This window comes from Paenibacillus paludis (assembly GCF_042610515.1).
GTDB lineage: Bacteria > Bacillota > Bacilli > Paenibacillales > Paenibacillaceae > Paenibacillus_AQ.
Genome location: NZ_JBGJZP010000028.1, coordinates 54437 through 98942, shown reverse-complemented (window position 1 = coordinate 98942; position 44506 = coordinate 54437). Strand labels below are relative to the sequence as shown.

General features: G+C 48.6%; 46 protein-coding genes, 1 rRNA gene and 1 other annotated feature (1 of these 48 only partly in view). Of the genes, 44 read left to right on the top strand and 3 right to left on the bottom strand.

All coding sequences use genetic code 11. From position 1 onward, the window contains the following. From rrf to pssA, 9 genes are all read left to right on the top strand, one after another. Positions 1 to 83 (top strand): 5S ribosomal RNA (gene rrf, locus ACAN56_RS32510); the annotation flags it as partial. Positions 84 to 504: 421 nt separating this feature from the next. Further along, positions 505 to 1677: a GNAT family N-acetyltransferase gene (locus ACAN56_RS32505; RefSeq protein WP_379147931.1), complete on the top strand. Its 1173-nt coding sequence runs from the start codon at positions 505 to 507 to the stop codon at positions 1675 to 1677. Between the two features lie 344 nt (positions 1678 to 2021). Then, positions 2022 to 2483, top strand: coding sequence for a CtsR family transcriptional regulator (locus ACAN56_RS32500; protein ID WP_038597151.1), 462 nt, complete (start codon positions 2022 to 2024; stop codon positions 2481 to 2483). A gap of 26 nt (positions 2484 to 2509) precedes the next feature. After that, positions 2510 to 3034: a protein-arginine kinase activator protein McsA gene (gene mcsA / locus ACAN56_RS32495; RefSeq protein ID WP_076112967.1), complete on the top strand. Its 525-nt coding sequence runs from the start codon at positions 2510 to 2512 to the stop codon at positions 3032 to 3034. Between the two features lie 28 nt (positions 3035 to 3062). Continuing rightward, positions 3063 to 4127: a protein-arginine kinase McsB gene (gene mcsB / locus ACAN56_RS32490; protein WP_038597147.1), complete on the top strand. Its 1065-nt coding sequence runs from the start codon at positions 3063 to 3065 to the stop codon at positions 4125 to 4127. A gap of 36 nt (positions 4128 to 4163) precedes the next feature. Beyond that, complete coding sequence (clpC, locus tag ACAN56_RS32485; RefSeq protein ID WP_038597145.1) at positions 4164 to 6632, top strand: ATP-dependent protease ATP-binding subunit ClpC; 2469 nt, start codon at positions 4164 to 4166, stop codon at positions 6630 to 6632. Between the two features lie 227 nt (positions 6633 to 6859). Further along, complete coding sequence (radA, locus tag ACAN56_RS32480) at positions 6860 to 8227, top strand: DNA repair protein RadA (RefSeq protein ID WP_038597143.1); 1368 nt, start codon at positions 6860 to 6862, stop codon at positions 8225 to 8227. 13 nt (positions 8228 to 8240) lie between these two features. After that, complete coding sequence (gene disA, locus ACAN56_RS32475) at positions 8241 to 9317, top strand: DNA integrity scanning diadenylate cyclase DisA (RefSeq protein WP_038597139.1); 1077 nt, start codon at positions 8241 to 8243, stop codon at positions 9315 to 9317. A 63-nt stretch (positions 9318 to 9380) separates the two neighbouring features. After that, on the top strand, positions 9381 to 10118 hold the full coding sequence (gene pssA / locus ACAN56_RS32470; protein WP_038597137.1) for a CDP-diacylglycerol--serine O-phosphatidyltransferase: 738 nt from the start codon (positions 9381 to 9383) through the stop codon (positions 10116 to 10118). 137 nt (positions 10119 to 10255) lie between these two features. Here the strand turns inward: pssA and ACAN56_RS32465 are convergent, their stop codons facing one another. Next, positions 10256 to 10651 carry a nucleoside triphosphate pyrophosphohydrolase family protein gene (locus tag ACAN56_RS32465; RefSeq protein ID WP_038597135.1) on the bottom strand — a complete coding sequence of 132 codons (396 nt, stop codon included), beginning with the start codon at positions 10649 to 10651 and terminating at the stop codon, positions 10256 to 10258. A gap of 212 nt (positions 10652 to 10863) precedes the next feature. Between ACAN56_RS32465 and ACAN56_RS32460 the strand changes: the two genes are divergently transcribed. The 25 genes from ACAN56_RS32460 (at position 10864) to tuf (ending at position 37161) form a co-directional block, all read left to right on the top strand. Then, positions 10864 to 11952: a PIN/TRAM domain-containing protein gene (locus ACAN56_RS32460; RefSeq protein WP_038597133.1), complete on the top strand. Its 1089-nt coding sequence runs from the start codon at positions 10864 to 10866 to the stop codon at positions 11950 to 11952. Positions 11953 to 12045: 93 nt separating this feature from the next. Then, positions 12046 to 12738, top strand: a complete 693-nt coding sequence (gene ispD, locus ACAN56_RS32455; RefSeq protein ID WP_379147926.1) for a 2-C-methyl-D-erythritol 4-phosphate cytidylyltransferase — start codon at positions 12046 to 12048, stop codon at positions 12736 to 12738. A gap of 2 nt (positions 12739 to 12740) precedes the next feature. Beyond that, entirely contained in the window at positions 12741 to 13229 is a 489-nt protein-coding gene (gene ispF / locus ACAN56_RS32450; protein WP_379147924.1) for a 2-C-methyl-D-erythritol 2,4-cyclodiphosphate synthase, read from the top strand. Between the two features lie 50 nt (positions 13230 to 13279). Next, a complete protein-coding gene (gene gltX, locus ACAN56_RS32445; protein ID WP_379147922.1) occupies positions 13280 to 14743 on the top strand; it encodes a glutamate--tRNA ligase in 1464 nt (487 codons plus the stop codon). Positions 14744 to 15276: 533 nt separating this feature from the next. Beyond that, complete coding sequence (gene cysE, locus ACAN56_RS32440; protein ID WP_038597125.1) at positions 15277 to 15969, top strand: serine O-acetyltransferase; 693 nt, start codon at positions 15277 to 15279, stop codon at positions 15967 to 15969. Between the two features lie 52 nt (positions 15970 to 16021). Continuing rightward, positions 16022 to 17428: a cysteine--tRNA ligase gene (gene cysS / locus ACAN56_RS32435; RefSeq protein ID WP_379147935.1), complete on the top strand. Its 1407-nt coding sequence runs from the start codon at positions 16022 to 16024 to the stop codon at positions 17426 to 17428. After that, complete coding sequence (locus ACAN56_RS32430; RefSeq protein ID WP_038597122.1) at positions 17425 to 17862, top strand: Mini-ribonuclease 3; 438 nt, start codon at positions 17425 to 17427, stop codon at positions 17860 to 17862. The genes cysS and ACAN56_RS32430 overlap by 4 nt, the downstream gene beginning before the upstream one ends. 33 nt (positions 17863 to 17895) lie before the next feature. Beyond that, positions 17896 to 18660: a 23S rRNA (guanosine(2251)-2'-O)-methyltransferase RlmB gene (gene rlmB / locus ACAN56_RS32425; protein ID WP_038597120.1), complete on the top strand. Its 765-nt coding sequence runs from the start codon at positions 17896 to 17898 to the stop codon at positions 18658 to 18660. Positions 18661 to 18662: 2 nt separating this feature from the next. Next, positions 18663 to 19184: an NYN domain-containing protein gene (locus ACAN56_RS32420; RefSeq protein ID WP_038597117.1), complete on the top strand. Its 522-nt coding sequence runs from the start codon at positions 18663 to 18665 to the stop codon at positions 19182 to 19184. 162 nt (positions 19185 to 19346) lie between these two features. Further along, the gene (gene sigH, locus ACAN56_RS32415) at positions 19347 to 19991 is read left to right on the top strand and encodes an RNA polymerase sporulation sigma factor SigH (protein WP_020427086.1); all 645 of its coding nucleotides are present in this window, start codon (positions 19347 to 19349) and stop codon (positions 19989 to 19991) included. A 425-nt stretch (positions 19992 to 20416) separates the two neighbouring features. After that, positions 20417 to 20566 carry a 50S ribosomal protein L33 gene (rpmG, locus tag ACAN56_RS32410; protein ID WP_074086515.1) on the top strand — a complete coding sequence of 50 codons (150 nt, stop codon included), beginning with the start codon at positions 20417 to 20419 and terminating at the stop codon, positions 20564 to 20566. A gap of 20 nt (positions 20567 to 20586) precedes the next feature. Next, positions 20587 to 20778 (top strand): preprotein translocase subunit SecE, encoded by a 192-nt coding sequence (secE, locus tag ACAN56_RS32405; RefSeq protein ID WP_038597114.1) that lies wholly within the window; start codon positions 20587 to 20589, stop codon positions 20776 to 20778. A 20-nt stretch (positions 20779 to 20798) separates the two neighbouring features. Next, positions 20799 to 21332 (top strand): transcription termination/antitermination protein NusG, encoded by a 534-nt coding sequence (nusG, locus tag ACAN56_RS32400; RefSeq protein ID WP_020427084.1) that lies wholly within the window; start codon positions 20799 to 20801, stop codon positions 21330 to 21332. Positions 21333 to 21406: 74 nt separating this feature from the next. Further along, positions 21407 to 21832 (top strand): 50S ribosomal protein L11, encoded by a 426-nt coding sequence (gene rplK / locus ACAN56_RS32395; protein ID WP_020427083.1) that lies wholly within the window; start codon positions 21407 to 21409, stop codon positions 21830 to 21832. 81 nt (positions 21833 to 21913) lie between these two features. Then, complete coding sequence (gene rplA, locus ACAN56_RS32390; protein ID WP_038597112.1) at positions 21914 to 22606, top strand: 50S ribosomal protein L1; 693 nt, start codon at positions 21914 to 21916, stop codon at positions 22604 to 22606. A gap of 67 nt (positions 22607 to 22673) precedes the next feature. Then, positions 22674 to 22828 (top strand) — a sequence feature (ribosomal protein L10 leader region). A 64-nt stretch (positions 22829 to 22892) separates the two neighbouring features. Further along, positions 22893 to 23396: a 50S ribosomal protein L10 gene (rplJ, locus tag ACAN56_RS32385; protein ID WP_038597109.1), complete on the top strand. Its 504-nt coding sequence runs from the start codon at positions 22893 to 22895 to the stop codon at positions 23394 to 23396. A 65-nt stretch (positions 23397 to 23461) separates the two neighbouring features. Next, positions 23462 to 23821 carry a 50S ribosomal protein L7/L12 gene (gene rplL / locus ACAN56_RS32380; protein ID WP_038597106.1) on the top strand — a complete coding sequence of 120 codons (360 nt, stop codon included), beginning with the start codon at positions 23462 to 23464 and terminating at the stop codon, positions 23819 to 23821. A 122-nt stretch (positions 23822 to 23943) separates the two neighbouring features. Further along, positions 23944 to 24546, top strand: coding sequence for a class I SAM-dependent methyltransferase (locus ACAN56_RS32375; RefSeq protein WP_038597103.1), 603 nt, complete (start codon positions 23944 to 23946; stop codon positions 24544 to 24546). A 418-nt stretch (positions 24547 to 24964) separates the two neighbouring features. Continuing rightward, a complete protein-coding gene (gene rpoB, locus ACAN56_RS32370) occupies positions 24965 to 28510 on the top strand; it encodes a DNA-directed RNA polymerase subunit beta (protein WP_379147915.1) in 3546 nt (1181 codons plus the stop codon). A 112-nt stretch (positions 28511 to 28622) separates the two neighbouring features. Continuing rightward, complete coding sequence (gene rpoC / locus ACAN56_RS32365) at positions 28623 to 32234, top strand: DNA-directed RNA polymerase subunit beta' (protein WP_038597098.1); 3612 nt, start codon at positions 28623 to 28625, stop codon at positions 32232 to 32234. Positions 32235 to 32416: 182 nt separating this feature from the next. Further along, the gene (locus ACAN56_RS32360; protein WP_038597095.1) at positions 32417 to 32668 is read left to right on the top strand and encodes a ribosomal L7Ae/L30e/S12e/Gadd45 family protein; all 252 of its coding nucleotides are present in this window, start codon (positions 32417 to 32419) and stop codon (positions 32666 to 32668) included. 133 nt (positions 32669 to 32801) lie between these two features. Continuing rightward, positions 32802 to 33221 (top strand): 30S ribosomal protein S12, encoded by a 420-nt coding sequence (gene rpsL, locus ACAN56_RS32355; RefSeq protein WP_038597092.1) that lies wholly within the window; start codon positions 32802 to 32804, stop codon positions 33219 to 33221. A gap of 44 nt (positions 33222 to 33265) precedes the next feature. Then, positions 33266 to 33736 carry a 30S ribosomal protein S7 gene (gene rpsG, locus ACAN56_RS32350; RefSeq protein WP_036652908.1) on the top strand — a complete coding sequence of 157 codons (471 nt, stop codon included), beginning with the start codon at positions 33266 to 33268 and terminating at the stop codon, positions 33734 to 33736. A gap of 48 nt (positions 33737 to 33784) precedes the next feature. After that, complete coding sequence (gene fusA / locus ACAN56_RS32345) at positions 33785 to 35863, top strand: elongation factor G (protein ID WP_038597089.1); 2079 nt, start codon at positions 33785 to 33787, stop codon at positions 35861 to 35863. A gap of 107 nt (positions 35864 to 35970) precedes the next feature. Beyond that, the gene (gene tuf, locus ACAN56_RS32340; RefSeq protein WP_038597087.1) at positions 35971 to 37161 is read left to right on the top strand and encodes an elongation factor Tu; all 1191 of its coding nucleotides are present in this window, start codon (positions 35971 to 35973) and stop codon (positions 37159 to 37161) included. Positions 37162 to 37298: 137 nt separating this feature from the next. Here tuf and ACAN56_RS32335 read toward each other — a convergent pair whose 3' ends face one another. Continuing rightward, positions 37299 to 37646, bottom strand: a complete 348-nt coding sequence (locus ACAN56_RS32335) for a cupin domain-containing protein (protein WP_379147910.1) — start codon at positions 37644 to 37646, stop codon at positions 37299 to 37301. Between the two features lie 29 nt (positions 37647 to 37675). Continuing rightward, positions 37676 to 38125: a V4R domain-containing protein gene (locus tag ACAN56_RS32330; protein ID WP_038597084.1), complete on the bottom strand. Its 450-nt coding sequence runs from the start codon at positions 38123 to 38125 to the stop codon at positions 37676 to 37678. Positions 38126 to 38371: 246 nt separating this feature from the next. On the opposite strand from ACAN56_RS32330, the gene ACAN56_RS32325 reads away from it, so the two are divergent. From ACAN56_RS32325 to rpsC, 10 genes are all read left to right on the top strand, one after another. After that, a complete protein-coding gene (locus ACAN56_RS32325) occupies positions 38372 to 39004 on the top strand; it encodes a Crp/Fnr family transcriptional regulator (RefSeq protein WP_197073632.1) in 633 nt (210 codons plus the stop codon). A gap of 243 nt (positions 39005 to 39247) precedes the next feature. Continuing rightward, positions 39248 to 40519, top strand: coding sequence for a protoglobin domain-containing protein (locus ACAN56_RS32320; RefSeq protein ID WP_379147907.1), 1272 nt, complete (start codon positions 39248 to 39250; stop codon positions 40517 to 40519). Between the two features lie 247 nt (positions 40520 to 40766). Continuing rightward, complete coding sequence (rpsJ, locus tag ACAN56_RS32315; RefSeq protein ID WP_017692074.1) at positions 40767 to 41075, top strand: 30S ribosomal protein S10; 309 nt, start codon at positions 40767 to 40769, stop codon at positions 41073 to 41075. A 44-nt stretch (positions 41076 to 41119) separates the two neighbouring features. Continuing rightward, a complete protein-coding gene (gene rplC, locus ACAN56_RS32310; RefSeq protein ID WP_076112955.1) occupies positions 41120 to 41743 on the top strand; it encodes a 50S ribosomal protein L3 in 624 nt (207 codons plus the stop codon). Positions 41744 to 41768: 25 nt separating this feature from the next. Beyond that, complete coding sequence (gene rplD, locus ACAN56_RS32305; protein ID WP_038597074.1) at positions 41769 to 42392, top strand: 50S ribosomal protein L4; 624 nt, start codon at positions 41769 to 41771, stop codon at positions 42390 to 42392. After that, on the top strand, positions 42392 to 42685 hold the full coding sequence (gene rplW / locus ACAN56_RS32300; RefSeq protein WP_019908225.1) for a 50S ribosomal protein L23: 294 nt from the start codon (positions 42392 to 42394) through the stop codon (positions 42683 to 42685). Before rplD ends, rplW begins: the two co-directional genes overlap by 1 nt. Positions 42686 to 42712: 27 nt before the next feature. Then, positions 42713 to 43543: a 50S ribosomal protein L2 gene (gene rplB / locus ACAN56_RS32295; RefSeq protein WP_038597071.1), complete on the top strand. Its 831-nt coding sequence runs from the start codon at positions 42713 to 42715 to the stop codon at positions 43541 to 43543. Positions 43544 to 43619: 76 nt separating this feature from the next. Continuing rightward, entirely contained in the window at positions 43620 to 43898 is a 279-nt protein-coding gene (rpsS, locus tag ACAN56_RS32290; protein ID WP_038597069.1) for a 30S ribosomal protein S19, read from the top strand. A gap of 31 nt (positions 43899 to 43929) precedes the next feature. Beyond that, positions 43930 to 44262 carry a 50S ribosomal protein L22 gene (gene rplV, locus ACAN56_RS32285; RefSeq protein ID WP_019908228.1) on the top strand — a complete coding sequence of 111 codons (333 nt, stop codon included), beginning with the start codon at positions 43930 to 43932 and terminating at the stop codon, positions 44260 to 44262. A gap of 13 nt (positions 44263 to 44275) precedes the next feature. After that, positions 44276 to 44506, top strand: partial view of a 30S ribosomal protein S3 gene (gene rpsC, locus ACAN56_RS32280; RefSeq protein WP_038597067.1) — the start only. Its footprint extends 435 nt past the window's final position; only the first 231 of its 666 coding nucleotides appear in the window; its start codon is at positions 44276 to 44278; the stop codon falls past the right edge of the window.

Here is a 44506-nt window from a genome sequence, read left to right as displayed (position 1 = left end):
CCATCCCGAACACGACCGTTAAGCCCTCCAGCGCCGATGGTACTTGGACCGAAGGGTCCTGGGAGAGTAGGACGCCGCCAAGCACACAAAGCCATTGTTGATTCATTGACAGTGGCTTTTTTGTGTTTGTGCAGGGCTGTGGAAATGTTGTGGATAATTTTCAGCAAGCGCAGAAAACTTACACACATGTGGATACAATATTTGATAGGGAACTATCCTTAAATGATGTGGATGAAAGACATATTCTTGGGGATTCGTCAAGAGAAAATCCAAGTAATACACGGGTTTTGTGGATAATATGTGGAATTTGTGGATAGAGACTTTAGAATCGTGGATAACTATTTTTTGCCGGAAAGATTTTCTTTCCGGTTCTTTGTGCTGCTGTGCATAAGTTGTGGATAACCATTGGATTCTTTATAATCTTTCTTGGCGGATTCGCGTACCGTTTCTGGGCTTGATATACTCTTAATAAGCACTATTCTATTTGATAATGAGGTGAAGGTATTGGAGATCAGGCAATTGCAGCTAGAGGATTTTGAGGCAAGCCTTGGCTTGTCCGAGTACGCTTTTCAATTCAAACTTAACGGTGACGACAGAGTAAAATCTAAACAGAAGTTCAAGCCGGAAAGAGTCTGGGGTATCTTTGAGGAAGGGGAGCTAAGTGCGAAGCTGACGCTGCTGCCTCTTCAGGTGTATGTGCAAGGCAAAGCCGTCTCCATGGGTGGGATTGCCGGAGTGGCGACATGGCCGGAGAACCGCAGACAGGGACTTGTGGCCAAGCTTTTGTCCCATACGCTACAAACAATGAATGAATCAGGTCATACGTTATCCTTCCTGCATCCCTTCTTGATTCCTTTTTACCGCAGGTTCGGATGGGAGATCTACTGTGAATATAAGAAGTACACGATACCGGTGGGCAAGTTTCCGCGGAAGGCCGAAATGGAGGGGCGTGTAGAGCGCGATAAAGCAAATATTGAAGTAATGGAGCAGTTATACGGGCGCTTTGCTTCCGGGTATAACGGTACGCTGCTGCGTGATCGTGAATGGTGGGAGAACAGCGTAGTGGATGAGGATACACGTCATTGTGTGTTTTATTCTGCAGCGGGTGAACCGGGAGGTTATGTTCTCTATAAAATAGAGAACAAAGAACTGGTTATTGATGAATTCATTTTTATGGACGAAGAAGCCCGCCGGGGATTGTGGACTTTTCTCGCCAACCATGATTCGATGGTCACCGCTGCGAAATTAAAGCTGGTGCCAGCAGATGATATGCTGCCGTTTTTGCTTCCGGATCCCCGTATTCCGCAGGAGAATTATCCTTATTTTATGGCGCGTATTGTTAATGCCAAAGCCTTTGTGGAAGGACTCACCTTTAAGGAACAGAATGAGCTGCAAAAGCGCACGTTGTATATTGAGGATGAGCATGCCCCATGGAACGACGGGCTGTGGGAGTGGAAGGTCAATCAGCAAGGTGAGGCATCTTTAATACAAGTAAAGGGTACCGGAGAGCAGGCGGATTTGCGCTGCGGCATTGGAACATTGACGGTGCTGCTGCTTGGATACAAACGTCCGGAAGAATTGCACCGCTGTGGGCAGTTAACCGGCAGTCTAGAAGCCGTGGAGTGGCTGAAAGGGATTATGCCGCAGGCACGGACCGCATTGTTTGATTTTTTCTGATCATAAGCAGCTCTTCCGCTTTGAATGAAGCAGGGAGAGCTTTATATTTTTCATATTAAAATGCATGTTGATCCAAGGGTTATTCCGAATACAATGGCGGCAATAAGTAAAAAATAAGACTAACCACTTGGAATTCAGTGAGAATATGTTATAATATGAAAAAAGTCAAAGAAAGTCAAAGTCAACGCATCCCGAAAGCAGTCTCTCCTAAGTTGTAAAGTCTGAAAGGCAGGACATTGTGTCCGATTCGCCTTTAGGTGCTTGGGTTAAGTTCTTAAGAGATCACCGCCGGACGGATGTACAGCAAGAATTACCCTAACGCTTTGAACACTGGAGGATGAGTGATGCGTAATATCTCCGATATTATCGAACAATATCTGAAGAATATTTTGCATGAAAGTCCCGAAGGTACGGTGGAAATTCAGCGTAATGATCTGGCGGACCAGTTCTCCTGTGTACCGTCGCAGATCAATTATGTCATCAGTACGCGCTTTACTTTGGAGAAGGGCTATGTGGTCGAGAGCAAACGTGGAGGCGGAGGTTACATCCGGATTCAGCGCTTTGAGCTTCCTCAGAATGTGGCGCTTTACGCACATCTCAAATCCACGATAGGCAATGATATTGACCAGAATTCCGCCGAAGGGCTGATCTACCAGCTTGAGGAGGCCCTGTTCTTAACCAAGCGTGAAGCGTGTCTCATGCGCGCCGCTGTTTCCCGGGATTGTCTGACGATTAATCTGCCCTACCGGGATGAGATTCGTGCCAAGATTATGAAAGCCATGCTGATTTCTTTGCTTGGTAAATAATACGAATGGTAAGGGGGACACCGCTTATGCTTTGCCAGGAATGCGGCGTCAAACCGGCTACCCTTCATTTCACCAAAATTGTGAGTGGAGAGAAGACGGAATTTCATATTTGTGAAAGCTGTGCGCGGGAGAAGGGGGAATTAATTCCCGGAACCGCGGGCGGGTTCTCCATTCACAGCCTGCTCTCCGGTTTACTGGATCTGGAAGGCTCCGGCAAGGAGAAATCCGCGGCAACCCAAAATGCACAGGGACTGAAATGCGAGAATTGCGGCATGACGTATTCCCAGTTCAGCAAACTTGGACGGTTCGGCTGCAGCTCCTGCTATAAATATTTTGACAGCACGCTGGATCCGCTGTTCCGAAGAGTGCACGGCAGCACCGCTCATGTAGGCAAGCTGCCGAAACGTGCGGGGGCACAAATTATGTGCAAACGGCAAATTGATGAACTGAAGTTGGAATTGCAGCAAAGCATTATGCAAGAGGAGTTTGAAACTGCAGCCGAGCTGCGGGATCAGATCCGCCGACTTGAAAAAGAAATGGCACAAGAGTAAAGTCTTTCATATATAGGGGGGATGCGGCATGTCAAGTCTCCGGTTTACCGAACAAGCGCTTAGTGACTGGATGCGCTGCGGTGGCAGCCATTCCGAGATTGTAATCAGCAGCCGTATGCGTATCGCCCGCAATCTGGAGCACCTGCCTTTTCCTTTGCTGGCATCTGCCGAGCAGGCGGAAGAGGCGCTGGAGCAGCTGGCACCCGTGTTTCAGGGAGAAGCTGCAGCGGACTTTGGTACCTTTCAACTGCTGAAGCTGGATGAGCTGGATGAGCTGGATAAAAAAGTGCTGGTGGAGAAACATCTGATCAGTCCAAATCTAGCCAATGATTCACGGGGTGGAGCGGTCATTTTGAACGAGGATGAGTCGGTCAGCATTATGATCAATGAGGAAGACCACCTCCGGATTCAATGTCTGTTTCCCGGCCTGCAGGTTAAAGAGGCTTGGGTAAGGGCAACGGCCATCGACGATATTTTTGAGGCTTCTGTCAATTATGCCTTTGATGATAGAAGAGGGTACTTAACGAGTTGCCCCACCAATGTAGGAACCGGGCTAAGAGCCTCGGTAATGCTGCATTTACCGGCACTGGTTATGACCCATCAGATCAACCGGATTCTATCCGCTGTAAATCAGGTGGGACTGACCGTAAGAGGAATTTATGGTGAGGGCAGCGAAGCAGTTGGGAACATCTTTCAGATATCCAACCAGATTACGCTGGGACAGACCGAAAGTGAGATCATTGAGAATCTTCACAGTGTGGTCACCCAGATTATAGAGCATGAACGGAATGCCCGTGAACGCCTGCTGGTTGATTCCGCACTGCGGATTACCGACCGGATTAAACGCTCTTACGGCATTTTGTCCTATGCGGCAGTGATGGAGCTTAAAGAGTCGGCCCAGCGGTTATCCGATTTGCGGCTTGGAGTCGATTTGGGGATACTGGAAGGGCCTTCGATTTCAGTGCTGAATGAGCTGAATGTCAAGACACAGCCCGGATTTTTGCAAAAGCTGTTCGGCGATGAGCTCACGGCTACTGAACGTGATATGTACCGGGCAAAGCTGCTCCGGGAAACACTGGGATCACAACATTAATTATAGATATTTATTATTCGTGGAGGTGCAGGAGATATGATGTTTGGAAGATTTACGGAACGCGCACAAAAAGTGCTGGCGCTGGCGCAAGAAGAAGCTGTTCGTTTGGGACACAACAACATTGGGACAGAACATATTTTGCTCGGACTGATTCGTGAAGGAGACGGCATAGCCGCAAAAGCTCTAATCGGACTTGGTCTGGGTCTTGAGAAAATTCAGGATGAAGTGGAAACACTGATCGGCAGAGGACAGGAGCAGCCAACAAACATCGCGTATACTCCTCGTGCCAAAAAAGTTATTGAGCTGTCGATGGACGAAGCCCGCAAGCTGGGACACACTTACGTCGGCACTGAGCATATCCTGCTCGGGCTTATCCGTGAAGGCGAGGGTGTAGCTGCCCGTGTACTCAACAACCTGGGGATCAGCCTTAACAAGGCCCGCCAGCAAGTGCTGCAGCTGCTCGGCAGCAGCGAAGCTACTTCCAGCCACAGCGGTGCGCCTGCCAATGTCAGCACACCAACGCTGGATGGCCTGGCCCGTGACCTTACCGCCTATGCCAAGGATGGCAACCTGGATCCGGTTATCGGCCGCAGTAAGGAAATTGAACGTGTCATTCAGGTGCTGAGCCGCCGGACTAAGAACAATCCGGTGCTGATCGGTGAGCCTGGGGTTGGTAAAACAGCCATTGCCGAAGGTCTGGCCCAAAAGATCATCAATAATGAAATTCCGGAAACGCTGCGCGACAAACGCGTAATGACTCTGGATATGGGTTCTGTAGTAGCCGGGACCAAATACCGCGGTGAGTTTGAAGACCGCCTTAAGAAGATTATGGATGAGATTCGCCAGGCAGGAAACATCGTGCTCTTCATTGACGAGCTGCACACCCTGATCGGTGCAGGCGGTGCGGAAGGTGCTATTGACGCCTCCAACATCCTGAAGCCGGCTCTGGCCCGTGGAGAGCTGCAATGCATCGGTGCCACTACGCTGGATGAATACCGCAAATATATTGAGAAAGATGCAGCCTTGGAACGCCGCTTCCAGCCTATTACGGTGGATCAGCCTTCTCCTGAGGAAGCTGTTCAGATTCTTTACGGACTACGTGACCGTTATGAAGCCCATCACCGGGTGAAGATCACGGATGAAGCCATCGTAGAGGCTGTAAAACTGTCCGACCGTTACATTCCTGACCGGTTCCTTCCGGACAAAGCAATTGACCTGATTGATGAAGCCGGCTCCAAGGTAAGATTGAACTCTTATACGATTCCGCCAAATCTGAAGGAACTGGAAATGCGTCTGGATGATATCCGCAAGGAGAAGGATTCAGCCGTACAGAGCCAGGAATTCGAGAAGGCTGCCGCACTGCGGGATACGGAGCAAAAGATCCGCGAGGAACTGGACACGACCAAGAACCAGTGGAAAGAGAAGCAAGGCCGCACTGACTCACAGGTTACACCAGAGGATATCGCTCAAGTGGTAGCCAGCTGGACCGGTATACCGGTTAGCAAGCTGAAGGAAGAGGAAACCGACCGTCTGCTTAATATGGAGTCTATCCTGCATGAACGGGTAATCGGCCAGGACGAAGCCGTCAAGGCAGTCAGCCGGGCCCTCCGCCGGGCACGAGCAGGACTTAAGGATCCTAAACGCCCTATGGGTTCCTTCATCTTCCTCGGTCCTACCGGGGTTGGTAAAACCGAGCTGGCACGGGCGCTTGCTGAAGCAATGTTCGGCGATGAGAATGCGGTGGTCCGGATTGATATGTCGGAGTACATGGAGAAACACTCCACTTCCCGTCTGGTAGGAGCGCCTCCAGGTTATGTTGGTTATGAAGAAGGCGGACAATTGACCGAGAAGGTACGCCGTAAACCATATTCCGTAGTACTGCTGGACGAAATTGAGAAGGCCCATCCGGAAGTATTCAACATCCTGCTGCAGGTGCTGGAAGACGGCCGTCTGACCGATTCCAAAGGCCGCGTGGTCGATTTCCGCAATACTCTGATCATTCTTACCTCCAATGTAGGGGCGCAGGCGATCAAGAAGAATTCGACGCTGGGCTTCACAGCGGTGCAGGATGCGGGAGCAGACTACACCAATATGAAGGGCAAGGTTATGGATGAGCTGAAGAAGAGCTTCCGTCCCGAGTTCCTGAACCGGATCGATGAGATCATTGTCTTCCACTCCCTGGAAGAAAAGCATATCGCAGAAATTGTTACGCTGATGTCCGATGAGCTGCGCAAGCGGCTGCGTGAGTACGATGTGGACTTTGAGCTGACAGAGGGAGGCAAAGCCTTCCTGGCCAAAGAGGGTTATGATCCAGCCTTCGGCGCACGTCCGCTTCGCCGGGCGATCCAGAAGCATATTGAGGACCGGCTGTCCGAAGAACTGCTGAAGGGCAACATCAAAAAAGGCGATTCCCTCAAGATCGATGAGGTGAACGGTGAGCTTGTCGTAACTACCGTTGAGCCGCCAGCAGCTTCCCTGGAAAAAGAAGTGGAAACTGAGAAATAATATCCATCTGTGAAACATAGCTCCCGCTCCTCCGTATAGAGGGGCGGGGGCTTTTTGTTGCTGTGCAGACCCTTTTGGTGATAATTCACCCGCATTTCAGGAAAGTTAATGAGATACTCCTCAAAAGTAGCTCTGAACTGACCTTTCGTTCAAGGTGCAGAAATGGTAAACTTTGAATAAGAGAAAATTATCCGCAATTTAAGCAGTTCGGACGGTAAGGAGTACACATGGCTAAACCAAAAACTAAATTTTTCTGCACCGAATGCGGCTACGAATCGCCGAAGTGGTTCGGCAAATGCCCGGGCTGCCAGGCATGGAACTCCATGGTTGAGGAGACCGAAAGCGTAGTCAAAACACAAGGAATGAATGCACCTATTTTTCAGAGTAAAGAAAAGGCGCAATCGATCATAAATATAGAAAGTGACAAAGAGCCCCGTATATTGACAGGCATCGGTGAGCTTAACCGGGTTCTCGGCGGAGGTATTGTGCCGGGTTCGCTGGTGCTGGTCGGAGGCGACCCCGGCATCGGGAAATCAACCCTGCTGCTGCAGACCTCGCATGCATTGACTACTCAAGGTTTACGCGTACTGTACATCTCGGGAGAAGAATCGGTTCGGCAGACGAAACTCCGTGCCGATCGCCTCGGGGCGTTGTCGGCAGAGCTGTATGTACTATGCGAAACGAATATGGAAAGCATCGAGGAAGCCATTGAACAGATCAAACCTCAGTTCCTCGTCATTGACTCCATCCAGACGGTATTCATGCCGGAAGTAACCAGTGCACCTGGCAGCGTGACACAGGTTCGGGAATGTACGACAAGATTTATGCGTATCGCCAAAATCCGCGGGATCGCAACAGTACTTGTTGGTCATGTTACCAAGGAAGGGGCGATTGCCGGACCCCGAATGCTGGAGCATATGGTGGATTGCGTGCTCTATTTTGAAGGAGAGCGGCATCATACGTACCGGTTGCTCCGGGCAGTTAAGAACCGCTTCGGTTCAACCAATGAGATCGGTATCTTTGAGATGGGGGAGATCGGGCTTACAGAAGTGGAGAATCCCTCCGAGCTGTTCTTGTCCGAACGTCCGCTAGGTGTAGCGGGTTCAGCAGTAGTGGCGAGTATGGAAGGAACCAGACCGGTGCTTGTTGAGCTTCAGGCACTTGTCGCTGCAACTCATTTCCCTTCCCCCCGCCGGATGTGCACAGGTATGGACCACCAGCGGATGGCGCTTATTATTGCGGTGCTGGAGAAGCGGATGGGGATGTTCCTGCAGAACCAGGATGCTTATCTGAACGTTGCCGGTGGGGTGAAACTGGATGAACCGGCAGTAGATTTGGCTGTAGCTATCAGCATAGCTTCCAGCTTCCGCGATATATCAACCAAGCCTTATGATGTCTTCTTTGGTGAAGTCGGTCTCACCGGTGAGGTCAGGGGGGTCTCACGCGCGGAAATGCGGGTGAAGGAAGCGTCTAAACTTGGCTTCCGGAGAGTGATTATGCCAGAGAAGAGCATGAAAGGCTGGAAACATCCGCAGGATATCCAGATTATTGGCGTCAGTACCGTAGCAGATGCACTATCGGTCGCGTTAGATTAGGGGGCATAGGAAGATGAAAGAATATAATCAATTAGATAATATGAATGATCTGCTGAGGATGGCGGCACCCGGAACTCCCTTCCGGGAAGGTCTGGAGAATGTGCTGCGTGCAAAGACAGGAGCTTTGATTGTTGTCGGATACAGCCCGGAGGTGATGGAAGTTGTCGATGGGGGATTCTCCATTAACTGCGATTTTTCACCCAATTATTTATATGAATTAGCTAAAATGGACGGAGCCATTATTCTGAGCGAGGATTTGAAACGGATACTGTACGCAAATACGCAGCTCATTCCCGATTCCTCCATCTCATCCATTGAAACAGGGATCCGCCACCGCACTGCAGAGCGTGTCGCCAAGCAGACGGGCAAGCTGGTGGTATCCATTTCCCAGCGGCGCAACATCATTACCTTGTATCAAGGTTCCATCCGTTATGCGCTTAAGGAGATTGGGGCAATTCTGGCCAAGGCCAACCAGGCCATACAAACCCTGGAGAAGTACAAAGCAGTACTTACCCAGGGTTTAACGAACCTTTCCGCTTCTGAATATGAAGGCATCGTTACCGTGGCTGAAGTTGTCGGGGTGATCCAGCGGGTGGAGATGGTACTGCGCATTAAAATGGAAATCAAGCGCTATATCAACGAACTCGGCAACGAAGGGCGCTTGATCAGCATGCAGATGGAAGAACTGGTTGGAAATACAGAGGAAGAAGCATGGCTTCTGTACAGAGACTATGCAAGAGAGGAACAGGAGGACAAAATCCGCGAAATTATTGCCGGACTCAAACGTTCCAGCGACGATGAGCTGATGGATGACAATCATATTGCCCGTCTGCTTGGTTATTCCTCTACAGCGATTGCCTCCGAGGAAGTCGTTACTCCGCGCGGGTACCGGCTGCTTAATAAGATTCCACGCCTGCCGAATGTGATCATCCACAATCTGGTGGAGCGCTTCGAAATGCTGCCGAATCTGATGACCGCGAGCATCGCGGAACTCGATGAGGTGGATGGAATCGGAGAGGTTCGGGCACGAAATATCCAAGACGGACTTAAACGCCTGCAGAAACAAGTTCTTATTGACAGGCAAATGTAAATAACATACAATCACGTAATATTGAAGAAGTTAGGCTCAAAGTAATAAAATAGAGGTGAAGAAATGATACAAAAATCAATTCCGAGTCTTTTTACCATTGGTAACCTGATGCTTGGAATGTTTGGTATCATGATGGCGTTTGACGGCAAGCTTAGCATGGCCGCTATCATGGTGATTATCGCTATGCTGCTTGACGGACTAGATGGCCGTGTAGCGCGGGCACTGGGCTGCGAGAGTGAATTTGGCAAAGAGCTGGATTCCCTATCCGATGTCGTATCCTTTGGTGTGGCACCTGCGCTAATTATGTATCTTACAAGCCTGCAGGATTTGAGTTCTGCGCTCGGCTGGACTGTAACAGCAATATTCCCGGTATTCGGGGCGCTGCGGTTGGCCCGTTTTAATGTCCGCCCGGGAATCCCCGGATATTTTGTCGGTTTGCCTATTCCTGCTGCAGGTGGCGTGCTCGCCACACTGGCCCTTTTTCATAAAGATGTTTCCGCTCCATTCATGATTGTTGCCACTTTGCTCTTATCTTATCTGATGGTCAGCACAGTTAAATACCCTAACTTCAAGAAGATCGGACTGCCCAAAAAAGCGGTCGTTGGTGCGCCGTTAGTGATTATTGTGGCGGTAGCAGTAGCAGTTGTGTTCCCGGAGCAGATTGCCAAGATGATCTTTGGACTGCTCGCGCTGTATGCTTTGTACGGATTTAAGCATAATATTGACCGGCTCACGGCACGTCGCCGTCACCGCCGCAGAAGACGTTCGGAAGACAAGATCTATCACTCCAAGAACGGGTAGCCTGTAAGTTATTCCTCTAGATAATCATTCCTTTATATATACCGAAAAAGGCTTTGCCCTCCCTGACCTCAGTGGACGGCAAAGCCTTTTTCGGCTGAACGAATGAAGAAAGCATACAAGAGCGTCGTCAGCCATGATTAGGATAGGTTGAACAAACCGAGCGTAGCGCATTTCTGCGATTCCTTCACCACAACCTCGTCCATATTAATGTCAAGCAGATTGCACAGTGCAGACATATAGAACAATTCCCGCCCCAGCTCGGAAGCGACAACTTCACGGCAGTTCTCGCACAGCTGGCCCTCAAGATGAGTTCCTGCGAGTTCCTTGGCTTGTTCAAGTCCCAAAGCGGGCTCGAACACCTGTTTGGTGGCATGCAGCTGAATACAGCCGCATTCGGTAATGGCCTTGACAACGGCACGGTTGACGGATGCGCTGCTCTGCCCGTTCTTGGACATTACATCCAGAAGACTACGGTGACGGAGCAGCAGTTCGGAGACTTGATCCTGAAAGGCCTGTAAACTTGGTGCGCTCATTTTTCATTCACCCCTGGGTTCGTAATTGAGTTCATTATATGCCAGGGCCCCCCTGTTTTCAACGGGAATAGGAGTTCCTGGGAATCTTTACAGAAGCGGTAAGGTAAAAGTATGAGAAAAAATAAGCAACCCCCGATTACCGTCCTGAAAATTGGAACATACTGGTGAGGTATAGATCATTTTAGGATGAATAAAAGGAGGTGCTTAAGGTTATGTGGAAAAAAGTGATGTTGACGCTTGCCGGGTTATGCGGAGCCTGGTCCGGTTTTTCGCTATACCATACGGCAGAAAAAGGGTTCCCGGAGGGAATGGGAAAGCTGGGGGAAAATCTGCCTGTGGAAGGAAGCATTTTATTTACGGTGCTGGGTGCCATTATTTTTTTGTTTGCGGGGACTTTATGCGCGGAGTGGGCAGGTTCAAAGCTGCGTGAGGCGGTGCTGTACTGCTCGCGAATTCCGATGAATGAATTGGCCGCAGGTGCCGCAGGACTTACGGGAGGGCTGCTGTTGTCCCTGCTGCTCCATCCGGCCATGGACTGGCTGGGGAAGGCAGGTGAGCTGGTGCAGGTGGCTGCCACGCTAGCTCTGGGTTATATGGGGCTGCGTATCGGTCTGGAGAAGAAAGAGGAGTTGGCCTCGCTTTGGACAACCGGGCGCTTTGGACAATCGGCTGAACCGGAGGGCCGCGGACTGGAGGAGCATAAAATTCTCGATACCAGCGTCATTATTGACGGGCGGATTGCTGACATCTGCAAAACGGGATTTATCGAGGGGACGATTGTCATCCCTGAGTTTGTTCTGGAAGAGCTTCAGCATATCGCCGATTCTTCCGATCTGCTGAAACGCAACCGTGGCCGGCGCGGTCTAGATATTCTCAATAAGATCCAGAAAGAACTGGATGTGAAGGTACTGATCTACGAAGGCGATTTCGAAGAGATCTCCGAGGTGGACAGCAAGCTGGTCAAGCTCGCCAAAGTGCTGCGCGGCAAGGTGGTAACCAATGATTTCAATCTCAATAAGGTCTGTGAGCTGCAGGGGGTTTCCGTACTTAATATCAACGATCTGGCAAATGCGGTAAAACCGGTTGTTCTGCCGGGAGAGGAGATTATCGTACAGGTCATTAAAGACGGCAAGGAGCATGGACAAGGGGTAGCCTATCTCGATGATGGAACAATGATTGTCGTTGAAGGCGGACGTGAGTACATCGGCACGACAATGGAGGTTTTGGTTACAAGCGTGCTGCAGACCTCAGCCGGCAGAATGATTTTCGCCAAACCGAAGCTGCTGGAAAAAGCGCAATAAGCAAGAAGCCATATCGCAAAATGTCTTTTGGGTTGGAAATGACCGCCAAACACGTTATGATGGGGATATACGTGAAAGACAGGAGCAAAAAGAATGTCGAACAGTGTGGGCGCCGTGATTGTGGCGGCAGGCAGAGGAACACGGATGGGGACCGCCGAGAGCAAGCAATATTTGCTGCTTCAAGGCAAACCCATTATCGTGCATACGCTGGAGGTGTTCCAGCAGCATGAGCTTATCTCTGAAATTGTACTGGTCACTGGCCAGGAGGACATAGAACGCTGCCGGGAATGGGTAGAGGCCTATAAGCTGGATAAAGTGAAGGCTGTCGTTCCCGGAGGCTCCGAACGTCAGCACTCCGTACATTTGGGGCTAAAGCAGCTGGACACCAACTGGGTCATGGTGCATGACGGTGTACGTCCATTCGTGCAGGAGAGTGAGATTGATGCTTGCTACGAACGGGCCAGAGCGGTCGGCGCGTCTGTACTTGCAGTGCCGGTAAAGGATACGATCAAGCAGGTGGACGGTAATGGCAAGGTGCTGTCTACGCCGGATCGGCGAAGTCTGTGGGCGATTCAGACCCCGCAGACTTTTCGTCTGTCTGATTTGCTTTCGGCGTATGCCGCGGCGGAGCGGGAAGGATTTAGTGGCACCGATGACTCCAGCCTGGCCGAGCGCAGCGGGATTCCGGTATCTGTGGTGGAGGGAAGCTACAGGAACATAAAGATCACAACGCCGGAAGACCTCGATTTTGCCGAATTTACAGAAAGAAACAGGGGAGAGGGTTAAGCATGATAGCTGTAGGACAAGGTTTTGATGTACACCAGCTGGTAGAGGGAAGACCGTGTATTATTGGCGGAGTCACCATTCCTTATGAAAAAGGGCTGCTGGGGCACTCCGATGCGGATGTGCTGCTGCACGCGGTAAGTGATGCTATTCTGGGAGCGCTTGGGCTTGGCGATATCGGCAGGCATTTTCCCGACACCGATCCGGCCTTCAAGGATGCGGACAGCCTGAAGCTGCTGGAGCAGGTATGGAGTCTTGCCCGCGAGCGTGGCTATAAGCTCGGCAATATCGACTCAACCATTATTGCCCAGAAGCCAAAGATGGCTCCGTACATCCCGCAGATGACTGAGATCATTGCCCGCGCGCTGGGAGCGGAAGCCTCGAAAGTGAATGTAAAAGCGACCACTACCGAACAGCTCGGTTTTGCCGGACGCGGCGAAGGAATTGCGGCACAATCTATTGTCTGCCTGCTCCAAGATGTGATATCATCTTGAGATGGCTGCATGTGACCTAATTTTAACCATTATGAAGCGGAGGGAATACTATGGCGGATCAAGTCCGGGTGCGTTACGCACCGAGCCCTACGGGACATTTACATATCGGAAATGCCAGAACAGCACTGTTTAACTATTTATTTGCCCGTAATCTGGGCGGGAAATTCATTATCCGGATCGAAGATACGGATGTAAAGCGCAATGTCGCCGGCGGGGAAGAAAGCCAGCTGAAATATTTGAAATGGCTGGGAGTAGACTGGGACGAGAGCGTCGACGTTGGGGGAGAATACGGCCCTTACCGCCAGACTGAACGCCTTGATTTGTATCGTATCTACTGGCAGGATTTGCTGGACCGCGGTCTGGCTTACCGCTGCTATTGCACCGAAGAGGAGCTGGAAGCGGAACGTGAGGAACAGACGGCCCGCGGCGAAACTCCGCGTTATTCCGGCAAGCACCGCGATTTGACAGAGGAACAACGCCTCGCGTTTGAAGCGGAAGGACGTATTGCCAGCATCCGCTTCCGGGTGCCGGAAGATCGCACATATACCTTTGAGGACATCGTAAAAGGCAGCATTTCTTTTACTACTAAAGAAATGGGCGATTTTGTAATCGTGAAGAAGGACGGAATTCCGACCTATAACTTTGCTGTAGCGATAGATGATCATCTGATGGAAATCTCCCATGTGCTGCGCGGGGAAGACCATATTTCCAATACGCCGCGCCAGCTGATGATTTATGAATCACTTGGCTGGGAACCGCCGCTCTTTGGCCATATGACGCTGATTGTCGGCGATGACCACAAGAAGCTGAGCAAACGGAATGAATCCATTATTCAATTCATCGAGCAGTATGATCAGCTCGGCTATCTGCCGGAAGCGCTCTTTAACTTCATCTCCTTGCTTGGCTGGTCTCCGGAAGGTGAAGAGGAAATCTTTAATAAAGAAGAGCTGATCTTGATCTTTACCGCTGAGCGCCTGTCCAAGAGTCCCGCTGTGTTCGACACGAACAAGCTGGCTCATTTGAACAATCACTACATTAAGCATGCGGATCCAAAGCGGATTGCAGCACTGGCCATTCCTCATCTGCAAAAGGCGGGAAGACTGCCGGCTCAGCTTAATGACGAACAGCAGACCTGGGCGGAAACACTTGTTGCACTGTATCAGGAGCAGCTGACGGCTGCATCGGATATTGTCGGGCTGTCCGAAATGTTCTTCCGCAGCCATGTGGAGCTCGAAACGGAAGCGGCTCAGATTCTGGCTGAGAGCCAGGTTTCTGAAGTTCTCTCCGCTTTTCTGGCCAAGGTGGAAGGTGCTGAAGATTTCACTGCCAGCAATATGGCTGTTCTGATTAAAGAAGTGCAGAAAGAGACGGGCCACAAAGGAAAAGCGCTGTTTATGCCAATCCGCGTCGCTTTGACCGGCCAGACTCATGGCCGTGATCTGAATGTGACGATTGCCCTGCTGGGCCGGAACCGTGTCATTGAACGTTTGAAATCACAAATCAAAGGGGCCTAAGCTTTGATGGCCTGGGGGCAAACCTCTTGTCAGTCCCTTATCTTTTCGCTAAGATAGAAGAATATTGTAATAGCTGTGATCAGGAAAAGTACGCGCATAAGGACAATTGCCAGAGAGAATAACCTCGTAAGGAACTTCCTTAAGAGGCTGGAAGTTATTCATTTGTCCGCCGCTGAACATGCGCCTGTGAGCTGCAGGGTTGAGCGTTCCCTTGAGGGACGTTAGACTGTGCCGGGAACGTTGCCGTTAACGACGCAAGAGGGATGTTGCATCCAGAGGCCAGAATGTTGGGCTGGGCAATATGCAATCATCCAAGCAGAGTGGAACCGCGGTTACACGCCTCTGCAGCTTTAAGCTGCAGAGGCGTTTTTTGTTGAAATAGGAGAGCAGATTCTTTGGACATAAAGATGGATTTCTGACCAAGCCTAAGCCCGCGGCAAACGTGTAGAGAGATAGATAGTGGGCTGCGCCAATACCTTCCTTATGCGTACCTGTAAACAGGAGGCGGGGAAGCCAAGAAGAGGGGAACCGTGATGTTTAAGCATATCAAGTCGGACATTCGGGCAGTATTCGACAACGATCCCGCAGCCCGCAGCAGATTCGAGGTTGTCTTCACTTATGCCGGACTTCACGCCATTTGGGGTCATCGGATGGCCCACTCTTTTTACAAACGGCGTTGGTTTACGCTGGCGCGCATCGTTTCACAGATCAGCAGGTTTATGACCGGTGTCGAAATTCATCCCGGCGCCCGTATCGGGGATCGGTTGTTTATCGACCATGGCATGGGGATAGTCATTGGCGAAACTTGTGAAATCGGTGATGATGTTATTATCTATCAAGGGGTTACGCTTGGGGGGACCGGTAAAGAAAAAGGGAAACGCCATCCTACTGTCGGCAATAATGTTGTAATTGGTTCCGGTGCGAAAGTACTGGGATCGTTCCGGATCGGCGATAATTCCAATATCGGCTCCAACGCAGTCGTACTGCGTGAAGTGCCCAATAACAGCACTGTGGTAGGCAATCCCGGCCGAGTGGTCAAGCGCAACGGGGAACGGGTATCCGATCGTCTCGATCATACCAAGATGCCGGATCCGCTGGTAGATTCCCTGCGTTTCCTGCAGAAGGAGATTGAGGAGATCCGGGAACAGCTCGGGAACGAGGATAAGCAGAAAGCCGAGCAGCGGCGGCTGGAGAGCCAGCAATATATAGGGGACTATGAAATTTAAGCATCCCGGTATTCCAGTGAATGCCGGAACATCAGAAAGGATTGGGAACAGCATGGCTTTGCAAATCTACAACACAATGAGTCGCAGCAAGGAGCAGTTTGTGCCTCTGAAGTCAGGCGAGGTAAAAATGTACGTATGCGGACCAACCGTCTACGGCTATATGCATATCGGAAATGCCAGACCTGTTATCGTTTTTGATACGGTCCGCAATTATTTAGAGGCAATCGGCAATGAGGTGCAATATATTACCAATTTCACCGATGTCGATGACAAGCTGATCCGCAAAGCGGAGGAAATGAATACTACAGTAGCTGAAGTCGCTGAAATTTTTATCGCTGCCTACGGTGAAGATCTTGCCGGTCTGGGTGTAAAGCCGGCAACGATGAATCCGCGGGTTACACAAAGTATGGATCTGATCATTGAGCTCATCAAGGAGCTTGAAGACAAAGGTTATGCTTATGAGAACGGCGGCGATGTGTATTACCGCACGGGCAAATTTGCCGATTACGGCAAGCTGTCCCGCCAGAATCTCGAGGAACTGCAATTCGGCATTCGTGTGGAAGTAGACTCGCGCAAGGAGAAGCCCGAGGATTTTGTGCTGTGGAAAGCGGCCAAACCGGGGGAAATCCATTGGCATAGTCCTTGGGGGAATGGACGTCCCGGCTGGCATATCGAGTGCTCGGCCATGGTCCGCGAATATTTGGGCGATACTATTGATATCCACGGCGGGGGGCAGGATCTACAGTTCCCGCATCATGAATGCGAATGCGCACAAACGGAAGTGCTGACCGGCAAGCAGCTGTCGAACTATTGGATGCACAACGGATTTCTCAACATCGGAGACGAGAAAATGTCGAAATCGCTCGGCAACGGGCTGCTGGTTAAGGATATCCGCCAGCGTTTCAAAGCCGGAACGATCCGCTATTTCATGCTCTCCACCCATTACCGCAATCCGCTGAACTTTTCGGAAGAAGCACTGCTGTCTGCCGAGAAAAGCGCCGAGCGGATCGCGCTGGCAGAGAGTAATGTGAAGCATCGTCTGGAACTTGCTCCTGAAGGGGCTGGGGAAGCAGCGAGCGCAGAGACCGTGGATCGCCTGACGAATATACTGGAGACTTTCCATGCTAAAATGCAGGATGATTTCAATACCCCGGATGCGATCACTGCTGTATTCGACTGGGTAAGCCTTGCGAATCTTACGCTTGCGAACAACGAGGCGAAATCCGCGGATTTTGCGGCGCTGCTGAAGGCTTTTGCGGAGATGAATGCGGTTCTGCGCCTTGCTCCCGAGCTTGAAGAAGAGGTCGCAAGTGAAGATGTGGAGCGGCTGATCGCAGAGCGGGCAGAAGCGCGCAAGAATAAGAACTGGGGACGGTCCGATGAAATCCGCGACGAGTTGAACAGTTTGGGCATCCTGCTTGAAGACACTCCACAAGGAATGCGGTGGCGTCGTAAATGAGCGGGGAGTTCAATGTGAACAACGCTTGGTTCCCGTACGAACCCTCCAAGCCGGTCCGGCAGCTCTCGCCAATCGTGCTCGCTTATGCGGGAGACGCGATTTATGAAGTGGCTGTCCGCCAATATCTGATCTCGCTGCCGAATCTGCGTCCGAATCACTTGCACCGCACGGCAACAGGACTGGTCTCGGCTAAGGCGCAAAGCACCATTCTTGCCTTTCTTGACCCGATGCTCACGGATGAGGAGAAGGATGTCGCCCGGCAAGGACGGAACGCTAAGTCTGGGACGATCCCCAAAAATGCGGATGTGCTGGAATACCGCCATGCCACCGCTTTTGAATGCCTGATCGGGCACCTGTATTACACAGGGCAGCAGGAGAGAATACAAGAACTCGTCCACAGTAGTATAGAGTACATGATGAACCGGCCCAAGTGAGGCCATAAAACTTATAGAACAGGAGGCATGAACATGGAAGAAGAAATAAAGACAGAAGAAGAAATACTGGCCGGTAAGCATTCGGTGCTTGAAGCGCTTCGTGCCGGCCGTACACTGAACAAGATTTGGATCGCCGAAACAGCGCAAAAGCATTTAACTGCACCGATCGTTGCTGAAGCGCGTAAAGCGGGGATTGTGATCCAGCATGTAGACAAGCGGAAGCTGGACCAGCTTGCACCCGGAGTGCAGCATCAGGGAGTAGTGGCTCAGGCTGCGCCGTTCGCTTATGCGGAAGTTGCCGATATTCTGGCTGCGGCCGAGGCCAAAGGGGAGCCGCCTTTTCTTATCCTGTTGGATGAGATTGAAGATCCCCATAATTTGGGCTCCATTCTACGGACAGCTGACTGCACCGGCGTACACGGGGTGATTGTGCCCAAACGGCGCTCTGCGCAAATTACGGCCACTGTGTCCAAAACCTCAGCCGGAGCTGTAGAATATGTTCCCGTAGCACGGGTCACCAATCTTGGCCAGACTATAGACCGGCTTAAGGAGCTGGGCGTCTGGGTGGTCGGAACAGATGTTGCTACGGATCAGAACCTGTATGAATCGGATATTTTCACCGGTCCGGTAGCTGTTGTTATTGGCAATGAGAACAAGGGAATGGGCCGCTTGATCCGTGAAAAGTGCGATGTACTGCTGAAGTTGCCAATGGCCGGTAAGATCAACTCTTTGAATGCCTCAGTTGCGGCCGGCGTCATTATGTATGAGGTATTGCGGCGCCGGCAAGTACAGGGATAGCTATGGCAGACTGGCGCGATGTGCTGCTTGTGGATGGATACAACATGATCGGCGGCTGGCCGGAACTTTCGGCACTGTCCGAGACAGGCATGCAGGGAGCACGCGACCGGCTGCTGGATATGCTGGCCGATTATCAGGCATTCACCGGGCGGCGCGTCATTGCCGTATTCGATGCTTACCGTGTTCCGGGACTTGGCCGTTCCTTTGTGCAGGGGAAGGTACAGGTCTTTTTCACTAAGGAAAAAGAAACCGCGGACGAGTGCATTGAGCGGCTGGTTGGAGAATTCGCTCACCGCCGCCGGCAGATTTATGTGGCAACCAGCGATTTTGTGGAGCAGCATGTAATCTTTGCGCAAGGCGCGTTGCGGATTTCTGCCAGAGAACTGCGGCTGGAGATCGAAGAAAATCAAAAGCAGGTTAAGAAAGCTATCGATCCGCAGGGTATCAGCTCCCAGCGCCATTCCCTGGAAGAGAAACTTCCACCGGAGATGCGGAAACGCCTGGAGGATTGGCGGCGGCAATGAAAGCATCCGGAAACCCGTAATCATTTGATTAAATACCAAAAATTGTTATAGAAGATTGTTTTTGGACAAATGCGGTTGACGGTGTAAGGTAACATAATATATACTGATCCTATATTTCGAGAAGTGACGATGTGTCTTGCGTTGCAGCCGGGGGGATTCTTGGTGAGTGTCGACCTCAAGGAATTAATGCTGTCTGAGTATGATTTCATAAGTGATGAAGAAATTGTCGAGATCTTCCGTGGTGGCGACAGTGGCGCATTGGAGCACTTGATTAACAAGTACCGTAATTTCGTACGTGCCAAGGCCCGTTCTTATTTTCTGATTGGAGCGGATCGTGAAGATATCGTACAGGAAGGCATGATTGGCCTTTATAAGGCAATTCGTGACTTCAAGGGCGATAAGCTGTCTTCGTTTAAGGCCTTTGCCGAACTCTGTATTACCCGTCAGATTATAACTGCCATTAAGACGGCTACCCGCCAGAAGCATATACCGCTTAATTCGTATGTCTCTTTGGACAAGCCTATATACGATGAAGATTCCGACCGGACGCTGATGGATGTCATTTGCGGAACCCAGGTGCTGGATCCGGAAGAACTGATTATTAACCAGGAGGAATTTATCGGCCTGGAGGATAAGATGGCGGAGATCCTCAGTGATCTCGAACGCAAAGTTCTGATGCTGTATCTGGACGGCAGGTCCTATCAGGAGATTGCGGAAGATTTGAAGCGGCATGTGAAGTCGATCGACAATGCTTTGCAGCGAGTGAAACGTAAATTGGAAAGATATCTGGAAGTGCGTGACAATTAATGATATAATGGACAGGAAAGGCTCGGTCATCGAGTCTTTTTTTAGTGTTTATGCAAGTTTTGATGGATAAGACAGGATTTTAGTTGATTGCCGTTGCTAAAGAGGTTTATTCACAGTCGGATTGCTCCATAATGGTAAGAATAGTGCCTATCGATGTTCTATCGAGGAATTCTGTCCGTGAAGTCATTCATGACGACCTTACACAAGGCAGCGAACAGCTGGGAAAGACAAGAGCAAGACAATGAATGGAACACGGCTACATTACCCGAAATTACCCAGTGCGATGGGGAATTCTTTCGTTGACACAGAGCTTGACATTATGCTAAAGTGTTTTAGGTAGGCCTAAATTCGCGGGTTTTTTTTAGGATCAATATTTGCGTCTTCTAATTATAAGATTAGAAGTACGTCTTCGGGAGGTGCATATCATGCGGGTAATTATCACTTTGGCTTGTACAAGTTGCAAACAAAGAAACTATGCGACAACCAAAAACAAGCGAAATCACCCCGACCGCTTGGAGATGAAGAAATTTTGCAAGTTCTGTAACGAGCAAACTCCTCATCGCGAAACCAGATAGTCTTTGGAGGTGTAGTCGGCGTGAAACGTAGTTTCAAGTCATTGTTTTCCTTTTTCACTGAGAGCTGGAGCGAGCTCAAAAAAGTTCGCTGGCCTAGCCGTAAAGAGTTGAAAAACTATTCATTGATCGTTCTCGGTACAATTGTAGTTATGGCGCTTTACTTCTGGGTTCTGGACATCGGTATTTCCGCTCTGATCGAAACGATTATTTAGAGAGGTCCCAGGTGGCTTGTATGGAAAAAAGATGGTATGTTGTTCATACCTATTCCGGGTATGAGAATAAGGTTAAGGCCAATTTGGAAAAACGCGTTGAGTCCATGGGCATGGAAGACAAAATATTCCGTGTTCTTGTTCCTATGGAAGAAGAACTGGTAAACAAGGATGGCAAGAAAAAAACTGTCATGCGTAAAGTTTACCCTGGTTATGTTTTGGTCGAAATGGTTCAGACTGATGATTCTTGGTATGTTGTCCGCAATACGCCGGGCGTTACCGGATTTGTTGGTTCGACAGGTTCCGGATCCAAACCTACCGCTCTGCTTCCGGAAGAAGTTGAACAAATTCTGAAGCATATGGGCATGGTTGAACCTAAAGCGAAGATTGATTTCGAAATTAAGGAATCCGTACGTATTATGGTTGGTCCCTTTGCGAATTTTGTGGGCTCCGTGGAAGAGATTTTGGCTGACAAGAGCAAGATCAAAGTGCATGTTAACATGTTTGGACGGGAAACCCCGCTGGAGTTGGATTTCACTCAAGTGGAGAAAATATAACAGTGTCAAGGGTTTCTTGTGGGAGAACGCTTTAAGCGTTCGAATACCACTATTTACGCAAGGAGGTGTCACTCATGGCTAAAAAAGTTATTAAAATGGTGAAACTGCAGATTCCTGCAGGGAAAGCGAATCCAGCGCCTCCAGTAGGTCCGGCGTTAGGTCAAGCAGGTGTCAACATCATGGCATTCTGTAAGGAATTCAACGCTCGTACTGCCGACCAGGCTGGCCTGATCATCCCGGTTGAAATTACAGTATTTGAAGACCGTTCGTTTACCTTCATCACTAAAACTCCTCCGGCTGCCGTTCTGCTTCGCATCGCTGCTAAAGTAGAAAAAGGATCCGGTGAACCAAACAAGAAAAAAGTAGCGAAGCTCGGCCGCGCAGCGGTTCGTGAAATCGCTGAAACAAAAATGCCCGACCTGAACGCTGCATCTATCGAAGCTGCAATGCGTATGGTTGAAGGTACTGCCCGCAGTATGGGTATCACAATCGAAGACTAATATGTATTCGATGCACCGGTCATTCATGACCGCAATATGTGGGAGGAATTTCCGCTAACACCACAAAGGAGGAACATTTTCATGGCTAAACATGGTAAGAAATACATGGAATCTGCTAAGCTGATCGACAGCGAAGCAACTTACGAGCCTTCAGAAGCTGTAGAGCTTGTGAAAAAGGCGGCAACTGCCAAATTCGACGAAACCGTTGAAGCAGCAGTTCGTCTGGGTGTAGACCCGCGTAAACAAGATCAAGCTGTTCGTGGTGTTGTTGTCCTGCCTCACGGCACAGGCAAAACACAACGCGTGCTTGTATTTGCAAAAGGTGAAAAAGCGAAAGAGGCAGAAGCTGCTGGCGCGGATTTTGTAGGCGATCAGGATATGATCAACAAGATCCAACAGGGCTGGTTTGAATTTGATGTCTGCGTAGCTACACCTGATATGATGAGTGAAGTTGGTAAACTGGGTCGTCTGCTCGGTGGTAAAGGCCTCATGCCTAACCCTAAAGCTGGCACAGTTACTTTCGACGTTACCAAGGCTGTGCAAGAAATCAAAGCCGGTAAAATCGAATACCGTCTTGATAAAGCCGGTCAAATTCACGCGCCTATCGGCAAAGTGTCCTTTAATGCTGAACAATTGAACGAAAACCTTAAATCCCTCATTGACGCTCTGAACCGTGCGAAACCGGCTGCTGCTAAAGGTGTTTACCTGAAGAACATTGCTATTTCGTCTACTATGGGACCGAGTGCTCGTGTAAATACAACTTCTTACAGATAATAGGGGTTGACTCCTAGAGTCATCTTTGATAATCTATAACAGTTGTGAACTTTAAGGTGATCATTCTTCAACTTGAATATGCTTACCGTAGACAGTAGGTGCCGTAGGGCTTAATTTCCTACCGAGGTGTTGTGATAGAAACAAGAAGTGCCGGGTGCATGCCTGTGTAACTTACGTTTTATCAAGCCTTCGTGAATCTGCGGAGGCTTTTCTAATGCCTGCGTAGGATCGACGAGAATTTTCCGGAAGAATCGTCGTCACATAAATTTTCAGGAGGTGTATACAAATGGCAAATGCAAAAGTAATCCAAGCTAAACAGGAAGCGGTTGATGTTGTAACAAGCAAACTGCAGAACAGTGTTTCCACTGTTGTTGCGGACTACCGTGGATTGAACGTTTCGCAAGTGACCGAACTGCGTAAGCAGCTTCGTGAAGCTGGCGTTGATTTTCAAGTCCTGAAGAACTCTTTGGTGCGTCGTGCAACTGCGGCGTCTGATTTGACTGAGTTGGACGCAGTTCTGACTGGTCCTACAGCAGTAGCATTCAGTGAAACTGATGCGGTAGTAGCAGCCAAGATTTTGAATGACTTCGCTAAGAAGAACGACGCTCTGAAACTGAAGGGTGGCGTTGTAGAAGGTAAAGTTATCGACGCTGACCAACTGAAAGCACTGGCTGAGCTTCCATCCCGCGATGGTTTGCTGTCCATGCTGCTTAGCGTGCTTCAAGCTCCAGTGCGCAACTTCGCGCTTGCAGTTAAAGCAGTCGCTGAGAAAGAAGAACAAAGCGCGTAAGCCTTTGTCTCTAGCATCATAATCAATACCACAAATAAATTTAAATATAAAATGGAGGTTCAATCATGAGCAAAGAAACAATTTTGGAAGAAATTAAAGGCATGAGCGTATTGGAACTGAACGACCTGGTTAAAGCAATCGAAGAAGAATTCGGCGTAACTGCAGCAGCTCCAGTAGCAGCTGGCGGCGCAGTAGCAGCAGTAGCAGAAGAACAATCCGAGTTTGACGTAATTTTGACAGGCGCTGGCGCTTCCAAAATCAACGTTATCAAAATCGTTCGCGAAATCACAGGCCTGGGCTTGAAAGAAGCTAAAGACCTCGTAGACAACGCTCCAAAACCAATCAAAGAAAAAGTAAGCAAAGAAGAAGCCGATGCTACCAAAGCAAAATTGGAAGAAGCAGGCGCAGCTGTAGAAGTGAAGTAATTCGCTTCAATAAGGTAATGCCCCGGGGAGAATCTTCTCCTTCCGGTTCTTGCAACCCCCTTGAACTTGTTCAAGGGGGTTGCTGTATACAATAGGAAGAACAAAATGAAAGGGAGGATCTTATGTCGCAGCATTATTACTCGCAGCAGCCGGAAGCGCGTCATGACAGACGTACCCTAAGCACGGTTCTGAGAGGGAAAACCCTGCGGTTTACCAGCGACGCCGGTGTTTTTTCCAAAGGAGATATCGACCATGGCAGCCGTGTTCTAATTGAGGCTATGGACATTCCGGATGGATCTGCAGTGCTTGACGTAGGCTGCGGGTACGGACCGATTGGCATTAGTGCAGCGTTTCTGACCCCGGGCGGCCATGTTACAATGATTGATATTAACAGCCGTGCGGTCGAGCTGGCTCGCGAGAATGCCCAGCATAATGGAATCCGCAATGTTACGGTTATGGAAAGCGATGTGTTGTCTGCAGTAAAGGGACAAAAGTATGATGTCATACTTACGAATCCTCCTATACGTGCCGGCAAAGCGGTAGTGCATCGTATTTTTGAAGAGGCGTATGAGCATTTGAATGAGGGTGGAAGTCTGTGGATTGTAATCCAGAAGAAACAGGGGGCACCTTCAGCAGCAGCCAAACTCGAAAGCTTGTTTCCGGTTGTGGAAGAAGTGGGGAAAGACAAAGGCTATCGTATTATCAGGGCGCAAAAAAATAGTTGATTAGTCATTGACTTGTGATATAGATAGTGGTATTATTATAAAATGTCAGTATTAAGCTAGGCTCCATGTCTTTAGTTTGCTGAAATGTCAAGTAATATATTGTCGCCCGGCAAGCGCATGCCGTACGGCAAGTTTGTGCGAATTCAGTTCTCTATGTTACTGCCACGGCGAAGGTCGCCGGGGAAATAGATAATAGCGCATAAACTGTTGCTTGGTGACGTATAATACGTACGTTTTGGGCAAATCTACTGGATAAGGAGTATTTTGGTCATGGATAGATGCGCTCTTTTTTCGAAAGATTTCGATAAGGGCTTTTCTCTATTTGTGGCTGAATCCTTGTGTTATGGTTCCATTATAATGGTCCAAACAAGGGTTCGCAATCAATTTTTAAGTGAGTAGACATGAGGGGTGAGTAAAGTTGGCAGGACATCTTGTTCAGTATGGTCGACGCACTCGGCGGAGCTATGCGAGAATTAACGAGGTACTCGAGGTCCCGAACCTGATCGAGATCCAACAAAAATCTTATGATTGGTTTTTGGAGGAAGGATTGCGGGAAATGTTCCAGGACATCTCGCCGATCCAGGATTTCACAGGGAATTTGGTGCTTGAGTTCATTGATTACAGCCTGGGTGAACCGAAATATACGGTTGACGACGCTAAAGAGCGGGACGTAACATATGCGGCTCCTCTGCGGGTGAAAGTACGGCTCATTAATAAGGAGACCGGTGAGGTCAAAGAGCAGGAAGTGTTCATGGGAGATTTCCCGCTGATGACGGAGACCGGCACTTTTATTATCAATGGTGCGGAACGGGTTATTGTCAGCCAGTTGGTTCGCTCTCCAAGCGTCTATTTCAGCACAAAAGTGGATAAGAACGGTAAAAAAACCTACACCGCCACAGTAATTCCTAACCGCGGAGCCTGGCTGGAGCTTGAGACCGACGCTAAGGACATTATGTATGTCCGCATCGACCGGACTCGTAAGATCCCGGTTACCGTGCTTCTGCGTGCTCTCGGGTTCGGCAGTGATGCTGAGATTCTGGAACTGCTTGGCAATGATGAATATATTCGCAATACGCTGGATAAAGACAACACGGACTCTACGGAAAAGGCGCTTATCGAAATCTACGAGCGTCTGCGTCCGGGCGAACCGCCGACACTTGATAATGCCAAGAGCCTCTTGGTTGCACGTTTCTTTGATCCGAAGCGCTATGATCTGGCCAATGTAGGCCGCTATAAGATCAACAAAAAGCTGCACATTAAGAATCGTCTGTTCAATCAGCGTTTGGCTCAACCTCTGGTTGATGAGTCCACAGGTGAAATCCTGGCGGAATCCGGCCAAATGGTTGACCGTCGTCTGCTTGATGAGCTGATTCCTTATTTCGAGAAGAATGTTGCTGCCAAAAACTACCGTGTAAGCGGTGGGGTTATGGACAGTATTGATATCCCTCTGCAAACGATCGACGTGTTCTCGCCAATTGAAGAAGGACGGGTTATCAAGCTGATTGCCAATGGCAATATCGACAAATCAGTGAAGCATATTACTCAGGCTGATATTATCTCCTCAATCAGCTACTTTATTAATTTGCTGCACGGCATCGGCAACACCGATGATATCGACCACTTGGGTAACCGTCGCTTGCGTTCTGTAGGTGAACTGCTGCAGAACCAATTCCGTATCGGGTTGTCCCGTATGGAACGCGTAGTGCGTGAGAGAATGTCGATTCAGGATGCTAATGCGATTACGCCACAGGCTTTGATCAACATTCGTCCGGTTATCGCGTCGATTAAAGAGTTCTTCGGTAGTTCGCAGCTGTCCCAATTTATGGACCAGACGAACCCGCTGGCTGAACTGACGCACAAACGCCGTCTATCGGCACTCGGACCCGGCGGTCTGACTCGTGAACGCGCGGGCTTTGAGGTTCGTGACGTCCATCACAGTCACTACGGCCGTATGTGTCCAATTGAAACGCCGGAAGGTCCGAATATCGGGCTGATCAACTCCTTGTCCACCTTTGCCCGCATCAATGAATACGGCTTTATTGAAGCGCCGTACCGTTGGGTGGATCCGAAGACTGGCAAGGTGACCGAGCAGATCGATTACCTGACTGCCGATGAAGAAGATAACTATGTAGTTGCTCAGGCTAACGTACTGATCGACGAAGAGGGCTCCTTCAAAGAAGACATGGTTATCGTTCGTTACAACAAAGATTCAGACAACATTACAACAATGCCAAGTAATCGCGTGGATTACATGGATGTATCGCCGAAACAGGTTGTATCGGTCGCTACGGCGCTCATTCCGTTCCTTGAGAACGATGACTCCAACCGCGCACTGATGGGATCGAACATGCAGCGTCAGGCCGTTCCGCTTCTAATTCCTAAAGCGCCGCTGGTCGGCACAGGAATGGAACATAAATCCGCTAAGGATTCGGGCGTGTGTATTGTTTCCAAGTTTGACGGTATTATTGAACGCTCGTCGGCCAACGAAATTTGGCTGCGCCGCGTTGAAGCTGTCGAAGGCAAGGAAGTTAAAGGCGATATCGTTAAATATAAATTACACAAATTTATGCGTTCGAACCAGGGTACCTGCATTAATCAACGTCCGCTGGCTAAAAGAGGCGACATTGTTAAGAAAGGCGACATTCTGGCAGATGGACCATCCACGGAAATGGGCGAACTTGCTCTTGGCCGCAACGTAGTTGTTGCGTTCATGACTTGGGAAGGTTACAACTACGAGGATGCGATCCTGCTGAGTGAGAAACTGGTTAAGGAAGATGTATACACTTCGATTCATATCGAGGAATACGAATCCGAGGCTCGTGACACCAAGCTGGGACCTGAAGAGATTACGCGTGATATTCCGAATGTCGGTGAAGAAGCGTTGCGCAATCTTGATGAGCGCGGCATCATCCGCATCGGTGCGGAAATCAACGCTGGTGATATTCTGGTAGGTAAAGTTACTCCGAAGGGTGTAACTGAACTGACTGCCGAAGAACGCCTGCTGCACGCTATCTTTGGTGAAAAGGCCCGCGAAGTGCGCGATACTTCGCTGCGCGTTCCTCATGGTAGTGACGGTATTATCGTTGACGTTAAAGTATTTACACGCGAGAACGGCGATGAGCTGCCTCCGGGTGTAAATCAGCTGGTTCGTGTCTACATCGCTCAGAAACGTAAGATTTCTGAAGGTGACAAGATGGCCGGACGTCACGGTAACAAGGGTGTCGTTGCCCGTATCCTGCCTGAAGAAGATATGCCATTCCTTCCTGACGGTACACCGGTACAGGTTGTCCTGAACCCTCTGGGCGTTCCTTCCCGTATGAATATCGGCCAGGTGCTCGAAGTTCATATCGGTATGGCTGCCCTGCAGCTCGGTATTCACGTAGCTACTCCAGTATTTGATGGAGCGCGTGAGAACGACGTATTTGATACGATGGAAGAAGCCGGCATGCAGCGTAATGGTAAGACTGTGCTTTATGACGGCCGTACAGGTGAACGCTTCGAGCGTGAAGTTACTGTCGGCGTTATGCACATGATCAAACTGGCGCACATGGTTGACGATAAGATTCATGCCCGTTCCACAGGACCTTACTCTCTCGTTACACAGCAGCCACTCGGCGGTAAAGCCCAGTTCGGTGGACAGCGTTTCGGGGAGATGGAAGTTTGGGCGCTTGAAGCTTACGGTGCTGCATATACACTTCAAGAGATTTTAACTGTGAAGTCCGATGACGTGGTCGGCCGTGTCAAGACGTACGAATCCATTGTCAAAGGTGAGAATGTTCCAGAACCAGGTGTTCCGGAATCGTTCAAAGTACTCATCAAGGAACTGCAGTCGCTTGGTATGGATGTTAAGATCCTCAGCGGCGACGAGCAGGAAATTGAAATGAAGGAACTGGATGATGAGGATGAGACGTCAGGCGACAAGCTGAGCCTCAATTTGGAAGGCGCAGAAGTCGGAATAGAGTAATTTAACTGTAAGAATCAATTTCATTTAAAAAGGACCGTGCCCTCTTTTGATCTAACCGTCAAGGGAGGGCCTCCGGTACTAAATCAGGATATAGGTTAAGGAGGGTTGCTCCTTGTTGGACGTTAACAATTTTGAATTCATGAAAATCGGGCTTGCTTCTCCGGAGAAGATTCGTTCTTGGTCCCGCGGAGAAGTGAAAAAACCGGAAACCATTAACTATCGTACATTGAAGCCGGAAAAAGAAGGTCTTTTCTGCGAACGTATCTTCGGACCGCAAAAAGACTGGGAATGTCACTGTGGTAAATACAAACGCGTCCGTTATAAGGGCGTAGTGTGCGACCGGTGCGGCGTGGAAGTTACCCGTGCTAAAGTTCGCCGCGAACGTATGGGCCACATTGAACTGGCGGCTCCTGTATCTCATATCTGGTATTTCAAAGGTATTCCAAGCCGTATGGGTCTGGCACTCGATATGTCCCCGAGATCGCTTGAAGAGATCATCTACTTTGCATCTTATGTTGTAACCGATCCAGGTGAAACGCCGCTGGAGAAGAAACAACTGCTGTCCGAGAAAGAATACCGCAGCTACCGTGAGAAATACGGCTACGGTTTCCAAGCCGGCATGGGTGCCGAAGCTGTGAAGAAGCTGCTTCAGGATATCGACATCGAGAAGGAATTGGAATTCCTCAAGGAAGAGCTTCGCACCGCCCAAGGCCAACGCCGCAACCGGGCGATCAAACGTCTGGAAGTTATTGAAGCGTTCCGCAACTCCGGCAACAAGCCTGATTGGATGATCATGGATGTGCTTCCGGTTATTCCTCCGGAGCTTCGCCCGATGGTTCAATTGGATGGTGGCCGTTTTGCTACGTCTGACCTTAACGACCTCTACCGTCGCGTAATCAACCGGAACAACCGTCTGAAAAGACTGCTTGATCTGGGTGCTCCTGATATTATCGTGCAGAATGAGAAACGGATGCTTCAGGAAGCTGTCGATGCACTTATCGACAACGGCCGTCGCGGCCGCCCTGTAACGGGTCCTGGTAACCGTCCGCTCAAATCGCTCAGCCATATGCTGAAAGGTAAACAAGGACGTTTCCGTCAGAACTTGCTCGGTAAACGGGTTGACTATTCCGGACGTTCCGTTATCGTTGTAGGACCGTATCTCAAAATGTACCAATGCGGACTTCCAAAGAAAATGGCGCTTGAACTCTTCAAACCGTTTGTTATGAAAGAATTGGTGAACAAGGGCTTGGCCCATAACATCAAGAGCGCAAAACGTAAAGTTGAGCGTGTAAGTCCTGAAGTATGGGATGTGCTTGAAGAAGTAATCAGAGAGCATCCGGTTCTGCTGAACCGTGCCCCTACACTTCACCGTCTCGGTATTCAAGCGTTTGAACCGATTCTGGTAGAAGGTCATGCTATCCGTCTTCACCCGCTCGTATGTACGGCTTACAATGCCGACTTTGACGGTGACCAAATGGCGGTGCACGTTCCTCTGTCTGCAGAAGCTCAAGCGGAAGCACGTCTGCTCATGCTGGCCTCCGGTAACATCCTGAACCCTAAGGACGGCAAACCGGTTGTTACTCCTTCCCAGGATATGGTCCTCGGTACGTTCTACCTGACCATGGACAACAAGGAAGAAAAGGGTACGGGTATGATTCTGCGCACCGTGAACGAAGCTGTTTCAGCTTACCAGCGTGGAACCGCAGGTCTGCACGCCCGTGTAGCTATTCCTGTTAAGGCTCTGGGTAAAACCTGCTTTACAGAACAGCAACAAGGCGCAATGCTGATTACTACGGTCGGAAAGATCATCTTTAACGAGATCTATCCTAGCAGCTTCCCTTATATCAATGAAGCGACCAAAACAAACCTGCTGCAAGGCACACCAGAGAAATACTTTATCTATGAAAAAGGCGCGGACATCCGTGAGCTGATTATGAATGCTCCGGAAGCAAGTGCTGTAGGTAAGGAATACCTGGGTCTGATTATTGCCCGCTGCTTCGAAACCTATCACACGACCAAAACGTCTGTGATTTTGGATAAAATCAAGCAACTCGGCTTTACGTACTCCACACGTTCCGGTGTTACGGTTGCCGTATCGGACGTTATCGTTCCGGAGGAAAAAGCTACAATCCTGAAAGAGTCCGAGGCTAAGGTCGATGTGGTTGCCAACCAATATCGCCGTGGTCTGATCACCAATGACGAACGGTATGACCGTGTTATTGAGATCTGGTCGAAGACGAAGGATGATCTTACCAACGTGTTGTTGAAATCGATGGACCGTTTCAATTCCATCATGCTCATGGTTGACTCCAAAGCGCGTGGTAACAAATCGCAGATTACCCAGCTGGGTGGTATGCGCGGACTGATGGCTACACCATCGGGACGGATTTTCGAATTGCCAATCAAAGCGAACTTCCGTGAAGGTCTGACCGTCCTCGAGTACTTTATCTCCACTCACGGAGCGCGTAAAGGTCTGGCCGATACAGCGCTGCGTACAGCCGACTCCGGATACTTGACCCGTCGTCTCGTTGACGTTGCCCAAGACGTTATTGTCCGTGAAGAAGACTGTGGTACCGATAAAGGCTTCACCGTCAGCCGTATTCAAGATGGCAAGGAAGTTATCGAAGATCTGTACGACCGTATTGAAGGCCGCTACTCCTTTGAAACTGTACGTCATCCGGAAACGAAGGAAATCCTCGTTCACCGCAACGATCTAATTGACTCCGACAAAGCTGAGGCGATTGTTAACGCTGGTGTGACCAAACTGCAGATCCGTTCTGTGCTGAGCTGCCGTGCGCGTCACGGTGTCTGCAAGAAATGCTACGGACGTAACCTGGCAACAGGTAAATTCGTGGAAATCGGTGAAGCTGTCGGTATTATCGCGGCACAATCCATCGGTGAGCCGGGAACCCAGCTTACAATGCGTACGTTCCATACCGGGGGTGTTGCCGGTGATGACATCACGCAAGGTTTGCCGCGTATCCAGGAGTTGTTTGAAGCCCGTAACCCTAAAGGTCAGGCTACAATCAGTGAAATTGACGGGGTAATCAAGGAAATCCGCGAAACCAAGGACCGCCGCGAAATCGAGGTTCAAGGTGAAGCTGAATCTAAGACTTATTCCATCACCTACGGTTCGCGTTTGCGTGTCAGTGAAGGCCAGGAGATTGAAGCTGGCGATGAGCTGACTGACGGTTCGATCGACCCTAAAGAAATGTTGCGCATCAAAGGGATCCGCGGGGTACAAAACTACATTCTGCAAGAAGTACAGCGTGTATACCGTAACCAAGGCGTTGAGATCAATGATAAGCACATTGAAGTTATGATTAAGCAGATGCTGCGCAAAATCCGTATTATCGATGCTGGTGATACGAATCTCTTGCCAGGTGCATTTGCGGACATTCATGAATACGAAGCTGCGAATAAGGAAGCCATTCTTTCTGGTAATGAGCCTGCAGTTGCCAAACCGGTACTGCTCGGTATTACTAAGGCATCCCTGGAGACAGATTCCTTCCTGTCTGCGGCCTCCTTCCAAGAAACTACCCGCGTCTTGACTGATGCTGCAATTAAGGGTAAAGTAGATAAGTTGCTTGGACTCAAAGAAAATGTTATTATCGGTAAGTTGATTCCTGCAGGTACTGGCATGAATCGTTACCGTAATGTGAAGCTGAGTGATCCGAATGTCGAAAGCTCGCAAGAAGCTTTAGAAACGGTTCCTGCTGAATAGTTAAATAATCATGGCGGGCAGTTGATTATGCCACGGCTATTTATAGACGTGGCGCTGCTGCCTGCTGTGAATATTAATAAATTTATTGCCGATTCTCTTGACATCATCTACTGATAATGCTAATATGTCTAAGGTGCGTGAGTAGCCTGGTTATTCTTGTTCATTGGAGGTAATGATTTATCATGACTGATGATAGAGGACTGCAGGATGCTCAGGTCAAGATCGGTACCAAACAAACCGTCAAGGCGGTAGAGTTGGGCCAAGCCGCAGAAGTCTATGTGGCAGAGGACGGAGATCAACGGCTTACTTCCAGAATTGTTATGCTTTGTAACAAACAAGGTGTGAAGGTCTCTTATGTGGACACGATGCTGAATTTGGGCAAAGCTTGCGGTATAGAAGTTGGTGCTGCTATGGCAGCCGTCTTAAAACAATAGCACGAGAAGCGTTTTTGTACCGGGGTACACTTCGGCAACAAAGACTTTTCATTTGTCTTTTTATGAACCGCCTGGGTCTGTGGACTTAATGTTCGTAAATAGATTACTATTTCAGGAAGGGGGTGGCACAACAATGCCAACTATTAATCAACTGGTTCGTAAAGGCCGTCAAGCCAAAATCGAAAAATCCAAATCTCCCGCTCTTCAAAAAGGGTTCAACGCCCTCAAGCGTGAGACTACAAATTTGAGCGCCCCGCAAAAACGCGGTGTGTGCACTCGTGTAGGCACAATGACTCCACGTAAACCAAACTCCGCGCTTCGTAAGTATGCCCGTGTTCGTTTGACGAACCGTCTTGAGGTGACTGCTTACATTCCGGGTATTGGACATAACCTTCAAGAGCACAGTGTTGTATTGCTGCGCGGAGGTAAAGTTAAGGACCTTGCAGGAGTTCGTTATCACATCGTTCGTGGCGCTTTGGATACAGCAGGCGTTGCTAACCGTATGCAAGCTCGTTCCAAGTATGGTGCAAAACGTCCTAAAGCAAAGAAATAAGTTAAGAATATCTGAATAATAAACATTGAGAAAGGGGGATATCCATGCCACGCAAAGGTCCAGTTACTAAGAGAGATGTATTGCCAGATCCATTGTATAATAGCAAGTTGGTTACTCGTTTGATCAACCGTATTATGCTGGGTGGTAAAAGAGGTGTCGCTCAAAGCATTCTGTACAATTCGTTCAAGTTGATTCAAGAACGCACAGGCAAAGATCCGATGGAAGTTTTCGAAGCTGCCATCAAGAATATTATGCCGGTATTGGAAGTTAAAGCTCGTCGTGTCGGCGGTGCTAACTACCAAGTGCCTATCGAGGTTAAACCTGAAAGACGTACTGCTTTGGGATTACGTTGGCTCGTGAACTACTCACGCAACCGCGGTGAGAAGACGATGGAAGAGCGTTTGGCGGCTGAGATCATCGACGCTTCCAACAACACAGGCGCTTCCGTTAAGAAACGTGAAGACACGCACAAAATGGCTGAAGCAAACAAAGCGTTTGCTCACTACCGCTGGTAGGATTTAAGGCCGTTCAAATAACTTATATTTTGAAGGGAGATCCAATTCATGGCAAGAGAGTTCTCCTTAAAAAATACACGCAACATCGGGATCATGGCGCATATTGATGCTGGTAAGACTACTACCACTGAGCGGATTCTATTCTATACAGGCCGTACGCACAAAATCGGTGAAGTTCACGAGGGTGCTGCTACAATGGACTGGATGGAGCAAGAACAAGAGCGCGGGATTACTATTACTTCCGCTGCTACAACTGCTGCATGGAAAGGTCACCGCATCAATATCATTGATACCCCTGGACACGTTGACTTCACAGTTGAAGTTGAACGTTCCCTTCGTGTATTGGATGGGGCAGTAGGCGTTTTCAGTGCGAAAGAGGGCGTTGAGCCTCAGTCTGAAACCGTATGGAGACAGGCTGACCGTTATGGCGTTCCCCGGATCGCATATGTAAATAAAATGGATATCATCGGTGCGGATTTCCTAAACGTTATCGACAGCATGCGTGATCGCTTGCAAGCCAATGCAGTTGCTATTCAACTGCCAATTGGTGCCGAAAACGACTTCATTGGTATTATTGACCTGGTTGAGCAAAAAGCTCATATGTTTAAAGACGATCTGGGTCAAAATATTGAAGTAACGGACATTCCGGCTGAATATCTGGAACAAGTTGAGGGGCTGCGTCTTGAGTTGATCGAGAAAGTAGCAGAACTTGACGAAGATCTGACTATGAAGTACCTGGAAGGCGAAGAAATTTCAGTTGATGAGATCAAAGCTGCTCTGCGCAAAGGCGTTGTAGAAGTTAAGATCTTCCCTGTAATTGTCGGATCCTCCTACCGTAACAAAGGTGTCCAACTGATGATGGACGCTGTCGTTGATTACCTGCCATCCCCACTGGATGTACCGGCTATTCAAGGTCATCTGGATGACGGAACTGAAGCGGTTCGCCACTCTTCGGACGAAGAACCATTCTCAGCACTGGCATTTAAAATCATGACAGACCCTTATGTAGGTAAACTCACGTTCTTCCGCGTGTATTCCGGTATTCTGGAATCCGGTTCTTATGTAGTTAACGCTACTAAGAACAAACGCGAGCGTATCGGCCGTATCCTGCAAATGCATGCGAACAGCCGCCAAGAAATCTCCATCGTTTACGCTGGTGATATCGCGGCAGCCGTTGGTCTGAAGGACACAAGTACTGGCGATACACTTTGTGATGAGAAACATCCGGTTATTCTGGAGTCCATGAACTTCCCTGATCCGGTTATCGAAATCGCAGTTGAACCAAAAACCAAAGCTGACCAAGATAAACTGGGTGTTGCTCTCGGTAAGTTGACTGAAGAGGATCCAACTCTTCGTGCTCACACTGATGAAGAAACAGGCCAAACGATCCTGGCAGGTATGGGTGAGCTTCACCTTGATATTATCATCGACCGTATGCGCCGCGAATTCAAAGTAGAAACCAATGTGGGTAAACCACAGGTTGCTTACCGCGAAACATTCAAAGCACCAGCTCGTGTCGAAGGTAAATTCGTTCGCCAATCCGGCGGTCGCGGTCAGTATGGTCACGTATGGGTTGAATTTGAACCTCTCGAGCCAGGTACTGGCAGCAAGTTCGAAAGTAAAGTAGTCGGTGGCTCTGTTCCTAGAGAGTATATCGCTCCTGCACTTGCCGGTATTGAAGAGCAAATGAAAAACGGCGTTATTGCAGGCTTCCCGCTTGTTGACGTTAAGGCTACCATCGTTGATGGTTCTTATCATGATGTTGACTCCAACGAAATGGCGTTCAAAATTGCCGGATCGATGGCACTCAAAGCAGCTAAAGACAAGTGTAAGCCTGTCCTGCTTGAGCCAATCATGAAAGTGGAAGTAACTGTTCCTGAGGAATATATGGGTGATGTAATGGGTATGCTGAACTCCCGTCGCGGTCGGATCGAAGGTATGGATTCCCGTGGTGGAGCGCAAATTATCCGTGCGAAGGTGCCTCTTTCCGAAATGTTCGGATACTCCACAACACTCCGTTCTGGTACTCAAGGACGCGGCGTATTCTCCATGGAGCTTTCTCACTATGAAGAAGTTCCTAAATCCATTGCGGAAGAGATCGTTGCTAAGAACAAAGGCGGAGAATAATTAACTGTTTTAACTTGCTGTCCGGGTACACGATCAGTCATCCTAGATAAGCAACTAGCCCGGCGGCTCAAATATAAGGAACCCCACAATAAGGAGGAACTGTTCAAATGGCAAAGGCAAAGTTTGAACGTAACAAACCACACGTTAACATCGGTACTATTGGTCACGTCGACCATGGTAAAACAACTCTGACTGCTGCAATCACTACTGTATTGTCCAAAAAATACGGTGGCGCTGCTGTAGCATTCGACCAAATCGATAAGGCTCCTGAAGAACGCGAACGTGGTATCACTATCTCCACAGCTCACGTTGAATATGAAACTCCTAACCGTCACTACGCACACGTAGACTGCCCTGGTCACGCCGACTATGTTAAAAACATGATCACTGGCGCAGCGCAAATGGACGGAGCTATCCTGGTTGTATCCGCAGCTGACGGCCCTATGCCACAAACTCGCGAACACATCCTGCTGTCCCGTCAAGTAGGCGTTCCTTACATCGTTGTATTCTTGAACAAATGCGACATGGTTGAAGACGAAGAGTTGCTTGAACTGGTTGAAATGGAAGTTCGCGACTTGCTGAGCGAATATGATTTCCCAGGCGATGATACTCCAATCATCCGTGGATCTGCTCGTGAAGCTCTTCAAAACCCTGATGGCGATTATGCACAAAAAATCGTTGAGATGTTCGAAACGATTGATACGTACATTCCGCTTCCAGAGCGTCAAACTGACAAGCCTTTCTTGATGCCTGTCGAAGATGTATTCTCCATTACTGGCCGCGGTACTGTGGCAACTGGTCGCGTAGAACGCGGAACAGTTAAAGTCGGAGAAGAAATCGAAATCGTTGGTATTCATGAAGAAACTAAGAAATCCGTAGTTACGGGCGTAGAAATGTTCCGTAAATTGCTGGATTCCGCTCAAGCAGGCGACAACATCGGCGCACTTCTGCGTGGTGTTGACCGTAACATGATCGAGCGCGGCCAAGTAATTGCTAAGCCGAACTCCGTTAAACCACACACTGAGTTCACTGCTCAGATCTACGTTCTGACTAAAGAAGAAGGCGGACGTCACAAACCATTCTTCACTGGTTACCGTCCACAGTTCTACTTCCGTACAACTGACGTAACTGGCATCATCAACCTGCCAGAAGGTACTGAAATGGTTATGCCTGGTGACAACATCACAGTAACTGTTTCCCTGATCTCCCCAATCGCTATTGAAGAAGGTACTAAATTCTCCATTCGCGAAGGCGGACGTACAGTTGGAGCAGGTAGCGTAGCTTCCATCCAAAAATAATTCGGTTCTATCCGTTAGGATAGTGCTGAACCATAAAGGCAGGGATTCTTCTCCGGAAGATTCCCTGTTTTTTTGCATAAAAAAAACTCTATTTCCTTATAAAGACCCGGAAATAGAGTTGAATTCAAAAGAAACGATTAGGATATTTCTTGGGTGTACGCTGGGCCTGGAACTTTGGATATTACCACATGCAAACTTGCAGGCTGATGACCATTGTTACGGTAGGAAAAGGATTCATCACCGGCGAGGTGGATAACATCACCTTCAGCTAGATCCTGCTCTACATCGTTAACATTAATGATGCCGTTTCCCTTCAGAGCAAGGATGAATACATCTGCTCCGGGATGCTTATGTGCTGGAAGCTGTTGGTCTGGCATGAAATTAAGCATAAACATTACACTATCGCCTTTTTGAAACAGGATTTTTTTTGTAAACCGTTCCTCCTGATATTGAATTGCCTCTACTAATGTCTTTTTCTCCATCATTAATCCCAACCTTCGTTTTTATTATTGTTTTAAAGTTTAACTTCATACTCACAATGCTCATGACCTGCAGCATTGCATTTTACTTCTCTGACGGATATCCGTCTTCCCATGATTTTGGATAAAGCCCCTTCCAGAATAGCTCCTTCCAAATCACAAATCAGCTTCTCTTCCTCCAGCGTCGGGAGACCTTTACAAAAGCAGTCCTCCACCGCGATATTGATCTTGCGGTCATCCTCATGCAGGATGCGTGGAATCCCTATTTTCAAATCCTCGAATAGTTGTAGTAACTCCTCGAGTGTGTTCACTGGTAGACTCTCACCGATTTTTCGGCCAACAGTAAGTGTAGTTCCTTTACCGCCAAGGGGGAGACCCTGGTTCATTCCGATAAGGCGGATGGTGCGGAATAATTCAAGCGGAACCATGTTGCCAAGCACAGATCTGTCCATACTTTTCATATCTTCGAAGGTATATTGCAGCATAGATACTCCATCTCCTTTAGATCTCTCTATAGGACCTATTGTGACGGATATTGATAATATATTCCTTGATGCAGATCAAGTTTTTTAAAAAAAGTTGTGAGGGCAGTCACTGGGCAGCACTAGGATCCTTGTTATGGTGAGAATAGCGGAAAGGATGGTGAGTGAATGGAATGCACAGTATGCAATTCTCATTCTTGTGTTTCTCAGGTGCCCGTATTCAAGAATCTATCAGATGAAGAATTGGTAATGGTAGAAGCGATAGTAGAATCGAGCTATTATGCTAAAGGAAGTCTTGTATTCCGAGAGGGAGAAGAGTCAGATTCGCTTTTTGTAGTGAAGAGTGGCCTCATTAAGCTCACGCAGAGCAATAAAGAAGGCAAGCAGCATATCCTCCGATTCCTGTTCCCCGGCGACTATTTCGGACAGTTTGCTTTGCTGCACCACAAACAAAATTATGTAACAGCCGAAGTTGTAGAGAGTGGAAGTGTATGCCGGATGCACCGCAAACAATTTGTTCCTTTATTGGAGAACAACGCGGCGCTTGCATTCAGCTTTTTAATGTCAATGAGCGAACAGTTGCATCAAGCCGAAGAGCTGGCTGGTGCAATGCATATATATGATGTAGAAAAACGCCTCGCCCGGTTGCTGCTTTATCTGCATAACAGAAATCAATCGGAGGATTCCTCCCGTGTACAAGGTAACAGCATTGATTTGCCGGCTGCCAAAAAAGAGTTCGCCGCTATGATTGGAGCCACTGCCGAAACACTTAGCCGCAAGCTGAATTATCTGGAAAGTATGGGGATTATCACGGTCCGTAAAAGAACGGTAGACATTTTAGATCTAAAAGCACTGAATCAAATGGCAGAAATGAAAGAATAGAATCTAGAAACGACAATATACGACAAAATAACGGTCCGAATAACTTATTTTTCAACATTATTCAACAAAATATTACTTAAAATTCTTTACAATTATTCTATCCATAGAGTAAAATATTTCTATATCAGCGATGTTATTTTCAGGAAATTCAGGGAGAGTGGAAGTATGGGGAAATGTCCTTTTTCTTTTATGCATGGTCTAACATCACGTAACACAAGCGAGGAATCTCCCGAAGTGCACTCAATGGACAGCAAGAATCTTGTACCCACTGCCACACAGTCTTTTCATACCCTTGACGGGCATGAGGAACTCAATGAACAGATGCGAATGATTGACTTGACTGAGGAAGATCTTACGCTTCTGCGTCTATTGAAACCGGTTGTAGAAAGAGATATCGACATCATAACCGACCAGTTTTACAAGACTGTGCTTGGAGTCGGTAAACTGGAAGCGATTATCCTTGAACACAGCAGTATTGAACGGTTAAAAAAGACTTTAAAGCAGCATATTATTGAAATCTTCGATGGAAACGTTGATGAACATTACATTGCCAAACGTCTCAGCATTGCGAAGATACATAAGAGGGTCGGACTGGAGCCAAAATGGTACTTGTCGGCTTTTCAAAACCTGCAAAATGTATTCATTACAGCTGTATATAATCAATCCCTGAAAGAAAACGAGACCTTAAAAGTGGTTCAGACTATAACCAAACTGCTGAATTTGGAGCAACAGCTGGTACTGGAAGCGTATGAGAAGGAAAACATCAGAGAGAAGGAAGAGCAGTACTTAATTGTAAAAAATGAACTGAAGCAAAAAATCGTAGAATTCAGCGGTGAGCTAATAGATCTCAGTATGGATACTAACGCTGCTGTAGAGCAGCTGGTGGCAAGCAGTAACGAAGTGAGTAGTACATTCCAACGAACTGCAAGTTCGGCTAAGGAGTCTCAGGGGATGGCTAGGGACGGGCATGAGCACTTGGACAGCCTTACCGGTCAAATTCATCTGATTTATGAAAGCACCAATGAAATGGAACGGTCGGTGGATGAACTAAGCAGCTCATCTCGGCAGATCCAGAAGATTGTTGCAGCTGTTCAGGAAATTGCTGATCAGACCAAAATTCTTTCACTCAATGCTACTATAGAAGCTGCGAGGGCTGGAGAGCATGGTAGAGGCTTCAGCGTAGTTGCGCAGGAGGTCAACCGGCTAGCCGAGGATACCAAGAATACAGTTGTACGCATCGGCGAGCTAACCGATCTATCAGGGAGGCTGACCTCTCAGGTTGTTGAAGAGATCCGCAAGGTACAGGAACTGACTAAGAGCGGTAAACATCAATCGCTTGAGACCAGCCGGCTGTTTAGTGAAATCGTGGATTCCATGCAGACCAGCACCCAGGAAATTGTGACCGTAGAACAAGAGATAAGAGTGTTGATTCAAACTATCGAAGGAATCGGCTCTACAACGGCACAATCTGCCGCCTCAGCGGAGTATTTCCGATCAGCTACAGAGGGTCTTTAATTAGGAACGACTACATATGTGCCATATATATAGAAAGAAAACAACTTGTGAAAAAAATCATGAGTTGTTTTGTATTTTCGCTTGCAAAGTGTCCGCCTATTATATATAATAATAAATGTTGTTCTGAGACGTTGCGATGATGTGAGAGGTTACTGACACACCCGGCCCCTTTGCCATGAGGTCGACGTCAGAAAATTTTCACGGAGTATGTCCGATAATAAATTGGGCGATAGAAGGAGGGACTAAAATGGCAAAGCAAAAAATTCGTATCCGCTTGAAAGCATACGACCACAGAATTCTTGATCAATCCGCAGAGAAAATCGTTGAAACAGCAAAACGTTCGGGTGCTGGTGTATCCGGGCCGATCCCGCTGCCAACTGAGAAGCAAATCATTACTATTCTCCGTGCGGTACACAAGTACAAGGATTCCCGTGAACAGTTTGAACAACGGACTCACAAACGTTTGATCGATATTGTGAACCCAACACCACAAACTGTGGATGCCTTGATGCGCTTGGATCTACCGTCCGGTGTAGATATCGAAATCAAATTGTAATACTATCTATTAAAGCAACTAGGAAAAGAAAAGAGGTGTCAACATTGAAAGGTATCTTAGGAAAAAAACTCGGTATGACTCAAGTGTTTACTCCAGAAGGTAACGTAATCGCGGTTACGGTTATCGAAGCTGGTCCTTGTGTGGTACTGCAAAAGAAAGACCTGAATATCGACGGATATGAAGCAGTGCAGTTGGGCTTTTCCGACAAGAAGGAAAGTCGCTCCAACAAGCCTGAACAGGGTCACGCCAAAAAGGCAAATGCAACACCTAAGCGCTACGTTCGCGAAATTCGCGGTGTTGACCTCGGGGCACTCGAGGTTGGACAAGAGCTGAAGGCTGATATCTTCGCTGAAGGCGAATTTGTTGACGTAACAGGTACATCTAAGGGTAAAGGTTTCCAAGGTGTTATCAAACGCTGGGGACAAAGCCGCGGACCAATGGCACACGGATCGCGTTACCACAGAAGACCAGGTTCCATGGGTTCCATCCAAGCTAACCGTGTTCCAAAGGGCAAACGCCTGCCAGGACATATGGGTCACACGACCGTAACGGTTCAAAAGCTTGAAATCATCAGAGTAGACGTTGAACGTAACGTATTGCTGGTTAAAGGCGCTATTCCAGGTCCTAAAAACAGCTTTGTGAAAGTTAAACAAACCGTTAAGAAATAATTACTGAAGAAAGGAGGAACATGAAATGCCAAAAGTAACACTTTTTAATATTAGTGGTAACGAAGTTGGCGAAGTTGAATTGAGCGATACAGTGTTCGGTATTGAACCGAATGTGCATGTTCTGCACGAAGCTGCGCTTATGCAAAGAGCTTCCCTTCGTCGTGGTACACATAAAGTAAAAGGACGTTCTGAAGTGCGTGGCGGCGGACGTAAGCCTTGGAAACAAAAAGGTACAGGTCGTGCTCGTCAAGGCTCCATTCGTTCTCCACAATGGAAAGGCGGCGGCGTAGTCTTCGGACCAACACCACGCAGCTATTCCTGGAAACTGCCTAAGAAAGTTCGCCGTTTGGCCATCAAATCCGCGTTGTCCTCGAAAGTACTCGGGAATGACATCATCGTATTGGATAGCTTGACAATGAATGCTCCGAAGACGAAAGAATTCGCGGCGATTCTGAACAATCTTAAAGTAGGCAGCAAAGCCCTGATCGTAGCTCCTAGCTATGATGACAATGTGGCACTTTCCGCTCGTAACATCCCTGGGGTGAAATTCGTAGCGGCTGACGGCATCAATGTTCTTGACGTACTGACGTACGACAAACTGATCATCACTAAAGAAGCAGTTCTGAAGGTAGAGGAGGTGTTCGCGTAATGAAAGATCCTCGTGATATTATCAAACGTCCGGTGATTACGGAACGCACATCCGAATACATGAGCGAATTGAAATACGCTTTTGAAGTGGATATCCGTGCTAACAAGACCGAAATCAAAAAAGCTGTCGAGGCTATTTTCAAAGTTAAAGTAGTTAGTGTGAACACAATGCGCGTACCTGGCAAATTGAAACGTTACGGCAAATACTCCGGATATACTCCAGAGTGGAAAAAAGCCATCGTGAAGCTCAGCCCGGACAGCAAACCGCTCGAATTCTTTGAAGCGGTAGAATAATACTCTGTAAAGTAAGGAGGGAATACAGTGCCAATCAAAAAGTACAAACCGACATCTCCGGCCAGACGTAACATGTCCGTGTCTACGTTTGAAGAAATTACAACAAATGAGCCAGAGAAATCTTTGCTTGCGCCGCTGTTCAAACATGCGGGCCGTAACAACCAAGGTAAAATTACAGTTCGTCACCATGGCGGCGGACACAAACGTAAATACCGTATCATCGACTTCAAACGTACAAAAGACGGCATACCAGGTAGCGTTGCTACGATCGAGTATGACCCGAACCGTACATCAAATATTGCTTTGATCCACTATGCCGATGGAGAGAAACGTTACATCCTCGCTCCTCAAGGCCTTAAAGTTGGGGATAAGATTGAGTCCGGCCCTGCGGCTGACATCAAAATTGGTAACAGCCTTCCGCTGGCGAACATTCCAGTCGGTACAGTTATCCACAACATTGAACTTAAACCAGGCAAAGGCGGCCAGTTGGTACGCGCTGCCGGTACAGAAGCTCAATTGCTGGGTAAAGAAGAAAAATACGTTTCTGTTCGTTTGACTTCCGGTGAAGTTCGCAGAATCCTCAGCGTATGCCGTGCAACGATCGGATCCGTAGGTAACGGTGATCATGAACTGATCAAGATTGGTAAAGCCGGACGCAGTCGCTGGCTGGGCAAACGTCCTGAAGTACGCGGTGTTGTAATGAACCCTAACGATCACCCACACGGTGGTGGTGAAGGCCGCGCTCCAATCGGACGGAAATCGCCTATGTCACCTTGGGGCAAACCAACCCTCGGCTACAAAACGCGTAAGAAAAACAAAGCATCTGATAAATATATCGTTCGCCGCCGCACGAAATAAGACGCTTCTGGCAAGTTAGCTTAACGCGAAGCGTCGATTCGCGGTTTGAAGAACCGGATGAAGGGAGGATTCACACATGGGTCGCAGTTTAAAGAAGGGGCCGTTCATCGATGGCTACCTGCTGAAAAAAGTTGAGGAATTGAACGAGGCAGATAAGAAGGTCGTTGTTAAAACCTGGTCCCGTCGCTCTACCATTTTCCCTCAGTTTATCGGACATACGTTTGGTGTATATGACGGCCGTAAACACGTGCCAGTATACGTAACGGAAGATATGGTAGGTCACAAGTTGGGCGAGTTCGCGCCAACACGTACTTACAAAGGCCACGCGGGTGACGATAAGAAAACAAGAAGATAATTAAGGTCTTCGTTTGAGAGGAGGGAAAACAATGGAAGCAAAAGCACATGCAAGATCGGTGCGGATTTCCGCTCGCAAAGCGAAACTGGTTGTTGACTTGATTCGCGGCAAGCAAGTGGGGGAAGCAATTGCAATTCTTCGCCACACTCCAAAATCCGCTTCTCCAGTAGTTGAGAAGTTGCTTAACTCGGCGATCGCCAATGCTGAGCATAACTACTCTATGGACGTGAACAGTTTGTTCGTTAGCGAAGTTTTCGTTAACCAGGGTCCTACGATGAAGCGTTTCCGTCCACGCGCCATGGGCCGTGCAAGTCGGATCAATAAACGTACCAGCCACATTACTTTGGTGGTATCTGAGAAATAAGGAGGGATAACACGTGGGTCAAAAGGTAAATCCAGTCGGACTCCGAGTCGGAATTATTCGCGATTGGGAATCTAAATGGTATGCAGGCAAAGATTTCGGTACTCTTTTAATGGAAGACGTCAAAATCCGGGAATACCTTAAAGGTAAGTTGAAGGATTCCGCTGTTTCCCGCATCGAGATCGAAAGAGCGGCAAGCCGCGTGAACGTTACAATTCACACTGCTAAACCAGGTATGGTAATTGGT

Coding starts and splice junctions, on each gene's coding strand:
- ACAN56_RS32500 (WP_038597151.1), top strand. CDS start 2,022: ATGCGTAATATCTCCGATATTATCGAACAATATCTGAAGAATATTTTG.
- mcsA (WP_076112967.1), top strand. CDS start 2,510: ATGCTTTGCCAGGAATGCGGCGTCAAACCGGCTACCCTTCATTTCACC.
- mcsB (WP_038597147.1), top strand. CDS start 3,063: ATGTCAAGTCTCCGGTTTACCGAACAAGCGCTTAGTGACTGGATGCGC.
- clpC (WP_038597145.1), top strand. CDS start 4,164: ATGATGTTTGGAAGATTTACGGAACGCGCACAAAAAGTGCTGGCGCTG.
- radA (WP_038597143.1), top strand. CDS start 6,860: ATGGCTAAACCAAAAACTAAATTTTTCTGCACCGAATGCGGCTACGAA.
- disA (WP_038597139.1), top strand. CDS start 8,241: ATGAAAGAATATAATCAATTAGATAATATGAATGATCTGCTGAGGATG.
- pssA (WP_038597137.1), top strand. CDS start 9,381: ATGATACAAAAATCAATTCCGAGTCTTTTTACCATTGGTAACCTGATG.
- ACAN56_RS32465 (WP_038597135.1), bottom strand. CDS start 10,651: ATGAGCGCACCAAGTTTACAGGCCTTTCAGGATCAAGTCTCCGAACTG.
- ACAN56_RS32460 (WP_038597133.1), top strand. CDS start 10,864: ATGTGGAAAAAAGTGATGTTGACGCTTGCCGGGTTATGCGGAGCCTGG.
- ispD (WP_379147926.1), top strand. CDS start 12,046: ATGTCGAACAGTGTGGGCGCCGTGATTGTGGCGGCAGGCAGAGGAACA.
- ispF (WP_379147924.1), top strand. CDS start 12,741: ATGATAGCTGTAGGACAAGGTTTTGATGTACACCAGCTGGTAGAGGGA.
- gltX (WP_379147922.1), top strand. CDS start 13,280: ATGGCGGATCAAGTCCGGGTGCGTTACGCACCGAGCCCTACGGGACAT.
- cysE (WP_038597125.1), top strand. CDS start 15,277: ATGTTTAAGCATATCAAGTCGGACATTCGGGCAGTATTCGACAACGAT.
- cysS (WP_379147935.1), top strand. CDS start 16,022: ATGGCTTTGCAAATCTACAACACAATGAGTCGCAGCAAGGAGCAGTTT.
- ACAN56_RS32430 (WP_038597122.1), top strand. CDS start 17,425: ATGAGCGGGGAGTTCAATGTGAACAACGCTTGGTTCCCGTACGAACCC.
- rlmB (WP_038597120.1), top strand. CDS start 17,896: ATGGAAGAAGAAATAAAGACAGAAGAAGAAATACTGGCCGGTAAGCAT.
- ACAN56_RS32420 (WP_038597117.1), top strand. CDS start 18,663: ATGGCAGACTGGCGCGATGTGCTGCTTGTGGATGGATACAACATGATC.
- rpmG (WP_074086515.1), top strand. CDS start 20,417: ATGCGGGTAATTATCACTTTGGCTTGTACAAGTTGCAAACAAAGAAAC.
- nusG (WP_020427084.1), top strand. CDS start 20,799: ATGGAAAAAAGATGGTATGTTGTTCATACCTATTCCGGGTATGAGAAT.
- rplK (WP_020427083.1), top strand. CDS start 21,407: ATGGCTAAAAAAGTTATTAAAATGGTGAAACTGCAGATTCCTGCAGGG.
- rplA (WP_038597112.1), top strand. CDS start 21,914: ATGGCTAAACATGGTAAGAAATACATGGAATCTGCTAAGCTGATCGAC.
- rplJ (WP_038597109.1), top strand. CDS start 22,893: ATGGCAAATGCAAAAGTAATCCAAGCTAAACAGGAAGCGGTTGATGTT.
- rplL (WP_038597106.1), top strand. CDS start 23,462: ATGAGCAAAGAAACAATTTTGGAAGAAATTAAAGGCATGAGCGTATTG.
- ACAN56_RS32375 (WP_038597103.1), top strand. CDS start 23,944: ATGTCGCAGCATTATTACTCGCAGCAGCCGGAAGCGCGTCATGACAGA.
- ACAN56_RS32360 (WP_038597095.1), top strand. CDS start 32,417: ATGACTGATGATAGAGGACTGCAGGATGCTCAGGTCAAGATCGGTACC.
- rpsL (WP_038597092.1), top strand. CDS start 32,802: ATGCCAACTATTAATCAACTGGTTCGTAAAGGCCGTCAAGCCAAAATC.
- rpsG (WP_036652908.1), top strand. CDS start 33,266: ATGCCACGCAAAGGTCCAGTTACTAAGAGAGATGTATTGCCAGATCCA.
- fusA (WP_038597089.1), top strand. CDS start 33,785: ATGGCAAGAGAGTTCTCCTTAAAAAATACACGCAACATCGGGATCATG.
- tuf (WP_038597087.1), top strand. CDS start 35,971: ATGGCAAAGGCAAAGTTTGAACGTAACAAACCACACGTTAACATCGGT.
- ACAN56_RS32335 (WP_379147910.1), bottom strand. CDS start 37,646: ATGATGGAGAAAAAGACATTAGTAGAGGCAATTCAATATCAGGAGGAA.
- ACAN56_RS32330 (WP_038597084.1), bottom strand. CDS start 38,125: ATGCTGCAATATACCTTCGAAGATATGAAAAGTATGGACAGATCTGTG.
- ACAN56_RS32325 (WP_197073632.1), top strand. CDS start 38,372: ATGGTAGAAGCGATAGTAGAATCGAGCTATTATGCTAAAGGAAGTCTT.
- ACAN56_RS32320 (WP_379147907.1), top strand. CDS start 39,248: ATGGACAGCAAGAATCTTGTACCCACTGCCACACAGTCTTTTCATACC.
- rpsJ (WP_017692074.1), top strand. CDS start 40,767: ATGGCAAAGCAAAAAATTCGTATCCGCTTGAAAGCATACGACCACAGA.
- rplD (WP_038597074.1), top strand. CDS start 41,769: ATGCCAAAAGTAACACTTTTTAATATTAGTGGTAACGAAGTTGGCGAA.
- rplW (WP_019908225.1), top strand. CDS start 42,392: ATGAAAGATCCTCGTGATATTATCAAACGTCCGGTGATTACGGAACGC.
- rpsS (WP_038597069.1), top strand. CDS start 43,620: ATGGGTCGCAGTTTAAAGAAGGGGCCGTTCATCGATGGCTACCTGCTG.
- rplV (WP_019908228.1), top strand. CDS start 43,930: ATGGAAGCAAAAGCACATGCAAGATCGGTGCGGATTTCCGCTCGCAAA.